Annotated in this window: 42 protein-coding genes and 4 tRNA genes; 17 read left to right on the top strand and 29 right to left on the bottom strand. The window is 70.5% G+C overall.

The features are described 5' to 3' along the window. Window positions 1-113: 113 nt before the first annotated feature. From rplA to D473_RS0116780, 5 genes are all read right to left on the bottom strand, one after another. Complete coding sequence (gene rplA, locus D473_RS0116760) at window positions 114-791, bottom strand: 50S ribosomal protein L1 (protein ID WP_017610206.1); 678 nt, start codon at window positions 789-791, stop codon at window positions 114-116. A gap of 120 nt (window positions 792-911) precedes the next feature. Next, complete coding sequence (gene rplK / locus D473_RS0116765) at window positions 912-1,343, bottom strand: 50S ribosomal protein L11 (RefSeq protein WP_017610207.1); 432 nt, start codon at window positions 1,341-1,343, stop codon at window positions 912-914. Between the two features lie 330 nt (window positions 1,344-1,673). Continuing rightward, window positions 1,674-2,486 carry a transcription termination/antitermination protein NusG gene (gene nusG / locus D473_RS0116770; protein WP_017610208.1) on the bottom strand — a complete coding sequence of 271 codons (813 nt, stop codon included), beginning with the start codon at window positions 2,484-2,486 and terminating at the stop codon, window positions 1,674-1,676. Between the two features lie 152 nt (window positions 2,487-2,638). After that, window positions 2,639-2,890, bottom strand: coding sequence for a preprotein translocase subunit SecE (gene secE / locus D473_RS0116775; protein WP_026127038.1), 252 nt, complete (start codon window positions 2,888-2,890; stop codon window positions 2,639-2,641). Between the two features lie 96 nt (window positions 2,891-2,986). Then, window positions 2,987-3,059: transfer RNA gene (locus D473_RS0116780), tRNA-Trp, on the bottom strand. A 222-nt stretch (window positions 3,060-3,281) separates the two neighbouring features. On the opposite strand from D473_RS0116780, the gene D473_RS0116785 reads away from it, so the two are divergent. After that, a complete protein-coding gene (locus tag D473_RS0116785; RefSeq protein ID WP_017610210.1) occupies window positions 3,282-4,490 on the top strand; it encodes a pyridoxal phosphate-dependent aminotransferase in 1,209 nt (402 codons plus the stop codon). A 113-nt stretch (window positions 4,491-4,603) separates the two neighbouring features. Continuing rightward, on the top strand, window positions 4,604-5,641 hold the full coding sequence (locus tag D473_RS0116790; protein WP_026127039.1) for an adenosine deaminase: 1,038 nt from the start codon (window positions 4,604-4,606) through the stop codon (window positions 5,639-5,641). A gap of 48 nt (window positions 5,642-5,689) precedes the next feature. On the opposite strand, the gene D473_RS0116795 is transcribed toward D473_RS0116790, so the two are convergent. From D473_RS0116795 to D473_RS0116870, 16 genes are all read right to left on the bottom strand, one after another. Then, complete coding sequence (locus D473_RS0116795) at window positions 5,690-6,283, bottom strand: TMEM165/GDT1 family protein (protein WP_017610212.1); 594 nt, start codon at window positions 6,281-6,283, stop codon at window positions 5,690-5,692. Window positions 6,284-6,603: 320 nt separating this feature from the next. Further along, on the bottom strand, window positions 6,604-7,692 hold the full coding sequence (locus D473_RS0116800) for a UDP-N-acetylmuramate dehydrogenase (protein ID WP_017610213.1): 1,089 nt from the start codon (window positions 7,690-7,692) through the stop codon (window positions 6,604-6,606). A gap of 23 nt (window positions 7,693-7,715) precedes the next feature. Further along, window positions 7,716-8,144: a MaoC family dehydratase gene (locus D473_RS0116805; protein ID WP_017610214.1), complete on the bottom strand. Its 429-nt coding sequence runs from the start codon at window positions 8,142-8,144 to the stop codon at window positions 7,716-7,718. 44 nt (window positions 8,145-8,188) lie between these two features. Then, window positions 8,189-8,632: a MaoC family dehydratase N-terminal domain-containing protein gene (locus D473_RS0116810; RefSeq protein WP_026127040.1), complete on the bottom strand. Its 444-nt coding sequence runs from the start codon at window positions 8,630-8,632 to the stop codon at window positions 8,189-8,191. Window positions 8,633-8,778: 146 nt separating this feature from the next. After that, window positions 8,779-8,943 carry a 50S ribosomal protein L33 gene (gene rpmG, locus D473_RS0116815; protein WP_026127041.1) on the bottom strand — a complete coding sequence of 55 codons (165 nt, stop codon included), beginning with the start codon at window positions 8,941-8,943 and terminating at the stop codon, window positions 8,779-8,781. Window positions 8,944-9,048: 105 nt separating this feature from the next. Continuing rightward, window positions 9,049-9,124: transfer RNA gene (locus D473_RS0116820), tRNA-Met, on the bottom strand. A 100-nt stretch (window positions 9,125-9,224) separates the two neighbouring features. Further along, window positions 9,225-9,300 (bottom strand) — tRNA-Thr (locus D473_RS0116825). A gap of 247 nt (window positions 9,301-9,547) precedes the next feature. Beyond that, entirely contained in the window at window positions 9,548-11,647 is a 2,100-nt protein-coding gene (locus D473_RS0116830) for an ATP-binding protein (protein WP_017610217.1), read from the bottom strand. A gap of 220 nt (window positions 11,648-11,867) precedes the next feature. Next, window positions 11,868-16,400 (bottom strand): TIGR02680 family protein, encoded by a 4,533-nt coding sequence (locus D473_RS0116835; protein ID WP_017610218.1) that lies wholly within the window; start codon window positions 16,398-16,400, stop codon window positions 11,868-11,870. Next, complete coding sequence (locus D473_RS0116840) at window positions 16,394-17,620, bottom strand: TIGR02678 family protein (RefSeq protein ID WP_241474811.1); 1,227 nt, start codon at window positions 17,618-17,620, stop codon at window positions 16,394-16,396. Before D473_RS0116840 ends, D473_RS0116835 begins: the two co-directional genes overlap by 7 nt. A 5-nt stretch (window positions 17,621-17,625) precedes the next feature. Beyond that, entirely contained in the window at window positions 17,626-18,597 is a 972-nt protein-coding gene (locus D473_RS0116845; protein WP_017610220.1) for a DUF2397 family protein, read from the bottom strand. Window positions 18,598-18,772: 175 nt separating this feature from the next. After that, window positions 18,773-19,369, bottom strand: coding sequence for a hypothetical protein (locus D473_RS0116850; protein WP_017610221.1), 597 nt, complete (start codon window positions 19,367-19,369; stop codon window positions 18,773-18,775). A 149-nt stretch (window positions 19,370-19,518) separates the two neighbouring features. Further along, window positions 19,519-19,764, bottom strand: coding sequence for a hypothetical protein (locus tag D473_RS0116855; protein ID WP_017610222.1), 246 nt, complete (start codon window positions 19,762-19,764; stop codon window positions 19,519-19,521). A gap of 10 nt (window positions 19,765-19,774) precedes the next feature. Beyond that, a complete protein-coding gene (locus tag D473_RS0116860; RefSeq protein WP_017610223.1) occupies window positions 19,775-20,038 on the bottom strand; it encodes a hypothetical protein in 264 nt (87 codons plus the stop codon). 272 nt (window positions 20,039-20,310) lie between these two features. Continuing rightward, the gene (locus tag D473_RS0116865; RefSeq protein WP_017610224.1) at window positions 20,311-20,571 is read right to left on the bottom strand and encodes a hypothetical protein; all 261 of its coding nucleotides are present in this window, start codon (window positions 20,569-20,571) and stop codon (window positions 20,311-20,313) included. Between the two features lie 51 nt (window positions 20,572-20,622). Then, the gene (locus D473_RS0116870) at window positions 20,623-20,868 is read right to left on the bottom strand and encodes a hypothetical protein (RefSeq protein WP_017575923.1); all 246 of its coding nucleotides are present in this window, start codon (window positions 20,866-20,868) and stop codon (window positions 20,623-20,625) included. A 580-nt stretch (window positions 20,869-21,448) separates the two neighbouring features. On the opposite strand from D473_RS0116870, the gene D473_RS0116875 reads away from it, so the two are divergent. Beyond that, on the top strand, window positions 21,449-21,829 hold the full coding sequence (locus tag D473_RS0116875) for a hypothetical protein (protein ID WP_017610225.1): 381 nt from the start codon (window positions 21,449-21,451) through the stop codon (window positions 21,827-21,829). 56 nt (window positions 21,830-21,885) lie between these two features. Here D473_RS0116875 and D473_RS0116880 read toward each other — a convergent pair. Further along, window positions 21,886-21,967: transfer RNA gene (locus tag D473_RS0116880), tRNA-Tyr, on the bottom strand. A 235-nt stretch (window positions 21,968-22,202) separates the two neighbouring features. On the opposite strand from D473_RS0116880, the gene D473_RS0116885 reads away from it, so the two are divergent. Continuing rightward, window positions 22,203-22,700, top strand: coding sequence for a YajQ family cyclic di-GMP-binding protein (locus tag D473_RS0116885; protein ID WP_017610226.1), 498 nt, complete (start codon window positions 22,203-22,205; stop codon window positions 22,698-22,700). Between the two features lie 70 nt (window positions 22,701-22,770). Here the strand turns inward: D473_RS0116885 and D473_RS0116890 are convergent, their stop codons facing one another. Next, on the bottom strand, window positions 22,771-23,631 hold the full coding sequence (locus D473_RS0116890; RefSeq protein ID WP_017610227.1) for a M48 family metalloprotease: 861 nt from the start codon (window positions 23,629-23,631) through the stop codon (window positions 22,771-22,773). A gap of 485 nt (window positions 23,632-24,116) precedes the next feature. Here D473_RS0116890 and D473_RS0116895 point away from each other — a divergent pair, with 485 nt between their 5' ends. From D473_RS0116895 to D473_RS0116920, 6 genes are all read left to right on the top strand, one after another. Beyond that, complete coding sequence (locus tag D473_RS0116895) at window positions 24,117-25,967, top strand: 2-oxoacid:acceptor oxidoreductase subunit alpha (RefSeq protein WP_017610228.1); 1,851 nt, start codon at window positions 24,117-24,119, stop codon at window positions 25,965-25,967. Beyond that, window positions 25,960-27,030 (top strand): 2-oxoacid:ferredoxin oxidoreductase subunit beta, encoded by a 1,071-nt coding sequence (locus tag D473_RS0116900; RefSeq protein WP_017610229.1) that lies wholly within the window; start codon window positions 25,960-25,962, stop codon window positions 27,028-27,030. Before D473_RS0116895 ends, D473_RS0116900 begins: the two co-directional genes overlap by 8 nt. 129 nt (window positions 27,031-27,159) lie before the next feature. Continuing rightward, a complete protein-coding gene (locus D473_RS0116905) occupies window positions 27,160-27,831 on the top strand; it encodes an SDR family oxidoreductase (protein WP_017610230.1) in 672 nt (223 codons plus the stop codon). A 171-nt stretch (window positions 27,832-28,002) separates the two neighbouring features. Then, on the top strand, window positions 28,003-28,557 hold the full coding sequence (locus tag D473_RS0116910; protein ID WP_017610231.1) for a hypothetical protein: 555 nt from the start codon (window positions 28,003-28,005) through the stop codon (window positions 28,555-28,557). A gap of 315 nt (window positions 28,558-28,872) precedes the next feature. Further along, window positions 28,873-29,085, top strand: coding sequence for a hypothetical protein (locus D473_RS0116915; RefSeq protein ID WP_017610232.1), 213 nt, complete (start codon window positions 28,873-28,875; stop codon window positions 29,083-29,085). 79 nt (window positions 29,086-29,164) lie between these two features. Further along, window positions 29,165-29,377, top strand: a complete 213-nt coding sequence (locus D473_RS0116920) for a hypothetical protein (RefSeq protein ID WP_017610233.1) — start codon at window positions 29,165-29,167, stop codon at window positions 29,375-29,377. 279 nt (window positions 29,378-29,656) lie between these two features. Here D473_RS0116920 and D473_RS0116925 read toward each other — a convergent pair whose 3' ends face one another. Then, a complete protein-coding gene (locus D473_RS0116925; protein WP_051043101.1) occupies window positions 29,657-30,898 on the bottom strand; it encodes an MFS transporter in 1,242 nt (413 codons plus the stop codon). Between the two features lie 277 nt (window positions 30,899-31,175). Between D473_RS0116925 and D473_RS0116930 the strand changes: the two genes are divergently transcribed. From D473_RS0116930 to D473_RS0116945, 4 genes are read left to right on the top strand one after another with little or no spacing between them, the layout of a single operon-like run. Beyond that, entirely contained in the window at window positions 31,176-31,898 is a 723-nt protein-coding gene (locus D473_RS0116930; protein WP_017610235.1) for a methyltransferase, read from the top strand. Next, window positions 31,895-32,692, top strand: coding sequence for a Rossmann-like domain-containing protein (locus D473_RS0116935; protein WP_017610236.1), 798 nt, complete (start codon window positions 31,895-31,897; stop codon window positions 32,690-32,692). Before D473_RS0116930 ends, D473_RS0116935 begins: the two co-directional genes overlap by 4 nt. Next, entirely contained in the window at window positions 32,689-33,648 is a 960-nt protein-coding gene (locus D473_RS0116940; RefSeq protein ID WP_017610237.1) for a GHMP family kinase ATP-binding protein, read from the top strand. Before D473_RS0116935 ends, D473_RS0116940 begins: the two co-directional genes overlap by 4 nt. Then, the gene (locus D473_RS0116945) at window positions 33,606-34,655 is read left to right on the top strand and encodes a pyridoxal-phosphate dependent enzyme (protein WP_017610238.1); all 1,050 of its coding nucleotides are present in this window, start codon (window positions 33,606-33,608) and stop codon (window positions 34,653-34,655) included. The genes D473_RS0116940 and D473_RS0116945 overlap by 43 nt, the downstream gene beginning before the upstream one ends. A 99-nt stretch (window positions 34,656-34,754) precedes the next feature. On the opposite strand, the gene D473_RS0116950 is transcribed toward D473_RS0116945, so the two are convergent. From D473_RS0116950 to D473_RS0116970, 5 genes are all read right to left on the bottom strand, one after another. Continuing rightward, on the bottom strand, window positions 34,755-35,753 hold the full coding sequence (locus D473_RS0116950) for an ABC transporter substrate-binding protein (protein ID WP_017610239.1): 999 nt from the start codon (window positions 35,751-35,753) through the stop codon (window positions 34,755-34,757). Beyond that, complete coding sequence (locus D473_RS0116955; protein ID WP_017610240.1) at window positions 35,750-36,532, bottom strand: ABC transporter ATP-binding protein; 783 nt, start codon at window positions 36,530-36,532, stop codon at window positions 35,750-35,752. The genes D473_RS0116950 and D473_RS0116955 overlap by 4 nt, the downstream gene beginning before the upstream one ends. Next, entirely contained in the window at window positions 36,532-37,665 is a 1,134-nt protein-coding gene (locus tag D473_RS0116960; protein WP_017610241.1) for a FecCD family ABC transporter permease, read from the bottom strand. Before D473_RS0116960 ends, D473_RS0116955 begins: the two co-directional genes overlap by 1 nt. Before the next feature lie 302 nt (window positions 37,666-37,967). Further along, a complete protein-coding gene (locus D473_RS0116965; RefSeq protein ID WP_017610242.1) occupies window positions 37,968-38,651 on the bottom strand; it encodes a response regulator in 684 nt (227 codons plus the stop codon). After that, window positions 38,648-40,309 carry an ATP-binding protein gene (locus D473_RS0116970; RefSeq protein ID WP_017610243.1) on the bottom strand — a complete coding sequence of 554 codons (1,662 nt, stop codon included), beginning with the start codon at window positions 40,307-40,309 and terminating at the stop codon, window positions 38,648-38,650. The genes D473_RS0116965 and D473_RS0116970 overlap by 4 nt, the downstream gene beginning before the upstream one ends. Before the next feature lie 215 nt (window positions 40,310-40,524). On the opposite strand from D473_RS0116970, the gene D473_RS0116975 reads away from it, so the two are divergent. From D473_RS0116975 to D473_RS0116985, 3 genes are read left to right on the top strand one after another with little or no spacing between them, the layout of a single operon-like run. Next, a complete protein-coding gene (locus D473_RS0116975) occupies window positions 40,525-41,517 on the top strand; it encodes a Bug family tripartite tricarboxylate transporter substrate binding protein (RefSeq protein WP_017610244.1) in 993 nt (330 codons plus the stop codon). Continuing rightward, window positions 41,514-42,140 (top strand): tripartite tricarboxylate transporter TctB family protein, encoded by a 627-nt coding sequence (locus tag D473_RS0116980; protein WP_017610245.1) that lies wholly within the window; start codon window positions 41,514-41,516, stop codon window positions 42,138-42,140. The genes D473_RS0116975 and D473_RS0116980 overlap by 4 nt, the downstream gene beginning before the upstream one ends. Then, window positions 42,140-43,654, top strand: a complete 1,515-nt coding sequence (locus D473_RS0116985) for a tripartite tricarboxylate transporter permease (RefSeq protein WP_017610246.1) — start codon at window positions 42,140-42,142, stop codon at window positions 43,652-43,654. Before D473_RS0116980 ends, D473_RS0116985 begins: the two co-directional genes overlap by 1 nt. Window positions 43,655-43,664 lie beyond the last annotated feature (10 nt).

A 43,664-nucleotide genomic window follows, 5' to 3' on the forward strand; every position in this document is an offset into this window, starting at 1 on the left:
CCGCTGCGGTACCCGCCACACCGCCGACGGGCCCCGCACACGAGCGCGGGCCCCGGCCCCTTCCGCGCGGAAGGGGCCGGGGCCCGCGGTGTCTACGGCCTCACCCGGGAGACTCAGATCTCGAGCGGGATGGAGGGGCCCATGGTCGTGGTCATGGAGCCCTTCTTGACGTAGCGGCCCTTGGCGGCGGACGGCTTGATGCGGTTCACCTCGTCCAGGGCGGCCTGGTAGTTCTCCACCAGCTTGGCGTCCTCGAAGGAGCTCTTGCCGATGATGAAGTGCAGGTTCCCGTGACGGTCGACGCGGAACTCGATCTTTCCGCCCTTGATGTCGTTGACGGCCTTGGTCACGTCGGGGGTGACGGTGCCGGTCTTCGGGTTCGGCATCAGGCCACGGGGACCGAGCACGCGGCCCAGGCGGCCGACCTTGCCCATGAGGTCCGGGGTGGCCACGACGGCGTCGAAGTCCAGGAAGCCGTTCTGGATCTCCTGGACGAGGTCGTCGTCACCGACGTAGTCGGCGCCAGCGGCGCGAGCCTGCTCGGCACGCTCACCGGTCGCGAAGACCAGGACCCGAGCGGTCTTACCGGTGCCGTGCGGCAGGTTCACGGTGCCACGGACCATCTGGTCGGCCTTGCGCGGGTCGACGCCCAGGCGCAGGGCGACCTCGACGGTCGGGTCGAACTTGACCTTGGCGGTGTCCTTGGCCAGCTTCACTGCCTCGGCGGGGCTGTAGAGCTGGTTACGGTCCACCAGCTCACTGGCTTTGCGGTGGTTCTTGCTGCGCTTCACGCTTGTCTCCTATGCGGACGTGTGGTCACCGGGCCAGCGCCTGGCCCTGCCACGGTCGGTCGCGGACGCGGTGCGTCCGCTCACCCCGGCGGGAATGCACCGGAGCCACCCGAGGGGGTGTTACTTGATCACGATGCCCATGGAACGGGCGGTGCCCTCGACGATCTTGGCGGCGACCTCGACGTCGTCGGTGTTGAGGTCGGGCAGCTTGGTCTGCGCGATCTCACGCACCTGGTCGGCGCTGATCGTGGCGGCAGTGGTACGCCCGGGGTCGGTCGCGGCCTTGTCGACGCCCGCAGCCTTGAGGATCATCTTCGGCGCCGGCGGCGTCTTCGTGACGAAGCTGAAGGAGCGGTCCTCGTAGATGGAGATCTCTACGGGGATGACGTTCCCGCGCTGGGCTTCCGTCGCAGCGTTGTACTGCTTGCAGAAGTCCATGATGTTGACGCCGTGCGGACCGAGAGCGGTACCGACGGGCGGGGCCGGAGTGGCCTGACCGGCGGGGAGCTGCACCTTGACGAGTGCTGCCAGTTTCTTCTTCTTCGGAGGCATATCGGGTCCTTTGCCTGATGTGCGGTGTGTGTCGGTCCCGTCCCCTCGACGACACCGGGAGCGGCGACGGAGGCCGCGGGGTGCCGCGCGCCGAACGGGTCACGAGCCCGGACACGGGGTCGCGGGTCTCGGTCCGCCGGGACCGGACGGACCAGGGCCGTGCGCCGCGGTGCGGGCACAAGCCGGTGGGCCCATCCGAGGAGGGACCCACCAAGGGCGTGCTCCGCGGACGCATACCCTGCTCGCGACGAGCAGCATCCACGGAACACGCCCCAGTCTATGCCGCCCGGGGAGTGGCCCGGGCCGGGTTCCGGCCGGAGCCGGCAGGGATCAGATCTTGGAGACCTGGTTGAACGACAACTCGACGGGGGTCTCGCGGCCGAAGATCGACACCAGGACCTTGAGCTTCTGGGTGTCGGCGTTGATCTCGCTGACCGTCGCGGGCAGGGTCGCGAACGGACCCTCCATGACGGTGACGGACTCGCCGACCTCGTAGGCCACGTCGGCACGGGCCTCGCCGCCACCGCCGGCAGCGGCCGCGGTACCGCCGGGCTGCTGGGCCTGCTCCGGCTCCTCCTCCGGTTCGGGGGCCAGGAGCTTGGCGACCTCGCCCAGGCTGAGCGGCGCGGGCTTGTTGGACAGACCCACGAAGCCGGTCACACCCGGGGTGTTGCGGATGGCCGACCAGGACTCGTCGGTGAGGTCCATGCGGACGAGTACGTAACCGGGCAGGACCTTCTCGGTGACCTGCTGGCGCTTGCCGCTCTTGACCTCGGTGACCTCGTGCTCGGGCACCTCGACCTGGAAGATGAACTCCTCCATGTTGAGGGACTGGGTGCGGCTCTCGACGTTGGTCTTGACCCGCTTCTCATAGCCCGCGTAGGTGTGCACGACGTACCAGTCGCCCGGGAGAAGGACGAGCTCGTTCTTGAATTCCTCGACGGGGTCGAGGCGCGGGAGCTCGGGCTCCTCGTCGGCCTCGGTCTCGCTGTCCTCGGCGGCACCGCTCAGTTCCGGGCTGTCGGCCTCGGTCGACTCGACCGCGTCCTCCGTCTGCTCGCCCGCCTGGCCGGTCGCTTCCGCCGACGACTCATCCGGCTCCTCTTCGGGGAGGTCGTCAGAGGTCAGTGGGGACTCGGACACGGCTGCTCTTTCTCTCGTCGGATCACTCTGCGGGGGCGACGCACGCAGAGCGCGCCTCGAACCCAGTCCTGACAGCTTAAGGTCTCCGCGAGCAGGAAGGGACCAGCACGCTCACGTGAGACGGGAAGGATCACCGGAGAGAGGGGGTCCGGTCAGGCCGAGGGGGTACCGAAAGTGCCGTAGAGCCAGGTGATGGCCTCGCCGAAGGCGAAGTCCAGCAGGGAGACGTAGGCCAGCACGATCACTACGAAGACGAGGACGACGATGGTGTAGGTGACCAGTTCCCGGCGCGTGGGCCAGCGGACCTTGCGGAGCTCACCGACGACCTGCTTGGTGAAGGTCACCGGACCGGTACGACGCGGCCGCTCATTGTTGGGCTTGGCGTCGGCGTCAGTCTGAGTCACCTGAGGGTCCTTAGGGTCGCGGGCCGCTGAAAATCCCGGTGAGGTCCCGGTCGGCCGGGCGACGCCGGAGACGCCACCCGACCGCACGAGCACTTGCAGGGCAGGAGGGACTCGAACCCCCAACCGCCGGTTTTGGAGACCGGTGCTCTGCCGATTGAGCCACTGCCCTTGGAAAGGAAACTGATCCCCACCATAGCCGCTCCGGACGACGGTCGTACACCATTGTGTACCTCACACCGTCGGGACCGTCCGACGGGCAAAAGTGTATGCCCTCGGCCCCCCTGTGGCCAAACCGCCTGCGCTCACGGGCCCACGCTCGGGGCACTCCGACCCCGGTCACCGGCCCTTCCCGCCCGCCCGGCCCCTCCCGGCCCATGACAAACTGGAGGGCATGACTGAACGACCGCGCATCTCCGCACGTATCAGCGCCATCTCCGAATCGGCGACCCTGGCCGTGGACGCCAAGGCCAAGGCCATGAAGGCCGAGGGCCGCCCCGTGATCGGCTTCGGTGCCGGGGAGCCGGATTTCCCGACCCCCGACTACATCGTCGAGGCCGCTGTCGAGGCTGCCCGTCAGCCGAAGAACCACCGTTACTCCCCGGCCGGCGGTCAGCCCGAGCTGAAGAAGGCCATCGCCGAGAAGACCCGCCGCGACTCCGGGTACGAGGTCGAGCCCACACAGATCCTCGTCACCAACGGCGGCAAGCAGGCCATCTACGAGGCCTTCGCCGCGATCCTGGACCCGGGCGACGAGGTCGTCGTCGTTGCGCCGTACTGGACCACCTACCCCGAGTCGATCAAGCTCGCCGGGGGCACCCCCGTCTTCGTCACCACGGACGAGAGCACCGGGTACCTGGCCTCCGTCGACCAGCTCGAAGCGGCCCGCACCGACAGGACCAAGGTTCTGGTCTTCGTCTCCCCCAACAACCCCACCGGCGCGGTCTACCCGCGCGACCAGGTCCGCGCCATCGGCGAATGGGCCGACCGGCACGGCCTGTGGGTCCTCACCGACGAGATCTACGAACACCTGGTCTACGGAGGCACCGAGTTCAGCTCGCTGCCCGTCGAGGTCCCGCAGATCGCCGACCGCACCCTCGTGGTCAACGGCGTCGCGAAGACCTACGCGATGACCGGCTGGCGCGTGGGCTGGATCATCGGCCCCGAGGACGTCATCAAGGCCGCGAGCAACCTGCAGTCGCACGCCACGTCCAACGTCGCCAACGTGTCGCAGGCGGCCGCGATCGCCGCCGTGGGCGGGGACCTCGCCGCCGTCGAGAAGATGCGGGAGTCCTTCGACCGCCGCCGCCGCACGATCGTGCGCATGCTCAACGAGATCGACGGCGTGGTCTGCCCCGAGCCGCAGGGCGCGTTCTACGCCTACCCGTCGGTCAAGGGCGTGCTGGGCAAGACGGTCCGCGGCCGCACCCCGCAGACCTCGACCGAGCTGGCCGAACTCATCCTGGAGGAGGCCGAGGTGGCGGTCGTCCCGGGCGAGGCCTTCGGCACCCCCGGCTACCTGCGCCTCTCCTACGCCTTGAGTGACGAGGACCTCACCGAAGGCGTGAGCCGGATCCAGAAGCTGCTGGCCGAGGCACAGTAACCCCGGTCACAGGCATCGGCCCAGCAGCACCGAGGAACGCGTCCCGGATCCTCCCGGGGCGCGTTCCTCTTTTTCGGTCCCTTCGGGCGCTCCACATACGGCAGGCTTGGTGCATGGAGACACCGACCACCGCCCGCCGATTGGAGCGGTTGCCCAAAGCCCATCTGCACCTGCACTTCACCGGCTCGATGCGCCACGACACGTTGGTCGAACTCGCCGACAAGAACGGCGTGCATCTACCGCACTCGTTGGCCGAGGAATGGCCGCCCAAGCTGCGCGCCACCGACGAGCGGGGCTGGTTCCGGTTCCAACGCCTGTACGACATCGCCCGTTCGGTGCTGCGTACCCCCGATGACCTGTACCGCCTCCTGCGCGAGGCCGCCGAGGACGAGCGTGCCGCGGGGTCGGGGTGGTTGGAGATCCAGGTCGACCCGGGGGGCTACTCCTCCCTGTTCGACGGTCTGACCTCCACCCTGGAGCTGATGTTGGACGCGGCCGCGGCGGCCCAGAGCGAAACAGGCGTGCACATCGGCCTCATGGTCGCCGCCAACCGCACCAAGCACCCCCTTGACGCCAAGGTCCTGGCCCGCCTGGCCCGCCAGTACGCGGACCGGGGCGTGGTCTCCTTCGGCCTCAACAACGACGAGCGCCGGGGGCGGGCCCGCGAGTTCGAGGGCGCCTTCCGTATCGCCAAGCGCGCCGGGCTCCTCTCCGCTCCGCACGGCGGGGAGCTCGGCGGACCGCGCAGTGTGCGCGAGTGCCTGGACGAGCTGGACGCCGACCGTGTGGGACACGGGGTGCGCGCAGTGGAGGACCCCTACCTGCTGGAACGCATCGCCACCCAGGGCATCACCCTCGAGGTGTGCCCGACCTCCAACGTGGGCCTCGGCGTGATCGACGACATCGACCGCCTGCCGTTGCGGCGCCTCTACGACGCGGGAGCACCGATCGCGCTGGGCACCGACGATCCCCTGCTGTTCGGCCCGCGCCTGGCGGAGCAGTACGAGATCGCCCGTTCGGTCTTCGGGTTCGGTGACACGGAGCTGGCCGAGCTCGCGCGGATGTCGATCCGCGGATCGGGGGCGCCGGATCCGCTGAAGAAGGAGCTGCTGGCGGGGGTGGACACCTGGCTCGCCTCCGAGCCGGGGTGAGGGCCGTCCTGGCCGCGGGGCCGGGACCCGTTCCGGCCTTGCAAGCGGTCAGCGGAGGAACATCAGGGCGCCCTGGGCGAGCATGGCGGCGCCGGCGGCGAAGAAGAGGACGGCGGCGCCGATACGGATCGCCTTCTCGGGGAGCTTCTTGCCGAGAAGGGCGCCCAGGGCGATGGCCACGGCGTCGGCGGCGACCATGCCGACGGTGGAGCCGATCCACACCGGGAACCAGTGGTGCTGGGTCCCGACGGTGATGGTGGCCAACATGGTCTTGTCACCGAGCTCGGCGACGAAGAAGACCAGGGCGACGGTCATGAACCCGGAGCGGATGCGGCGTGAGGCGGCGCGTTCCTCGTCCTTGTCGTTCATCTCGTCGCCGCGCAGGGTCCAGGTCCCGAAGAACAGGAATGCCAGGCCCGCGGCGAGGGTGAGCCAGTCGGTGGGGATCGCCGCGCCGATGACCTCGGCGACGAAGACGCTCGCCAGGTGCACCACGGCGGTCGCGGCGGTGATGCCGAGAATGACGGTGAGCGCCCGGTAACGCGTCGCGAGGGACATCGCGACCAATTGTGTCTTGTCGCCCATTTCCGCGAAGAAAATAGCGATCGTACTCACGACGAGTCCGGTCAGGAACCCTGTCATTTCCCCTCGATCAGTCCGGAACGGGGCGAGAGGCGGACACGCCTCTTCGACCCGGTCGCCGTTCATGCGCCGGGCCGAAGGTCTCGCCCGCCCTCGTTCATCCGATTGAGGGCTCATGCGGCCGGGCCCTCGGGCCGGTCTGTCGACCGCATGCATCGGGGACTACTCCCCTTCGGCGAACACGACTTTACGACAAAGGCGACGAGAAAGGCAATTCATGGCCCTGTCAAATTCACTCGGAAAGAAGCTCGAATAAAAAAGTTCGCCGCACCCAACTCAAGAATTGGGTACGGCGTGAAAAAGGTGTGGGCGAAAGCGCGTTACAGGTCCACGCCCACCATGACGGGTTCGTTGACCAGGCGGATCCCGAAGGCCGCCTCGACACCGGCGCGCACCTCACGTGCCAGATCGAGCAGGTCCTCCGTCGAGGCCCCTCCCGGGTTGGTCAGCGCCAGTGTGTGCTTTCCGGAGATGCGGGCCGGACCCTGGCCGTGCCCCTTGTCGAACCCGGCCTTGTCGATCAACCAGGCAGCGGAGAGTTTGACTCCGCCGCGGCCGTCGGGGTGGCCGGGGACCGGGAAGTCGGGGCCCAAGCGTTCGGCGGCGCGCTCGCGCACCGCGGCGAAGGTCTCCTCGGACACGATGGGGTTGGTGAAGAACGACCCTGCGCTGCGGGTGTCGGGGTCGCCTTCCTCCACCACCATGCCCTTGCCCCGGCGCAGGCCCAGGACGGTCTCGCGGGCGCGCTCCAGCGGCACCCGCTCCCCCGCCTCGACGCCCATCGTTCGGGCGACCTCGGCATAGGCGACGGGACGACTGAGGTCGGAACGGCGCAGCTCGAAGACGACCTCGCACACCAAGTAACGGGGCCGGCCCTTGAAGACGCTGTCGCGGTAGGTGAAACCGCATTCGTCGTTGGTCATGGTGCGCAGCTCGCCGGTGTCCCGGTCGTGGACCAGCACCTCCCGCACGGTCTGGCTGACGTCCTGGCCGTAGGCGCCCACGTTCTGGATCGGGGTCGAGCCGACGCGTCCGGGGATCCCGCTGAGGAACTCCAACCCGCTGAGGCCCTCGCCGACGACACGCTCGACCAGCGGGTCCCACTCCACGCCGGCCTGGGCGCGCAGAAGCACCACGGTCTCGCCGGTGTCCGGGTCGGTTCCTGCCTCCTCGAAGGAGACCCCCTGGGTGTCGACGTGCACCACCGTTCCGGAGAAACCGGAGTCGGCCACGACGAGGTTGCTGCCCCCGCCCAGGACCAGGACGGGTTCACCGGCCGTGTCGGCCCCGCGCACGGCGGCGACGAGCTCCTCGGTCGTGGTGGCCCGCACGAAGGTCTTGGCGGGCCCGCCCAGGCCGAGCGTGGTGTAGTCGGCCAGCACGGGCGGATCGTCGGAGAACGTGGACACCTCAACCACCTCTGTCGAAACTGTCAGGACGCGAGCCGGACCAGGGCCTTGGACTGCACCAGCACCTTGGCGCCGCCGGAGCGGGCGGTGAGCAGCACGTTGACGGTCCCGTCGTCGTTCTTGGACTTGACCTTGCCCCCCACGGTGATCTCGGTGCCCTCCTCGTTGTCGGGAACCGTCACCGGGGCGGAGAAACGCACGGAGTAGTCGAGGACACAGCCCGGGTCCCCGGTCCAGTCGGTGAGCACACGCGCGGCCTCGGCCATGGTGAACATGCCGTGCGCGATCACGTCGGGCAACCCGACGGACTTGGCGAAGCGTTCGTTCCAGTGGATGGGGTTGAAGTCACCCGAGGCGCCCGCGTAGCGGACGAGGTCCAAGCGGCGGACCGGGAAGGTCTGTTCGGGGATCTCGGCGCCGACCTCGACGTCGGCGTGGCGCAACCTGCTCACGCTGGTGTTCCTCACGTATCGCTGGGGACGGTGGTGCGGCCTGCTCATGCTCCGCGCACGACGAGCATCATCGTGGCGGTCACCACGTGCTCGCCGCCCGAGTCCGAGGCCTCGGTCTCCAGGGTCAGCAGGTCGTTGCTGCCCAAGGTCTTGATGCCGGTGATACGAGTGACGCTGGAGAGCACGTCCCCGGCGAGGAGGGGGCGCGAGTACTGGAAACGCTGGTCGCCATGGACCACACGGGAGAAGTCCACGCCCAGATCGGGATCGGCCACGGCCTGCGCCGAGCCGGCCATGCCGAGGATCACCGGGAAGGTCGGCGGTGCGACCACGTCGGCGTACCCCAGGGTGCGCGCCGATTCGCGGTCGACGTAGGCGGGGTTGGGGTCGTTGATCGCCTCGGCGAACTCACGGATCTTGCCCCGGGTGACCTCGTAGACCTCGGGGGCGGGGTACTCCCGGCCGAGGTGGTCAGGGTTGATCGCCACGGTCTCCCTCTTCTGGTTGGGGCCGATGAGTGCCCGACACACGAAACAGCCCGGTGAGCTGTTCGCTCACCGGGCTGAAAGTCCAGGCGAAGTCCGTTGCTCCCGGACGCCGCCTCCGTCCGCGCTCTGCGCGGCACGCGCACGACCTAGCGGGTCTCGCGGTGCTCGTTGTGCGTACGGCAGGTCGAGCAGAACTTCTTCATCGAGAGCCGGTCGGGGGTGTTCCGACGGTTCTTGCGCGTGATGTAGTTACGGTTCTTGCACTCCTGGCAGGCCAGGGTGATCTTCGGCCTCACATCTGTGGCAGCCACTTCGGAGTGCCTTTCTCGCTGGAAACATTACCTAACACGCAGTAGAACACTGCTGGGCACCCGCGAAGACCCCTGGCGTACTTCTGTCCCCAGGGGCCGGCGAGTTGGTAGCGGGGGCCGGACTTGAACCGACGACACAGCGATTATGAGCCGCTTGCTCTACCGACTGAGCTACCCCGCCCCGATCTGACGGGGACCGGATCCCGAATTCGGATCCTCCCCGGACCGGCCGACGGCTCGCGCCGACCACCCACCTGAGTGGATCGGACCGCATCAAGTGGTGGAGCCCCTTTACGGATTCGAACCGTAGACCTTCTCCTTACCATGGAGACGCTCTGCCGACTGAGCTAAAGGGGCGCGCTGTGCTGGGCTTCCTCTCGTCCGCCCCGAGGGCGTTGCCCCCGTGCGCTGATAAGAACTATACAGGTCTCAGGGGGTGCTCTGCCAAATCGGCGGCCGGACCCCCTCCCCCAGACATGCTCCGGGACTACCCCCGGAACGGCATAACCGCTGCTCATCGGCGGTTCTCGACCGTTTCCGGGTCTTCGCGCGGAGGCGGGAAAAAGCCGGGAATGTGACCCGGACCGCCCGATCCCGCAGGCCCTCAGCTCCCCTCGTCGAGCCACACGTTGGACATCGCGTCGCGGTTGATCGTGCGGATCGAGGCGGGCAGCCCCAACCGGAGCATCGCGTCCGGCAACCGGGTGTCGTGGGTGAAGACGATCAGCTGCCGGTACCGGCCCGCCTCCGCCAGGACCGAGGCCAGCCCTTCGACGGTCTCGGTGTCCATCGCCTGCACGGGATCGTCCAGGACGAGGAACCCGAACGGGTTGCCCTCCACCAGGGCGCGGGGCAGGCAGATCGACAATGCCAGAGCCTGGAACTCACCCTGGCTCAGCAGACCGGGTGCGCTCGTCTGGTCCTCGACCCCGTCCACCGCCACGTCCACCTCGACCCGGCGGCGGACCCCGCGGCCGATGAGGCGCATGCCCTGCAGGTCGATGTGGCGTTCCTGGCGCAGGCGGTACCAGACCTGCTCGGCCTGGGCGGCGACCGGACCGAGGCGTTCGGCCCGCAGTTCGCGGGCGCGCTCGGCCAGCCAGTCGAGGGCCTCCTCGGCCGAGGCCAGGGTCTCGCTCGCCCGGATCGCCTCCTGGGCGTCGTCGAGCCACGCGGAGAGGCGCTCGGCGAGGTCGGCCCAGCCCCCGGTGGGGTCCTCCAGGCGTTCGCCCGCGTCGCGGCGCGCACTGATCGCGGCGGTGCGCAGTTGTTTGCCGACCGTCTCGATGTGTTCGGCCAGTTCCCCGAGGTCGGTGATCGTGTTGCCCGACTCCCACAGCGCCCACACCTGGCCCAGCTCGCTGTCGGGCGGCAACCAGGTCGGCATCGGGGAGAGCAGGAACCGGGCCTGGTCGCGGGCGGCCTCGGCACGTCCGTACGCGGCCTCGGCGGTGGCGGCCTGGGGACGCAGAGCCCGCACCTGGGCCTTGGCCCGGCGGGCCCAGTCCGATCCGAGGGCGCCGGAAGCCGAACAGGTGGGGCAGGTCGTCTCGGAGGGGTGGCGCTGATGGTGTTCCAGGGCCTGTTCGAGCAGGTTGAGGACCCCGTGGGCGTGGTCGCCCTTGGTCCCTGCGGCCATCGCCAGTTCCATCGAGGCCCCGCGCAGTTCGTTGACCACGTCGGCGATGACGACCCGTTCGGGAACGCTCAGGCGGCGCAGCCGGCGCAGGACCACGTGCTGGGCCGGGTCGGCCGGACCGTCGTCGGCGGCGATACTGCGCAGTTCCCCGAAGTCGAGGTGCTGGGCGGTGAGCAAGGTCACGGCCCGGGCGGCCCGGGGATCGTCGGAGGCACGCAGGTCCTCCAGGAGCAGCCGGAGCTCGCGGGAAGGGCGGTCACGGCGTTTGACGAGCCCGTCGCAGACCCGGGCCAAGCGGCGTTCGGCCTCGGCCAGGTCGGTCAGGCCCAGGAGCGCGGTGAGGGTGTCGTAGAGCTCGGCGGAGCGGCCGGTGACGGTACGGCCCAGCTCGTCGTAGGAGAGGAAGGGACGGTAGCGGACCAGGTCCTCGCCCCAGCCGAGCGTGCGCAGGTGCGAGACCTCGCCGTCGGGCCGCACGACCTCCCCGCGCGCCGAGCGGACGCTCTCGCCGATCCAGTGGCGGGTGATGCGGGTCGGGGCATGGTCGCCGGCGAAGTGGATGTCGACGCTGGCCTCGGTGCGCTCGTCGTAGTGCAGGTTGCGCCATCCGTCGCGCCACCCGGTGGGCATCGCGTCCCAACGGGGATTGCGCCCGGTCAGGGCCGCCTCGGCCGCTTCGGCGAAGCTGGACTTGCCCGAGCCGTTGCGGCCGACGATGACGTGGAGGCCGGGCCCGGTGGGAAAGGTGAGTTCGGCGGGACGGCCGATCCCACGGAACCCCTGTACACGGATCCCGGTCAGTTGTGAGTGCGGGGCCCTGCCCGGACCGCTCTGGGAGGTGGATCCGGGTTCGGGTTCGGGCATCTCGCGCCCGTCGAGGACCGCGGACACGGCCTCGTCGCCCCACAGCGCCGCACGGACCCAGTCACGTGTCTGCCGGGCCAACCGCGACCGCTCCAGCGCCGCCAGCAGCACCTCCGCGGTGGGGTCGTCGGCCGGCGGGGTCCCATAGCCGTCCTGTTCGTCTCGGTCGAACGTCTCGGGGATCCGAGCCACCTTCGCCACCCGCCTCACTGATCGCTTCGCACCGGGGTCAGGGTGCGCCCGGCGGGCACTCGACCAGCTGTGTGAGGATCCGTCGGTGCGACGGACGGTGCCCACCGGACACAGCCTAGGACAGCCGGGGACGAACGGTACGGGATGCCGGGGAACTCGTCCTCATCCGGCCCGCGCCCCGGATCCCGGGCGGGGTGTCCGCACCCGCGCCCGGAACAGCCACCAAAGGTCAGACACCGACGAGTCTCCGCCGGCTCCCGTCCCAGGTGAAGTGGAGCGTTGCGATGCCCGGCACGTTCGGATCGCGCAGACACTCGTAGATGTTGAGACTGGGCACACTCGGGAAACAGCCCCAGACCCGCTCGGACGTGAGCACGAAGTCGAGGTCGAGCTCGACCAGCAGTCCGAGCAGGCGCCCGTGCGTGGGTTCGTCGACCTTGGCGAAGGCGTCGTCGAGCAGGATCAACCTCGGCGCCCACGGTGCACGGGCGGCGAGTGCGTCGAAATGGGCGGCGGCCGCAGCGAACAGCACCAGGTAGGCCACGACCCGCTGCTCGCCCTGGCTCAATGCTGTGCGGTGGCCCAGGCGGCGCTCGTCCCCGCTGCCGTCGGTGACGTGGACGGTGAAGGCGAACCAGGAACGGTAGTCCAGGGCCGCGCGCAGCTGGGCGCCCCCGGTGGCGGTCGGGTCGAGGCGGCGGATCGCCTCGATGCACCGGCGCAGGGCGTCGCGCAGACGTGTGGTCTGCACGCGGGTGCGCTCCTCCGGCGGGGTGGCCAGCAGCGGCACGACCGCCTCGATGTCGGCGCCCGCGTCGGGTGCCAGGCGCCAGTCCAGACGCACGCCGAGACCCGCGGAGGTCGTCACGTCCTTGAGGACGCCGTTCATGGTGCCGATGAGAGCGCGGGCCTCGTCGATCTGGCGTGCCAGGTGCCTGGCCAGTTCCCCGAGCAGGTGGCGTTCGAAGGCCTCCTCCTCGGCTATGGCGACGGTCTCCTCCGAGCGCGCGAAGGCGGCGGAGAGCCGTTCGGCGTAGGCGGTGACGTCGTGATCGCCGTCCTCGTCGTGCACGATGATGCGCTTGAGACCGCGGGGCTCGGTGAGCTCGGTGCGCGAATGGGCCCACGCCGCGGAGGCGAGGCGCTCCTGCAGCTCTTCGCGGCTTCTGAGAACGGAGCTGTCGTCGATCTCGGGGACCTCCTCCTGAGCCGCCAGGTCCTCCTCCAGCAGGGCAGTGAGGGCCTCCAGCAGCTCCAGGCGGGCCCCTGGGGCTGCGGCGGCGTCCTGACCGGTCCCGCCGTCGGCACGGGGCCGCAGGTAGGCGGGGAGCGGGGAATCCTCGGCGGCGAGGCGTTCGAGCCCGGCGGCGCCCAGCAGGACGGTGTCGGGGACCTCGGCCTCCTCCTCGCCCTCGGTGGCCAGGGAGGCGGCGAGGGCGTCGCCGGCGGCCAGGGCGCGGCTGATCTGTTCGTTGAGTTCGCGTCCGGCGATGTCCAGGCGGGCCTCGGCCTCGACGCGGGAGTCGCGGGCGCGTTGTGCGGCGCGTTCCAGTTCCGGCAGGCGGCGCTCGGCCTCGTCGGCGCGGCCCTGCACCTGGGAGCGGGCTGCGCCGAGCTGGTCACCGGCGACCGAACGGGCCCGGTCACCGAGTTCGATCTGGCGGCGCACGGTGATCATGTCGTCGATGGCGTTGCCGCGGGCGTCCTCGGCGGCCACCCGGGCCTCGCGGGTGCGGCGCCAGGCGGCGACGTTGCGGTCGTGTCCGGCCAGGTCTCGGGCGAGCACGTCCAGGGAGCGCAGGGCCGAGGTGAGCAGCACCCGCAGGTGGTCGAGAGCACGCAGGGTGCGGTCGAGTTCGGTGCGGCCCGTGGGCAGGGCGTGTTCGGCGGCGGCGATACGCAGGCGTTCGCGGGTGGCGAGGAGTTCGGTGCGGCCCTCCTCCTCGGCCGCGCGTGCGGCTTCGTGGCTCCCCCGGGCGGTGGCGACGTCGGCGCGGGCCATGTCGAGGGTGGTCCAGGCACGCACGAGCTCACTGGAGTCGGGCAGGTCCCGGGAGACCCGGAGGAGCTCGGCGTAGGACTGCTCGACCGCCCAGCGGCGTTCCCCGGCCTCGGAGAGCAGGGCCTCGGCTATGGCCATGCGGCGATCGGTGTTGGCGCGGACCCGGTCGCGGCCGCGTTTGCGGGCGGCCTCCCCGATGTATTCGGGGTCGCTCTTGAAGTGGGCTCCACCGAGCACTCCCAGGCGCCAGGAGCCCGTCAGGGAGACGGAGCTGACGGTGGCCACGGATGCGTCCCGGCGGTGCTTGGCCTCGTTGTCCTCCGCACCCTGGCCGGTCGAGTGCAGGGAAACCGACGCGAGCAGGGACCGGACCGTTTCGGTACTGACGCCCTGGTCGGGAGAGGGCACCGGCACGAGTACGTCGAGGAGGGTGCGCCCCTTGGCCTGGCGGGCCGGGCTGAGGACGAGGTCGCGGGTGGAGGGATCGTAGAGGTACCCGTCGGCGCGCAGCCATGCGGTGAGCAGCCCGCCGGCCTCCAGGGCCGCCTCGAGCCCGGCCTGTTCGCGAGTGCTGAGCCCGTCGGCGAAGTCCACGGCCAGGTGGAAGGGCAGGCCCTCGCCGTCGGGACGGGGCGCGGTGGACCAGCCCGGGCGCGGCGGCGCGGGGTCGGCCTCGCCGTCGCGGCGGTCGGTGAGCTCGGCCAGTTCGTCGGACAGGCGGCCCTCCTCGCCGACGGCGACGTCGCGGCGCGCACGCAGTTCCTCCAGGAGGGGGTCCACGGTGTCGTGTGCCAGGCGCGCGACGGTCTCGGGGACCCCGGGCTCCAGGACCCGCAACGCGTCGGACAGCGGCAGTTCGACGGAGGCCTCCAGCTCGTGGATGGCCTCCCCCAAGGCGTGGGCGTGGCTGTGGTCGCGCAGGCGTGCGGTCCAGGCCCGGACCCCGTCCGCGTAGGCGGCGCTCTCCTCACGGAGGGCTTTGAGGGCCGTCTGCTCGCGGGTGTGGGCGTGCTCGAGGACGGCCTCGGCACCCTCGGCCTCACTGGTCAGGGTCAGGACCCGGCGGTCGGTGGCGGCCTCCTCGGAGGTGAGGGCCATGAGCCGGTCGGCCTGTTCGGCGCGGCGGGCCGCGGCCGACATGGCGCTGGTGAGGTGGTCGTGGAGGACACCCAGCCGTTCGCGCAGGACCTCGGTGTCGAGCCCTTCCACCGGGGCGCGCTCGACGGCCTGCTCCAGGCCCTGGAGATCGACGCGGGTACTGCTCTCGCGGGGCGCGAGGGAGGTCGTGGCGGGCTCGGGGACCCGGCCCAGCGCTTCGGGGTCCAGCCCAGCGGCGCCGATGGCTCGCGCGGCCTCGGCGTGGGTGCGGTTCAGCGTCTCCAGGGCCCGGCCGGCGTTGCCCGCGTCGTCCACGAGGCGGTCCACGGAATGGCGTTCGGTGGTCTCCGCGTACTCGGCTGCGGCCGAAGCGGCCTCCGCGGCCCGGATGTAGGCGCTGACGGCGGCGTCGTAGGCGCGGCGCTGCTCGTCGGTGGCGGCCCCTCCCCCGCCGGCGCCGACCAGGGTGGCGTCGTCGGCGCGTGCGGTGTCGCGGGTGCGGCGGGCCTGATCGCGTTCCTCGGCGACCTGGCTCTCGGCGCTGACGAGTCCGTCGAGCTCGTTGCGCAGGCGCTCGGTCTCGTCGGCGCGGCGGGTGCAGGCCTCCAGCTGTTCGCGCACCCCGGCGGCGCGCTCGTGCAGGGCGGTGACGAGGTAGCCGTGGTAGTCGGCGAGGAAGGTCTCCACGGCGCCGCGGGTCTCGGTGAGCGCCGTTTTCTCCTCACGGGCCTGTTCGAGGTCGGCGATGTTGCGGGCGACCTCGTCCAGGACGGTCTCGTCCATGGGCGGCAGGGCCTCGGAGAGCACCCCGACGAGTTCGCCGGCCTCGAGACGGTCGCCGATGGTGGGGCGGCGCAGCCGGTACAGCAGGTGGATGAGGTTGCGGTAGCGCACCGGGTCGTCGATACCGAACAGGTCGTGCATGACCCGGTTGCGGTAGGCGATGGCGCTGGTGAAGCAGTTGTCGGCGCCCAGCTCCGAGCGGAGCCGGTCCACGGGTTTGGGACGGCCGTCCACGACCAGGTCGAGGCCGTGGCCGACTCGGTGTTCGGTGACGAAGAACACGCAGCGCGGGTCTGCCTCGCCCACTGCGGTGACGGCCGCGCCGAGGGTCAGGTGGGTGGGCGGGGCGCCCTCGCGGCCGGGTTCGCCCGGACCGGAGGTGTGCGGCTCGCTGCCCTCGGCCCCGTCCAGCCCCCGGTCGCCGCGCTCGGTCGTGAACTCCACCCACAGGTACCCCAGGCGGGTGGGCGGTCCGTTCTCCTCACCGCTGTTGCCGGGGGCCTCACCGGAACCGGGTCCTTCCTGCGCGGACTCCTCGGTGTCACCGAGCAGGTCGGAGCCGCCCTCGCCGCCCACAGAGCTGCCGGCGCGGGGGTCGTCGGCCATGAGCCAACGCAGGCTGGTGCGGTTGGTGCCGGTGGTGTCCAGGCGTCGGGGGTCGCCGTCCAGCAGGAACGGCAACAGCATCTCCAGCGCCTTGGACTTGCCGGCGCCGTTGCGGCCGCGCAGCAGCAGCCGCCCCTCGGCGAAATCCAATACGTGGTCGTCGTACTGCCAGATGTTGCGGATACCCGCTCGTTCGAGGCGGTAACGCGGGGTCCCGCGGGCTGGGTCAGCCGGAGACGCCGTCGGGGCCTCGCTGGTCTCCTGGGTCACCACTGGTCGCGCTCACCTTCTCGTTCGCCACCGTCTTCGTCATTGTCCAGGACCGGGGGGACACGCGTGTCCGTCTCGGCGCCGTAACGGGCGGCCACCGCGGCCAGGCGCCATTCTCCCGGACCGCCGTGCAGGAGCCCCCATCGGCGCAACAGCTCGGTCACGAGGGCGGGCATACGGGCCGGGTCGGGGACCTCGGGGCCGGCGGTGCGTTCCCACTCGGCCCGTTCCGGCGTATCGGCCCCAGTCAATGTCTCCAGGGCGGCCCGCAGTTCTTCCTCGGGCACGGGAACGGAGGTGGCCGGGTGTCCGGGGGCCAGGCGCCCGGACAGATGGATCAGGAGGGCGAGCGCAACACGGCCGACCGGGTCCTGCGCGGGAAACCCGGGTCCGCCCGCGGCCTCGTCCGGCATGACCAGCGCCACACCCTCGGCGCGGATCTCGGTGTCGCTGCCCAACAGGTTGCGCAGCGCCGAGGCGGCCCGCCACTGGTGGGCGACCAACCGTTCGCGCTGCCGGTCGGGCAGGTTCTCCCGCAGCACCACGGTGTCCTCCGCGAGCATGCGGCGCAGCGCGGTCTCCCCCGCCTGGTCGCCCTCGGGATCACTCTCGTCGGCCTCGGCCAGGAAGGACTCGGGGGTCTGCCCGGGGCGCGGAAGGTGCACCGCCACTGCTCGGGCCGCTTGGGTGCGCGGACGCAGAACCACCTCGGCCGCGGGGTCGGTCACGTGGTCGGCGACCGTGCCGGCGAGTTCGGTCAGCACGCCGAGCCCCACCAGGTGGCGCAGGGCGGCCCCGAAGGCGCGGCGTTCACCCGCGCCGCGAGCGGGATCGGCGTCCACACCGGCTTCCCGGGCGGCCTCACGCACCGCGGCGGCGAGTTCGTGGACTGCCGTGTCCTCGACGGCCTCGACCAGGACGGCCAGGGTCAGCGCCAGGTACGTGTGGGTCCGAGGGGTGAAGCGGGTCCCGCTCTCGCGCCGGACCGGTTCGGGGGCGAGCGCTCCGGTCCCGCGCTTGTGCAGACGGGCGTGGTCGTCGGTGATGGTGAGCCGGTACCCGAGCACCCGCTGGAACCGCTGGATCAGCCACTCGGCGTGCGTGCGCGCGAGCGCGAGATCGGACGGGTGGGTGGCTTCGGTGAGCAGGGGGCGAACCATCAGGGCACGCGCTGCGGCCTGGCGTTCGCCGATGAGGGCGGAGTCCTCGGTGTAGGCATCCATGGTGGTCACCCCCGTTCCTGGCGGTGGGCTCGGTGCGCAGAGATGTCGATCGGGCCGGTGCTCTCGATGTCCGGGGCCGGTCCGGGGAGGGTATCCGTGGCCGGGGCCCCGTCGGCAAGGGAAGTGGAAGCCTCCTGGTCCGGGTCATCCCCGGCGATGGACCCGGCGGAGGGGTCCGTGGCCCGGCCCGGGTCCTCGCTGGATCCGGACACCTGATCGGGGGCCTCGGGCACTTCGGACGGGACAGGCTCCGCGTCAGGAACGGAGGCCTCGTCGGCGGCCTCGGGCACTTCGGACGGGGCGGGCTCCTCCGCGGGGGCGATCCCGGGCAACGGTCCCGGGTCGGCCTGCTCGTAGGGCGTCACGTACAGGCGCAGGTCCTGGAGGGCGAGGTCGCCGCCCTCGCCGGAGACCGTCACCCGGGCTCCGGTGGAAGGCAGCACGTGCAGCCGCAGCCCGAACTCCAGATCCCCGGCGGAGGTACGGCGCCCGTCGGCGTCCCCCACGGCCAGGGCCGCGGTCAACAGTTCGGTCAGGACCTCCATACCGGCCCCGGTGAGGGCCAGCTGTGCGTCACGGCCCGTGGGTTCGGTCAGGAGCGAGCGGATCTGCTCGGCCCCGTCGCGGCGCCAGTGCGCGGAGGACTCGGCGGCATCGCGCAGACGTGCCTGCTGGGCCCGGTGATCACGGACCGGTTCCGGGCGGCGGTTCCCGGGGCGTTCCACGACCGTGCTGTGGTCCGGGTCAGCCTGCCACCAACTCGTGGTGGCCGTGACCGTCCCGTCCACCCGCCCGTGCAAGTGACGGGCGGGGTCGAGCGTGTAAGCGGCCGAGGCCAGCGCGTGCGCGCGGTCCGGTTCGGCCTCCTCGAACCAGGCGGCCAGGCGCAGCAGCGCGGCACGGCCGTGTCGGGGCGCCGGCGTGCTGCCGGGGCCCGTTCCGTCGTCGAGGTTGTCCGTCCACTGGTTGATGCCCACCTTCAGCAGACTAGAGACCCCGCACGGTCACCACGCCCGTTTCTGCCGGCCCCGACCCGGGAAATGCGGCCTGGAGACCACCGCTGAACAGGAGTTTCGTATTTTTTGGAAGTTTGGCGGTTTCCCCGGCCGACGAAGGAGTCCAAGGTCACCTCCGGCCGCGGGTTCAACGGGTTCAGTCGTCGCCGTCCTCGTCCGGACTGCTGTCACCGTCCGGGTCCTCGGAGCTGCCGTCGGGGTCGCCGTCCTCGCTCTCGGCGGTGGCTTCGGGGTCCCCCTCGCCGGTACCGCTCTCCGGCGGGAGGGTCAAGCGGCCCTCGTCGGCTGCCTCCATCCCCTGGCGGATGTCCTCGGGCATGTCCCCCGCGTCGGTGACCTCGTAGGTGGAGAAGTAGGAGACCCCGTCCACCTCGACCGGGTCACCGAGCTCCACGTCGACCTGATAGGGGTCCTCGTCGCAGTCCAGGTTCAGACACCAGCTCCCGGCCATGCTGCCGCTGCCCCGGGCGATCTCGTCCGACCACTCGTCCCAGGACATGCCGGAGAAGCTCGTGAACTCGGTCGCCACGTAGGTCTCGGGGCTCTCGTCGCGGTAGCCCTGCTCGTCCTGGTAGCGGTTGAAGACGAAGGTGCCGTCCGCGGTCTCCTCCGCGGTGGGGCTGGGGGCCGGCCCCTCTCCCGACTGCCACCCTTCGGGGTCGACCTCGTCCGTGCAAGAGCTCAGGCACAGGGCCAGGGCCACCAGCAGTACCGGAGCAATCGTGCGCTTCATCGCCGCCTCCCTCGCATGGTTGTGCCTATCATCCCCAGGAGCGACACGAAGGCCCCCCGGCACACGCCGGGGGGCCTCCCACCTACCCATGGAGGGTCACACCGGGGCCGTGGCCCCGGAAGGGTGAGGGCGATGCCCTCGGTCAGCTCCTACTGGGCGTTGGTGCTGACCGGACCGTTCACGCAGTCACCCGTCGTCTGCGGTGACAGGATCGGCACGTTCGCGCCGACCAGGCCCACCGCCAGCTCGGTGTTGCAGAGCTGGACCGGCACGAGCTGCACGTTCTGGTTGAACTGCTGGTCACCACCGTGCGACGCAGAAGCGGGGGTGGCGGCCAGCATCGCCCCGAGGGCGACGCCGGCGATCGCACCGGCCGCCGTGATCTTGCGCAACATACGGGGTCTCCTAGTCGATGTTGGTGCTCACGGGGCCGTTGGTGCAGTCACCGGTGCTGTCGGGCGACAGGATCGGGGCGTTGACGCCGGCCAGGAGACCCACGGCCAGGTCGGTGTTGCAGAGCTGGACCGGCACGGCCTGCAGGTTCTGGTTGTACTGCTGGTCGCCACCGTGCGAGCCGTGGCCGTGGCCGGCGGACGCGGGGGTGGCGGCGAGCATGGCACCGAGGGCGACACCGGCGATGGCACCGGCGGCAGTGATCTTGCGCAGCATGGCGATCTCTCCTGATCGAGTGAGTGTGGACGGGGCCGCGGCCCTGCGGCACAGCGGCCGGGACACACGGATCCCCGAGAAGGTTGTTCGGGTACTGGTCGACGTGGCCGGGAAGGTGGTCCGCCTCCCCGGCTCCGGGCCGGGCACGGGTGCGCCGTGCCCGGCCCGGACGCGTCGACGAGTGCGGGAGCGACTGCCGGTTCCGTTCCGGGGACGAGTTCACCGGCGGGTGGAGCGGCCGCGCTCGGCCGAGCGCGGTCCGGACCCGGCTCCTAGTCGATGTTGGTGCTCACGGGGCCGTTGGTGCAGTCACCGGTGCTGTCGGGCGACAGGATCGGCACGTTCACGCCGACCAGGCCGACAGCGGCGTCGAGGTTGCAGGACTGGACCGGCACAGCCTGCAGGTTCTGGTTGTACTGCTGGTCGCCACCGTGCGAGCCGTGGCCGTAGCCGGCGGACGCAGGGGTGGCGGCGAGGACAGCGCCGAGAGCGGCGCCAGCGACGAGACCGGCAACGCCGAACTTACGAAGCATTTGATGACCTTTCAAAACTTTGTGACGAGTTCTCTTGGCTGATTGCCGGAACTAGCTGATGTTGGTACCGACGGGGCCGTTCACGCAGTCGCCGGTGGTCTGCGGCGACAGGACGGGCACGGTCACGGCGACCAGGCCGACGCTGGCGTCCAGGTTGCAGGACTGGACGGGCACGAGCTGCAGGTTCTGGTTGAACTGCTGGTCGCCTCCGTGCGAGGCGTGAGCCGGAGCTCCCATGAGGAGCGCGCCCAACGCGGCACCGGCGACCAGGCCGGCAGCGGCCGTCTTCTTGATCATGATTCTCCCGATAATGGAAACGGGTCGACAGAAAAAGACTCAGGCGCTCTGCACCTGTGTCGCGGTGGACTGAAGCAATCATTGAACGGCCCCCGATTTTTGTCAACGCCGAAATCCGGAAACCGTTTTGCGCGTTTCGCCGATCCCACCCTTTTTGCCTCAGGGGCGAATGCATTCATCAACCCCCAATTCCCGCGTCCGCACCATAAGCCGCGAATCCGGACATCAGACTGCACGTCCACCCACAACGACCGCGATCTGTTACGCACACGAGATCCTGGTGTGGTGACACCATTACCGTCCGTATCCCCTCACGCCGCAGGCGACCTCTTCCCAACGGGGGCAGGTGCGCCCCGGGACCACCGAACCATCGGCTCCAGCCACACATCGGTGCGCATCGAACGAGGACGGCTCGGTACGAAGGTCGTGGCCGCATCCGGCCAGGCCACGGCCATCCACATGACATTCCGGACGGGCGGGCATAAAAATGCGACTGCACTCGCACGAGCGATTCCGCGAGGAGAGCGCTGCGTCTACCCCACGCAAGGCGTTCCGGGGGTCGGGGAAGGTGAAGACAGCCGTGGCCTCATCCAGTTCCAGAACCCTGGCGTGGCTGTGGGACCACCGGACCTACGGGACCGCGATCGCAGGTCTCCTGGTGGCCCTGGTCGGTCTTGGCAACCTGGCCGTGGGAGAGACCGGATGGGGATGGTTCTCCACCATCGGCGGCTCTGCCCTGGTGCTGGTGGTCCTGGTGCGTGTGCCGAAGCCGGGCCGAGCCGGCCCGTCGGTGGGGCGGGGTCGGAGGACGGCGACAGGGCCACCGGTCGAAGCCCGTCGAACCGGTTCTGGTGAGTGGTGCTCATCGGAGCGTCGAGCGCAGCCCGACCCCGACGACCCCAAGCACCGCAAGGAACCCTGCTCCCGCGAACGGCGGGACCGTCCCATCGGCCCCCGCTGACGCAAAACGCCCCGGTGACCAACGTTCGTGCTGGTCACCGGGGCGTTTCCCCAGTGTGGCGGGTCAAGGATTCGAACCTTGGAAGGCAAAGCCGACGGATTTACAGTCCGCTCCCATTGGCCACTCGGGCAACCCGCCTGGGCGGCGGCGACGTGTTCGTCGCGGCGCATGAACGACAATAACGGATGATCGGCCTGAGGGTGAAATCGAGAGCCGCGGGCGCGTCCACGGCCGGCGCTGCGAGCGGGTCCGCACCGGTCACGGCTAAGCTCGGATGCCGTGTGTCCGGGCCGCCCTCGGCCCGGCCCGAACAGAGCGCACGGGCGTCGCATGCGCCCGTGACCGACGAGAGAGCGAGCGGGGTGTAGCGAGCGTGGCCGCCGAATCCAGTTTCGACGTGGTGTCCAAGATCGACCACCAAGAGGTCGACAACGCCGTGAACCAGGCGGCCAAGGAGCTGTCCCAGCGGTTCGACTTCCGCGGCACCGGGACGACCGTCAGCCGCCAGGGCGAGACCGGCCTGGAGATCCGCAGCAGCGCCGAGGAGCGCGCCAACGCGGCGCTGGAGGTGCTCAAGGAGAAGCTGATCAAGCGGAAGCTGTCCCTGAAGATCCTGGACCTTCCGGAGGAGCCCAAGCCTTCCGGCAAGGAGTACCGCCTCCAGATCGGACTCAAGGAAGGCATCTCCACCGAGGACGCCAAGAAGATCTCCAAGTACATCCGCGACGAGGGCCCCAAGGGCATCAAGGCGCAGGTCCAGGGCGACGAGCTGCGGGTGAGCTCGAAGAAGAAGGACGACCTGCAGACCGTCCAGAACCTGGTCAAGGAGAAGGACTTCGACCTGGCTCTGCAGTTCGTGAACTACCGCTAGGCGCCGCCAGGCCCCGAAACGGCTCGGGCCCGCGGATCGCGATCGGCGGGCCCGACGCGCGCGGGCGGGCTCAGCCGAGGCCCCACTTGCGGCGCAGTCCCCGCAGACGCGCCACGCGCTCCTGTACCGGCGGGTGGGCGGCGAACAGACGCCCCAGGCCGTCCGGGAACGGGTTGGTGGTCATCAGGTGCGCTGCGGCCAGCAGGACCCGCCCCTTCGGCAGCGGGAAATCGCGTGAGCCCTTCTCCAGGCGGAGCAGGGCGTCTGCGAGGCCCTCGGGGTCGCCGGTGAGCTCCGCGGCCCTCTCGTCGGCCCTGAACTCGCGCTGCCGGCCGACCCCGAAGTACACGACCACCGCTGCGAGCGGGGCCAGGCACACCAGGATGAGCCCTCCGAGGAGATCGGGCACGTCGGTCTCCTCCGATTCCCCCAGCGGCAACAGCAGCGCCACCGCGGTCAACGCCGTGATGGTCGCGGTGAGTGTGGCCGCCACCGAACTGATGAGGGTGTCGTGGGCCCTGATGTGGGCGAGTTCGTGGGCGATGACCCCGCGCAGCCGGCGTTCGTCGAGAGAACGCAGCAGTCCGGTCGTGCAGCACAGCGCCGCCCGGCGCGGGCTCCCTCCGGTGGCGAATGCGTTGGGCGATCTGATGGGTGACAGGTACAGCCTGGGCATGGGTTGGCGGGCGGCCGTGGCCAGTTCCCGCACGATCCGGTACAGCTCCGGGCTCTCGATCTCCCCGACGGGGCGGGCCCTCATCGCACGCAGGGCGAGGGAGTCCCCGAACAGGTGGACCAGGACCGCCACGCACACCATCAGGGCTCCCGCGAACTGGAGGCCCTGCGTGCCCGCCAAGAACCATCCGAGGGTCACGGCGAACACACCGGCACCGACGAACAGGCCCACGGCACGGACCACGCTGACGTGCACGGCGTCCCCTCCCTGTCGCTCATGGCACCGTGGCCGGACTTGATTCGCGTACATGTGACGAACGTGCGGGTCGGCACTTTGCGTTCCCCATGTGGTGAGCTGTCCGCCGCTCGCCCCCTCGAACTCCCCCGGCAGCGGCCTGTGACAATGGCCACCCGGTCCGCCCCGACCACCGGGCCACCACCTATAGTGCGACCGTGGCCCTCATCACTGTGAGCATCAGGCGACCGGCGCGAGAGGTCGCTCCGGCGCACACACGGCCGTGTCGTTGAAGGCCGGCCCCTTCACGCCCCGGCCGAGGCGAAGAACGAGCCGTACCGCGCTTCGCCGGGTTGGCGCACCCGGTGGGTGCGGGGGCCACGAATGCTGTCCCGACGTCCCCGACCACGGCTCCCGGCCCGCGACGGAGCGGTCGGCCGGGGACTGACACCCGAGCGCCGCCGCCCGTCACGACCGGCGGACCACCAAGGAGGTCGTCGATCTCAGTGGCCAAACAGATCGAACAGTTGGATCGCGTCATCATCCGCTTCGCGGGTGACTCCGGCGACGGTATGCAGTTGACCGGCGACCGGTTCACCCAGGAGACCGCATCGTTCGGCAACGACCTGTCGACGCTGCCGAACTTCCCCGCGGAGATCCGCGCCCCCGCGGGCACTCTCCCCGGCGTGTCCAGCTTCCAGTTGCACTTCGCCGACCACGACATCATGACGCCGGGCGACTCCCCCGATGTCCTGGTCGCGATGAACCCCGCCGCCCTCAAGGCCAACATCGGTGACATTCCGAGGGGCGCCACGGTGATCGTCAACACCGACGAGTTCACCCGGCGCAACCTGGCCAAGGTCCACTACGAGGTCGATCCGACCACCGACGGGACCCTCGACGCCTTCAAGGTGAGCTCGGTCCCGCTGACGTCGATGACCGTGGAGGCGCTGTCCTCCTGCGACATCTCCAAGAAGGACGCCCAGCGCGCGAAGAACATGTTCGCCCTGGGACTGCTGTCGTGGATGTACAACCGGCCGACCGAGGGCACGACCTCTTTCCTGAAGTCGAAGTTCGCCGGGAAGCCCGACATCCTCGACGCCAACCTCAAGGCGTTCCAGGCGGGGTGGAACTTCGGTGAGACCACCGAGGACTTCGCGGTCTCCTACGAGATCAAGCCGGCCCGGCTGCCCTCGGGCACCTACCGCAACATCACCGGAAACCTGGCGACTGCCTACGGGCTCATCGCCGGGTCGACGCGGTCCGGGCTTCCGCTGTTCCTGGGCTCCTACCCGATCACCCCGGCCTCGGACGTTCTGCACGAGCTGTCCAAGCACAAGCGGTTCGGGGTGCGCACGTTCCAGGCCGAGGACGAGATCGCCGGTGTGGGCGCGGCCCTGGGCGCCTCCTTCGGCGGTTCTCTGGGGGTGACCACCACCTCCGGTCCCGGGATGGTGCTCAAGCAGGAGACCGTGGGCCTGGCGGTGATGACCGAGCTGCCGCTGCTCATCGTGGATGTGCAACGTGCCGGCCCCAGTACCGGGATGCCCACCAAGACCGAGCAGACCGACCTGCTCATGGCCATGTTCGGCCGCAACGGCGAGTCTCCCGTCCCGATCGTGGCACCGCAGTCCCCGGCCGACTGCTTCGACGCCGCGCTGGAGGCCACCCGGATCGCGGTGACCTACCGCACGCCGGTGGTGCTGATGTCGGACGGGTACCTGGCCAACGGGTCCGAGCCCTGGCGGCTGCCGGACGTGAACGACCTGCCGACCATCGACCCCGGGTTCGCGACCGGGCCCAACGGCGAGGACGAGCGGTACCTGCCCTACAAACGCGCCACCGGGACCATGGCGCGCCCGTGGGCGGTGCCGGGTACCCCCGGGCTGGAGCACCGGCTCGGCGGGATCGAGAAACATTCCGAGACCGGGGACATCTCCTACACCCCGGCCAACCACGACCTCATGGTGCGCACCCGCCAGGGCAAGATCGACGCGATCGCCCGGGACGTCGCGCCCGTGGAGGTCGACGACCCCACGGGCGACGCCGATGTGCTCGTCCTTGGCTGGGGCGGCACCTACGGGGCCATCACGGCCGGCGTGCGACGGGTGCGGCGTTCCGGGGAGAAGGTGGCCCAGGCCCACCTGCGCCACCTCAACCCGTTCCCGGAGAACCTGGGCGAGGTACTCGAGAGCTACGGCCGGGTCGTGGTTCCGGAGATCAACCTGGGACAGCTGTCGATGTTGCTGCGCTCACGGTTCCTGGTCGATGTCATCGGTTACAACAAGGTCCGCGGCCTGCCCTTCAAGGCCGAGGAGCTGGCGGACGTGCTGCGGGAGGTCATCGAGCGTGACTAGTGCAAACCTCAACGGGAACGACGAGGGCACCCTGGCCGGGCTGAAGCTCGTCCCCTCCACGGACACCCAGTACAAGACGAAGGACTTCAAGTCCGACCAGGACGTGCGCTGGTGCCCCGGCTGCGGGGACTACGCGGTCCTGGCGGCGTTCCAGTCCTTCCTGCCCCAGCTGGGGGTGCCGCGCGAGAACATCGTGATGGTCTCGGGTATCGGCTGCTCCTCGCGGTTCCCCTACTACCTGAACACCTACGGCATGCACTCCATCCACGGGCGTGCGCCGGCGATCGCGACGGGGCTGGCGACGAGCCGCCAGGACCTGTCGGTGTGGGTGATCACCGGGGACGGCGACGGGCTGTCCATCGGCGGCAACCACCTCATCCACGCGCTGCGCCGCAACGTCAACATCAACGTGCTGCTGTTCAACAACCGCATCTACGGTCTGACCAAGGGCCAGTACTCGCCCACCTCCGAGGCGGGCAAGGTCACCAAGTCCTCTCCGGTGGGCTCGCTGGACCACCCGTTCAACCCGGTGTCGCTGGCGTTGGGCGCGGAGGCCTCGTTCGTGGCGCGCACCGTCGACTCCGACCGCAAACACCTGACGTCGGTGCTGCGGGAGGCGGCCGACCACCCGGGTGCCTCGTTCGTGGAGATCTACCAGAACTGCCCGATCTTCAACGACGACGCGTTCACGCCGCTCAAGGACCCGGCCGCGCGCGAGGCCCGGCTGTTGCGCATGGAGCACGGCGAGCCGCTCATGCTCGGCGAGGACCGCGGTGTGTTCGCGGGCGAACTCGGGGGCCTGGAGGTCGCCGAGGTCACCGACACCAACCGCGACCGGGTGATCCGGCACGACACGCACCGTGAGGATCCGGGTTACGCGTTCGCGCTGTCGCGGCTGGACCTGCCGGCCTTCGAGCACGTGCCGGTGGGGGTCTTCCGGAAGGTGCGGCGCCCGGTCTACGACGAGCTGGTCAACGAACAGGTCTCCGACGCGCGCGAGGAGCGCGGGGAGGGCGAGCTGGCGTCGCTGCTCTCGAGCGGCGACACCTGGACCGTGGACTGATCGGTCATGAGGGCGGCGGGCGGGGCGCAGGGCGTCTCCGCCCGCCGTTCCCGCTTCGGTGGGCGCCGTGTGCGATGCCACCCCGGGGCGGAACGGGCGCGAGGCCCCCACAGGCAATACGCTGCCCCCATGCGTATCGTCATCGCCGGGGGGCACGGCAAGATCGCCCTGCGTCTGGCCCAACAGCTGTCCGACCGCGGGGACCAGCCGGTCGCCCTCATCCGTAACCCCGACCACGTCAGTGACATCGAGGAGGTCGGCGCCGAAGCCGCCCTCATCGACCTGGAGAAGGCCACGGTCACCGAGCTGGCCGAGAAGCTCATGAACGCCGACGCCCTGGTGTTCGCTGCGGGCGCCGGCCCGGGCAGCGGGACAGAGCGCAAGGAGACCGTGGACCACAAGTCCGCGGTGCTGTGCGCCGACGCCGCCTCCCTCGCGGGGGTACGCCGCTTCGTGCAGATCTCCGCGATCGGGGTCGACGAGCCGGTTCCGGAGGGCACCGAGGCGGTCTGGGCGGCCTACGTCGAGGCCAAGCGCGCCGCCGACGCCGACCTGCGTGAGCGCAACTTGGAGCTGGACTGGACGATCCTGCGTCCGGGCCGGCTCACCGACGATCCCGGAACCCGCGTGGTCGACCTGGGTGAGGGTGTGGACCGCGGCTCGGTGACCAGGGAGGACGTCGCTGCTGTGGTCGTCGCACTTCTGGACGAACCGGGCACCGCCAGGAAGGTTCTCAATCTGGTGAACGGCGCGACACCGGTCGTGGAGGCCGTCGGCGAGCAGAGCGACGGCTCCCGCTGACCGAGCCGGGCCCCGGGCTCCGCCCCGATGCCCCGGTTCCGTGTGGCCAGAGGGCCCGGCGAAGGGCATCATGGGTGGAGTCCGGCGAGTTCCGCATCCCTGGACGCGGCGGCCGGGCCGGCCGACCCGACAGGGACGTCGCGCTCCTACGAGAGCAGATGGGTAGTTTCAATGAGCGTCACACAGGTCGTGCGGGACAGCACGGTCGTCGAGCACGCCAAGGTCGCGGCGCAGCAGAAGCGGCGGATGTTCGTCGTTCAGCTCGACGTCAACGCCTACGACGAAGCGGGCAGCAAGCTGCGTCCGGGACTGACCCGCATCCTGGAGGGTATCGAGGAGGCTGGCTGGAAACTGGACGTCGTCTCCCCCAGTGAGTCGCCGGAGGGCGGCGCCGAGCGCCTGTTCCTCTTCCGCCCCGAGGCCTGGACCGGCTCCGGGCAGGAGCAGCAGGCACCGCAGCAGCAGACACCGCAGGACTTCTCGGGCCAGCAGCCCGCCTACCGGTACCCCACCGGCGCCCAGCAGCAGCCGGACCCCTACGCCGGATACCCGCAGCAGGGCTACGGCCAGCAGTACCCGCCCCATTACCCGGGCTACGACCCCAACCAGTACCCCGGTTACGACCCCAACCAGTACCCCGGCTACGACCCCAACCAGTACCCGGGGTACGGCCAGCAGCCCGGCTATGGGCAGCAGTACCCGGGGTATGGCCAACAGGGCTGGTGACCCGGACGGGCTTCTCGGGTGACCCAGGCTTCACGGGCCCTTCCGCACGGCGGAGGGGCCCTTTTTTGTCCGGAAACATGCGGGACACCCGCTTCCGATATATTCGCCCCGTTGGTACACCTGCCATTCTTTCGTCTGTGCGGCAAGGGACATCGCCAAGCTTCGACATGCCAGCCATTCCGGACACAAGACAGAGAGAAGGCCGAGAAAACTCGGTGTTCTCCCGGGAAAACACTCCAAGCGCGCGGCCAACTACGTTAAGTTAATTCCGGCGGCTACAGCCACCCTGTTTTGAACTTCCGAAAGGCAAGAAGAATGTCCCGAATTGCCAAGGTTTCCGGCTTCGTCCTGGCCACCGGCCTCGCCTTCGGTGCCCTCTCCGGCACCGCGTCGGCCGACAACAACGCCGACGTCCAGAACGTGACGATCCCCGTCTGCCTGGACGTCCTCAAGGCCTCCGGCGCCAGCGCCAGCGGCTGCAACGTCGTGGACATCAACGACAACGACGGCATCTCGGTCGAGGACTAGGACCACAGCCGCACAGTCTTCGGGGCCGCGTGCTCCGGAGGATCCCGCAACACATCCTGCGATCGACAAGGACCACACCATGAAGCGCATCATCACCGCGTCCGGATTCGTTCTCGCCACCGGCCTGGCTCTGGGCGCCATGGCCGGACCCGCGTCGGCCGACAACAACGCCGACGTCCAGAACATCACGGTCCCGATCTGCGCCGACGTCCTCAGCTTCTCGGGCTTCAGCGTCGAGGGCTGCAACGTCGTCGACTCCACCGACATCGACGGCATCAGCGTCGAGGACTAGGAGTCTCGTCCTGCTGTGAGCAGGATCTGTGCGGGAGCGACACGGGGCGCGGTCCGGGGCCGCGTCCCGTTCTCCGTGTCCGGGCCCTTCCCCTCCCTTCCTCCTGCCCCCTGCGAGGACCCGCGCGCCTGCCTCGTGACGACCGCGTCCCGGCCGGCAGTCCACCGGGCCCGCTGAAACCGGCTCCGAGCGGCCTGCCGGAGCCCCGTCCGGGCGGACCGCTCCCCCACGGCAGAGGAGGAGGGGCCGCGGCTCGAGCGTCCGGTTCGAAGGCCGGGCTCAGTCCCCCGAGTTGCTGTAGGTGCGTGCGCCCGGAGCGAGCGCGGCCAGCGCGGGCGCGGTGAAGCACAGTACGGCGCACACGGCCAGGACCGGTTCGGGCCCGAGGGCGTCGGCGGCCGGGGCGATGAGGGCGAGCCCCACGGGTGCGAGCCCGTAGGAGAACAGGAAGTCCAGAGAGGACACCCGCGCGAGCCGGTCCGGGGCGATCTCGCGCTGCGCGGCGGTGAACCAGGGAACGTTGAACAGCTCCACCCCCACTCCGGCGAGAACATAGGCGGCCACGACGACGGCCGGGTCGATGGGAAAGAGCAGGCTCAGCGGCGCGAACCCGTACAGGGACAGCCCGGCCAGGGACATCCATCCCCTGGACCGGGGCCGCCACCGTGCGACGACGACCGCGCCGGCCAGGGCTCCGGCGGTGTACGCGGTGAGGGCCCCGGCGAGGACGGCCTCGGTGCCGAAGGTGTCGCGACTGACCACCGGCAGCAGCACCCCCGTGGCCGAGTAGCCCGTGGCGATGACGGTGGTCAGGGCGCCGAGACCGGCCATGAACCAGGCGTGGCGGCGGGCCTCGCGCAGCCCGTCGGTGAAATCGGTGCCCAGGGAGGGCCGTTCGGCGGCCGGCCCCGGGGGCGGGGCCGCGGTCGACCACGGGGGCAGTAGCGCTGCCACGGCCCAGAGGGCAGCTGTCATCAGCAGCAGCGCGCCGACACCCAGGAACGACGCGGCCACGGCGGTCAGGGCCGGCGCGAAGAGGGTGGCCCCTCGGACGGAGAAGGTGATGGCAGCGTTGGCCTGCTGGCGCCGGGGCTCGTCCACGATCTCGGCGGTCAGGGCCTGGAACGCGGGCCTGCACGCGCCCTGGCCGGCCCCGACGACAGTCGCCGCCAGGGCGGCCAGGAGCATCGAGGTGTCCAGACCGAGTGCGACGACGGGGGTGGCCGATCCTGCGGCGAGGCCGGACCACAGTACGACGGAGCGGCGTGAGAACCGGTCGGCGAGCAGCCCTCCGAGTGGCACCGCGACCAGGAAACCGCCGGTCCGTGCGGCCAGGAGCGCGCCGAGGGCGACGGCCGTCAGAGTGCCGTCGAGCACCGCCAGACCGAGGATGAACGGCATGGCCCAGGTCGCCAGACCGGACGCGGTGGTCGCCGTCCAGAGCCGGAGGAAGGCCGGATCCAGCAGCACGCTCGTCCCGGGCGCGGTGGCGATCGGGCCTCGGCCCGTCGATGGTGGCACGGTCGTCCCTTTCTCTGGTCGTCTCTCAATACCTGCAATGAAAACAGTTATCGTTTTCATGGGCAAACCCGGGCGGCCCGACCGCCGGCCGAACGAGTCCGCGCGACCCGAGTCCGCATCCACTCCGATGAATGTGTCCTGAACCACACCGCTTGGCCATGGTTTGCGATAATGGTTTTCATTATCGTCTTGGGCGGGTTCCCACGGCCCCCGGCTCCGTGCCCCTCCCGGCCCTACTCCCTACGCCCTACGCCCTCCACCAGGAAAGGACACCCCCGTGAGCGACCCCACCGGGATCCGCCTCCCCGATCCCCTGTCGGCCGAACAGGTCATCGCCCTGAACCAGCCCAAGAAGGATCTGCACACCACCCGCACCTACACCTGGAACGACTGGGAGTTCGAGGTCCCGCCCGGCGTGTTCATGCCCGGGGCCACCAGCCGGATGATCCATGAGCGGGTCCTCAGCGGCGACATCGACGTGCACAACCGTCGCTACGCCGCCATGGGCGTCGGTCTCGGGGTGGAAGCCGTCGCCGCCGGTGTGCGCGGCGCCCACACGATCCACGCCGCCGACGTCCACCCCGAGAGCGTCGAGGCCACCGAACGCAACTACCGCAGGCTGGTCGGGGAGCGTCCCCAGCAGGGGTTGGTCCCGCTCGTCTCCGACCTCTTCGAGGCCTTCCCCGACGGCACACAGCTCGATGTGGTCACGTTCAACCCGCCCGCCGTCAGCCAACCCGTGAGCCAGGACCCCGACATCGTCCGCAACACCTGCGTGGGCGCCTCGATCGTCACCGAGTTCTTCGCACAGTTGCGTCGGCGTCGCCTCCTGGCACCCGGCGGACAGGTCCACGTGGTCGCCTCCAACACGGCCGACCTGCCGCAGATCGTCGACCACGCGGAGGAGAACGGGCTGATCACCGAGATCCACCACAGCCACGACTGGGGTGACGGGGTCCAGACCCTCCTGTTCCGGTTCCGTGAACGAGGTGCAGTATGAGCGACCTGCAGACCCTCTTCGACCGCGCCCGTACCGAGGCCGGGGACACCGTCGCCACCAGTGTCTTCTGGCTCCAACACGGCACCCGGCTCGCCGGCGGTACCAGTACCTCCCTCACCCGCTACGTCGCTGTCCGGGTCGGCACGGCCTTCGGCGCGTGCGCCTTCGAGGACGGGCAGATCGACCCCGATGTCTGCCGGAGCTCCTCCGGGACACGCGTCGCGGATCTGCTCGACGAGGGCCCCCTGCCTCTGCGGGTGGCCGCGCTCGACGCCCACCTGGCTTCCGTGGCCCCACACGACCGCGATCCGCGGGCCGAACCCGTCGAACTGCCCGCCGGGTCCCCGGAGGTGCGCGCCGGCGCCCGCGACGCGGCGGTGGCCGACCTGCTCGAGGTGGACGAGGGCGAGACCGTGGCCCTCATCGGTACCGTCGACCCCCTCGTCGCCGCGATCCGGGAACGGGGCGGGTTCTGCCTCCCGTGCGACCACAACGTGACCACCACACGGTGGGGCGACCCGGTCGCCGACGACGCCGCCCAAGTACTCGAGACCGCCGACACCGTCGTGGCAACCGGCATGACTCTGGGCAACGGCACCTTCGAAGGCATCCGGACGCGTTGCACCGAACGGGGTGTGCCGCTCTACGTCTACGCCCAGAGCGGCGCCGCCGTCGCCCGCGAACTCCTCGGTTCCGGGGTCACCGGGCTCTCGGCCGAACCGTTCCCGTTCTCCCAGTTCAGCGCCGAACCCACACGCCTGTTCCGTTATCGGGACCGGGTGGCGCGGACATGAGGGCCGGGCACGGGCGCGCCGGCTGTCACCACGGCGAACTCCTGCAGGGGGTCTTCCTCGACGGCGACGGAGAACCCTGCCGGGGCCTGGTCACTCTGCCGCTGCCCGGGCCCACGACCCGGGCGCGGTTCCTCCCGGTACCAGGTCTGTCGGCCGACCGTGTCCTGCCTGCGGGGCGGGCACGGCCCAAGGCGCTCCGGGCCGCACGACACACACTCTCCGAATGCGCGCGGACCGCGGACCGACCCGTCTCGGGCGGACTTCTGTGGCTGTGCTCGAACGTCCCGGTCGGACTCGGGCTGGGATCCTCCACCAGCGACGTGGTCGCGGCCGTCCACGCCGTCGCCTCGGCTCACGGAACACCCCTGGACCCGGCCCGTGTCGCACGTCTGGCCGTGCGTGCCGAGCGTGCGTGCGACCCGCTCATGCTCGACGGGCCGCCGGTGCTCTTCGCCCAGCGCCGGGGCGAGGTCCTGGAGGAGCTCGCCCCGCTCCCACCCATGACCGTCCTGGGGTGTCTGACCGGGTACGGCGCCCCGGTCGACACCCTCGCCCTGAACGGTCCCGCACCGGGCGCGGACGACATCGCCGGATACGAGGAACTACGGGTCCGTCTGCGCCGTGCCCTGGCGGAGCGCGACACCGCCGCCCTCGGCGCGGTCGCCACCGAGAGTGCCCGACGCAACCAGTACCTGCTCCCCTGCCCCGAGCTCGGCCCCCTCGAGGAGGCGGCCACGGCTTGCGGAGCCCTGGGCGTGCAGGTCTCGCACAGCGGCAACGTCGCCGGTGTGCTCTTCGATCGGGGTCAGGACGAGCTGACCGACCGCCTCGCCGAGTGCCGCGAACGCCTGCGCCGCAGCGGCCCGGCCTCTGTACGGACCTTCCGGACCCCTGCCCCGTCACAAGGAGAGTCATGGACACCCACGTATCCGCCGCGATCGGCCGGCCCGACCTGATCGACCTCGGCGAGGGCCTGATCTGTCTGCGTTTCGAGACGATGAAGGTGGTCTCGGCACTTGCTGCGGTCCGAACCCTGGTGGAGGAGGGGACCGTGCGCCCCGGGGACACACTGATGGACAGCTCCAGCGGGATCTACGCCTACGCGCTCGCACTGGCCTGCCATCGGTACGGGCTGGGATGCCACATCGTGGGTTCCACCACGGTCGACCGCACCCTGCAGCTCCAGTTGGAGGTCCTCGGGGCCTCCCTGGACCTCATGGAACCCGGTGAGGACCTGAAGCTCGATCAGGACCGCCGGGTGCGCCGCGTGCACGAGCTGTTGGAAGCAGAGCCCCGGTACCACTGGATGCGTCAGTACCACGATCCCGTGCACTACGAGGGCTACCGGGAGATCGCCGACCTGGTCCACAGGAGTGTGGGCGAGTGCCCGCTGACGGTGGTCGGCGGGGTCGGTTCGGGCTCCTCCACAGGTGCGCTGGCGACCTACCTGCGCCGTGAACGCCCCGACACCCGACTGGTGGGGGTGCAGCCGTTCGGGAGCCTGACCTTCGGTTCGGAGGAGGTCTCCGACCCCGACATCATCATCGCGGGCATCGGGAGTGCGATCCCCCTGGCCAACGTCGACCACTCCCTCTACGACACCGTGCACTGGACCGGGTTCGGGGCAGCGCTGTCGGGGAGCGTGGACGTACTGCGCCGACACGCGCTCTTCGCGGGGCTGTCCACGGGAGCGGCCTACCTCGCGGCGCGCTGGGAGCGGGAGGTGGAACCGCGCGGGACGGTGCTCTTCGTGGCGCCCGACACCGGCCACCGCTACACCGAGTCGGTCTTCGCCCGGCACGGCGAGGCCCGTCCGTTGTCGGAGATGAAGCCGGTCCAGGTGAACGGACCGGAAGAGCTGGCGCTCCCCTGGTCCCGCATGGAGTGGGACCGTGCAGGTGCTCCGCCACGTACGCACGCCGGGGTCGGGCGGGGGCACGGTGCCGGGGGTGAGGACGGCTGAGAACGGTGCGCCCCGGTCGGAACCCGCTCCGGCCGGGGCGCGTGCTCTGTACCGGGGCGGTCCGCGGGCGCGGACCGCCCCGCCACGGCCATCCGGGGATCAGTCCTCCCCGTGCTCGCGCAGGTATTCGGCGAAGGACTCCAGGCCGTCGATGTTGCGGGGGCTGGAGATCCCTTCGTTGTAGTCGAGGACGAAGAAGTTCTCCTCCTGCACCGCAGGCAGGTCGGCCGTGGCCGGGGAGGAGGTGAGGAAGTCGATCTTGTCCTCGGCGGACTGGTCGCCGTAGTCGAGCACGATGATCACCTCGGGTTCGGACTCCACGACCGGTTCCCACCCGACCTGGGTCCAGCGGTCCTCGACGTCGCCGAAGACGTTCTCGCCGCCGGCGAAGCGGATGATGTCGGTCGGGGGCACCTGGCCTGCGGCGGTGAAGGCCTGGTCGGTCCCCGAGTCGTAGAGGAAGACCGGGACCGGGTCGCCGCCGGGGGCGTTCTCCCGGACCTCGGCCACACGTGTGCGGTACTCGTCGACGAGCTCCTCGGCGCGGTCCTCCGCCCCGAAGATCTGCCCGAGGCGTTCCAGGTCGGTGTAGAGGCCCTCGAAGGGTTCGTGCTGCTCGGGGGCCTGGGGATAGTTGTAGCAGGACTCGGCGTGCATGAAGCTCTGGATGCCCAGCTCGTCGAGGACCTCCGGCGTGATGCCCCGTTCGTCGCTGAACCCCGAGTTCCACCCGGCGACGACGAAGTCCGCCCCGGCGTCGACGACGAGTTCGCGGTTCAGCAGGTCGTCGCCGAGGTACTCCACCTGTTCGTAGTCCTCGGCCCAGGGGGATTCGGAGACCGGTGGGTTGGCCGGCGGCATGACGTAACCGTGCACGTGGTCGGTGAGACCGAGTGCGAACATCTTGTCGGCGCTACCGCCCTCGTAGACGACGGCGCGTTCCGGGACGGTGTACTCGACCTCCTCCCCGCAGCGCTGCACGGGCACGGTCTCGGCCTGTGCGCCCCCGTTCTCGATCTGGGCGCCGCAGCCGGCCGCCAGCACCGTGAGGGAGCCCAGGATCGCGGATCCGGCGATCGGACGTCGGAGACGGTTCATGTCGGTCCTTTCGAGGGGGCGAGGCTGTAGAGCAGTTGGGGGTCGCCCGTGTGCGGATGCGGCACGACGGTGGCCTCCACACCGAAGACCTCCCGGACGAGACCGGGTTCGAGGATCTCGCCCGGCGTGCCGACGGTCACGAGGGAGCCTTCGTGCAGCACCCCGATGCGGTCGCACGCGGCAGCGGCGAGGTTGAGGTCGTGCAGGACGAGCAGGACGGTGACGCCGGCCTCGCGGATCAGGGACAGCAGGCCGATCTGGTGGCGGACGTCGAGGTGGTTGGTGGGTTCGTCCAGGACCAGCACGCGGGGCTCCTGGACGAGGCAGCGGGCCATGAGCACCCGTTGGCGTTCACCGCCGGACAGGGAAAGCACCCCCCGGTCGGCGAGGTGGGCCACGTCCATGCGCTCCATCGCGTTCCGGCACAGGTCGCGTTCCCGGGGGCCGAGCGCCCGGTCCCCCTTCTGGTGCGGGGTGCGGCCGAGCGCGACGATCTCCTCGACGGTGAAGTCGAGATCGGTGGTGCTCTCCTGGGTGAGGGCGGCGACGGAGCGTGCCCCCGTGCGCAGGCCGAGGGTGGACAGATCGGTCCCGTCGAGCCGTACCGTGCCGCCACTGGGGCGCAGGGCACGGTAGACGCAGCGCAGCGCGGTGGACTTGCCCGAACCGTTGGGACCCACGAGGCCGACGATGCCGCCGCTCGGCACGTCCAGGGACAGCTCGCGCACGAGGTCGCGGCCCTGGACGGTGACGGTGAGGCGGTCCAGGCCGAGCTCCATCAGCGGCCTCCGAACAGGTAGCCCCTGCGGTGCAGGAGGAGAACGAACACGGGAACGCCGACGAGGGCGGTGATGAAACCGAGGGGGAGCTCGCGGGGGGCGACCACGGCACGGGAGGCCAGGTCGACCCAGACCATGAAGACCGCCCCCGCCAGAGGGGCGACGAGCAGGACCCGTTGATGGGCGGCGCCGACGAGGATGCGCACGACGTGGGGAACGACGAGGCCGACGAAACCGATGGCGCCGCTGACCGCGACCATGGCACCGGTCATCGCGGCGGTGAGGAAGAACAGGCCGCGGCGCAGGCGCGCGGTGTCGACACCGAGGGAAGCGGCGGTCTCGTCACCCATGGTGAGTACGTCGAGGGGCCGGCTCAGGGCGCGCAGCACGAGGACCCCGGTCAGCACCACGATCACGACGAGCGGGAGGGAGCCCCAGGTGGCGGCGCCGAACCCGCCCATACTCCAGAACAGGACGGTACTGGTTGCCTCACCGCTGGGGGCGAAGTAGACGACCACGCCCATGACGGCCTGGAACGCGAAGGAGAGCGCCACCCCCGTGAGCACGAGCCTCAGGGGGGTCACACCCCCGCGCCCTGCGGAGGCAGCGTAGACCAGGAGCGTCGCGCCGAGGGCCCCGAGGAAGGCACCGGCGGAGACGGCGTACACGCCCAGGACGGAGAAGGCCCCCAGGACACCGACCATGACCGCACCGACGGAGGCTCCTGAGGAGACGCCGAGGACGAAGGGATCGGCGAGCGGGTTGCGGACCATCGCCTGGATCGCCGTGCCGACCGCGCCGAGGCCCGCGCCGACGGTGCCGGCGAGCAGCACGCGCGGGGTGCGCAGGTTCCACACGATCTGGTGCTCCGTGGCCTCGTCGGCACCGATGGTGCCCCCGGCGACGGCGGCCCACAGGTGCCGCAGGGTGTCGGCGGGGTGGACCGTGGCCGTACCGAGCCCGATGGCCAGGACGACCGAGAGCAGGAGCAGGGGCACCAGGACGAGGACGGCGATGCGCCCGACCCACGCTCCGTGCCTGGCAGGTGCCGTGTCCGGTGCCGCGGGGTGCGGCCCGTGGGCGGGCGCGCGGGTGTCCTGCGCGCCCTCGGATGGGGCTGTGATGCGTGACACGTGCAACCTTTCGGGTCGGCCGCCGGCGGGGTGGTCGACCGGCCGGGCGGCGTGCGCGGCCCGAGGAGGGAGAGGCCGCGCACGCGAGGGAGGCCGTGGATCGCAGTCACGGCTCCCTCTCCCGGCAGGGCCGAGCAATGAAAATGATAACCATTATTCGCACCAACTGCCACCCACTCACCGAAAACCTACACAGCGGACACATACAAACACTCTGTGCGATGGCACCGGACATGAGGGGGCACGGTCCCGCTGTACGCGCGGAACGGTCGGGGGACCCCGGAGGCCCGGTCGAAAACGGGTCAGGGGACCCAGCGGTAGAGGTGCTCCGGGCGGCCGGCGCTGCCGTAGCGCAACCGCAGCTCGGCACGGCCGTCCGCGCACAGGTGCTCCAGGTACCGCCGGGCCGTCACCCGTGAGACACCGCCACGGTCGGCGACCTCCGAGGCCGACACCTCGCCCTCCGCAGCACGCAGGACCCCCGAGACCAGGTCGACAGTGGCCTTGGTGAGCCCCTTGGGCAAGGACTTGGCAGCGGGCGGGCGCAGCAGGCCGAAGAGACGGTCCACGTCCTGCTGGGTGGCCTCCCCCCGTGCCGACATCCGGTCGCGTGCGACGGCGTAACGCTCCAACTGGTCGCGCAGCGCACTGAGCGGGAACGGTTTGAGCAGGTAATGCACCGCCCCGCCGTGCAGGGCCGAGCGCACCTGGGCGATCTCGCGCACCGCCGTGATCATGAGGAAGTCCGTCCGGTGGTCCGGGTCCTCCTCCGACGAACGCAGCGCACGCACGACCGACAGCCCCGAGGCGTCCGGCAGATGCAGGTCGAGCAGGACCAGGTCCGGGTGGTGCCCGCGGATCTGGGTCAACGCCTCGGCGGCGGTGTGCGCCACCCCCACCACCGCGAAGGACGGCAAGCTCTCCACGAGCTCCTGGTGGTTGCGGGCGACCCGCACGTCGTCGTCGACGACCAGCACACGGATCACGGGGCGACCGCCGAAGGGCTCAGGGGCAGACAGGCGGTGAACACCGCACCCTCCTCCGCGTCGGGGACCTCCATCTCCACACTTCCGCCCCTGTTCTCGCACACCTGTTTCACCAGCGCCAACCCCAGGCCACGGGTACCGCCGTCCCGGGAAGCCTTCGTGGTGAACCCGAACCGGAAGATCTCCTCGGCGACGTCGTCGGCGATCCCGTGCCCGGAGTCGATCACCCGGATCTCCAACAGGTCGTGCGGCAGCCCCTCCCCGTCCTCGGTGTGCAGGCGCACCAGCAGTTCCACCCACTCGTCGGTACCGACGGCGTCCAGGGCGTTGTCGACCAGGTTGCCGAGGACGAGCAGGGCGTCCGATCGGGACTCGGGGGCGAGTGGACGGGGCACGTCGGTCAGCGGGGACAACCGCAGCTCGGCGCCCTGTTCGGAGGCCTGAGCGGATTTGGCCAGGGCGAGCGCCGCCAGGGCCGGGTCGTGCACGTGCTCGGCCACACCGGTGCTGGCCCGGGTGTGTGAGGCGGTCAGGTCGGCGAGGTAGTCCCGCGCTTCCCCGTGCTCGCCGAGTTCGAGCAGCCCGGCGACGGTGTGCACCCGGTTGGCGAACTCGTGGGTCTGGGCGCGCAGCCCGCGGGTCACGGTGCGGGCCCCGTCGAGCTCACCGGTCAGACGGTCGACCTCGGTACGGTCGCGCAGGGTCACGACCGCGCCCGCGTCGCGACCCCGGATCCGCACCGGCATGCGGTTGGCGACCAGGATCCGTCCGCCCACGAGGAGGATCCGGTCCTCGCCCGGGTCGGCGCCGGTGACCACGTCGTGCACCCGCTCCGACAGGTCCAGGGTGTTCAGGTGGCGTCCCTCGGTGTCCTCGGGCAGGCCCAGCAGGTCGCGCACGGGCGGGTTGGCGAGCACGACACGGCCGCCCCCGTCGACCCCGATCACCCCCTCACGGACCGCGTAGAGCAGGGCCTCGCGCCCCTCCAGCAACGCGGTGATCTGCGCCGGTTCCAGGCCGTGGGTCTTGGTCCGCACCTGGCGGGAGAGCACCCAGGCCCCGATCACTCCCAGGAGCAGGACCAGGGCGCTGGTGGCCAGGATCGCGGGCACGGCCTCCCGCACCTCGGAGTTCGCGTCGTCGGCGAGGATGCCCAGGGACACGTAACCGACGACCGGGCCCTGGGCGTCGCCCCCGTGGCGCGAACCGCCCTCGGCGAAGACGGGGATCTTGGCGCGCACCGTGCGCCCCTGGGTCCCGTTCTGCACCCCGGTCCACTCCTGCCCCTCGGCCGCGGGACCGGGCGGGGTCGAGACCTTCCGCCCGATGCGGTCCTTGTCCGGATGGGTGTGCCGGGTGCCGTCGGGTGAGGCGATGACGATGAAGTCCGCGCCGGTCGAGGCGGAGATTCTGTCGGTCAGCGGGTCCAGGGCCTGCGGCGGGTCCGGGGCCTGGAGCCCTTCCACGACCTCGGGCAGCACGGCGACGGACCTGGCCACGGTCAGCACCCGCTCGGTGTACTGGCGGTCGGTCTCCCTGTCGTAATGGAGCGCCCACAGCGTGCCCACGACGGCCAGGGCCACGACCAGGAGGAGAACGTAACCGATGAACAGGGATCCGGTGAGCGAGAGGCGGCCACGGTGGGCGAACGCGGTCATGCGGTCTCCCTGGGGCGACGGTGGGGGCGTGCGCCGAGCAGGACCCATGCCGAGTCCGGGACGTACACGAACAATACGAACAATACGACTCCAGTTTTAACAACCTCTTCATCTCGCTGTGCCGATGACCACACTGTGGTGTGTGTCTCCCGGCCGTGTGGCCGGGACTGCGTTGCGAGGGCCCGCACGTGTGGGGCCGAGATGAAGGAGACGACATGCGCGACCGCGGCGTGCTGCTCCCGGTGCTCGGGGGCGTCTGCGCCCTCGCGCTCGTGGGGACGGCGCTGTTCGACGTACGCCAGAGCGCGGCCTCCGGCAGCGACCAACAGGAGAAACTCCTGCTCATCGCACCGGCGGCACCCGGCGGCGGCTGGGACGCGCAGGCCCGGGAGATGCAGAACGGGCTGCGCGAGGAAGAGATGAGGTACAACATCGAGGTCCGCAACGCCGACGGCGCGGGCGGCACCATCGGCCTGGCCCAGACCGCCAACCGCGAGGGCCAGGACAACGTGCTCACCATGACCGGGCTGGGCATGGTCGGTGCGGTGGAGACCACCGGTTCCCCGTACACGATGGAGGACTCCACCCCCATCGCCCAGGTCGCCTCGGAGTACCTGGCCGTGGTCGTGCCCGCCGACTCCCCCCACGAGAACCTCGACGACCTCGCCGAGGACTGGAGCGAGCGCGCGGCCACCCTCCCGGTCGCCGGCGGCTCCATGGGCGGGGTCGACCAGATCTTCGCCGCACGTGTGGCCCGGTCCATGGGCCTCGAACCCGACGGGATCAACTACCTGCCGTACGCGGGCGGCGGTGAGGTGCTGACCTCGCTGCTGTCGGGCACCTCCGAGGTCGGGTTCGGGGCCCTCGGCGACTTCTCCGACCAGATCGAGGACGACGGCCCCCTGCGGGCGATCGCGATCTCCTCCCCCGAGCGGCTCGAGGGCGTGGACGTGCCCACGATCAGCGAGCAGGGGTACGGCCTGGAGATGTCCAACTGGCGCGGTGTCGTCGCCCCGCCCGGCCTCAGCGAGGAGGAGAGCGCCCGGCTGGAGGACCTGGTGGCCGAGCTGGTCACCACCGACACCTGGGCCGACGCCCTCGAACGCAACCGGTGGACCGACACCCACCAGGACCGCGAGGAGTTCGAGGCCTTCCTCGACGAAGAGATCGCCATGACCCGGGAAACCGTAGAGGAGTTGGGACTGTGACGGCCCACGACGACACGGCCTCCCCGCGCGAGGGGGCCACCGGCGAAGGCGCGACGGCCGGCGGCACGACAACAGCGTCCGCCGAGGGGTCCCGGCCCTCCGAGCAGGAACAGGACGGCGCCCAGGGGGCCGCGGCCGCAGCCGCCCCCGAGACGGTGCTGTGGACCGGACCGACCGCCTGGATCGTGCCCGGCCTCGTCGCCGCACTCGGCCTCGTCGGTGTCTGGGGCGGCCTCACCCTGGAGACCCCGCCCAACGCCGCCCGCCCCGGCCCCGGAGCCTTCCCCCTGGCCATCGGGGTCCTGTTGTTGATCGCGGCCGCCTGCATGGCCGTGGTCAACGTGCGCAACCGCGGACGTGCGGGTTCGGGCCCGGCGTGGTTCGAGGCGCGTCCGGTCCTGCTGGTGCTCGCCGGTGTGGCCGTGCACACGGCGCTGCTGGAGATCCTCGGCTGGCTGATCGCGGGCGCCCTGTTGTTCTGGGTGGTGGCCTACGCGTTCGGCGCCCGGGCGTATCTGCGTGACGCGGTCGTGGCGTTGTCGATGTCGGCGGCCGTGCAGGTCGGCTTCTCACTCGGGCTCGGCCTCGCCCTGCCCGGCGGTTTCCTGGGGACGGTGCTCTGATGGACGCTCTGTACCAGCTCATGGACGGGTTGGCGGCCGCGCTGACCCCGCAGAACCTGCTGTGGGCCTTCCTCGGCGTGCTCCTGGGCACCGCCGTGGGTGTGCTGCCCGGTATGGGTTCGGCGATGGCGGTGGCACTGCTGCTGCCCGTGACCTTCCGGATGGACCCGACCGGGGCCCTGATCCTCTTCGCCGGCGTGTACTACGGCGGCATGTTCGGCGGTGCGACCACTTCGATCCTGCTCAACACCCCCGGGCAGGCCTCCTCCATCGCCACCACGTACGAAGGCCACAAGATGGCGCTGGGAGGCCGGGCCGCGCAAGCGCTGGGCACCGCCGTCATCGGCTCCTTCGCGGCCAGCATCATCGGAACCCTGGCGGTGGCGCTGTTCGCACCGGCCATGGTCTCGTTCGCGCTGAACTTCGGCCCCGGCGAGTACTTCGCGCTGACCGTGTTCTCGTTCGTGGCCGTGGCCGCCGTGGTGTCCGGTTCGGTGCTGCGCGGACTGACGTCCCTGCTCATCGGACTGGCGATCGGGCTCATCGGCATCGACGCGCAGAGCGGGACCGCCCGCTTCGACTTCGGGTCGGCCACCCTCCTGGACGGCGTCGACATCGTCATCGTCACCGTCGGCCTGCTCGCGCTGGGCGAGGTGCTGTACGTGGCCGCTCGGGGCAAGTCCGCCGCGGACTTCTCCGCGATCCGCACCGGCCGCCCCTGGCTGAACCTTCGGGAGTTCCGCCGGTCCTGGAAACCCTGGCTGCGCGGCACCGCCCTGGGAACCTCCTTCGGCATGATCCCCGGCAGCGGCGCGGAGATCCCCACGTTCCTGTCACTGGGAGCAGAACGCCGGCTCGCCGCCNCCATCGAGGGTGTGGCCGGGCCCGAGGCCGCCAACAACTCCAGCGCCGCGGGCACGATGGTGCCGCTGCTGGGGCTGGGTCTGCCGACCTCGGCCACGGCCGCGATCATGCTGGCGGCGTTCCAGCAGTACGGGATGCAGCCGGGCCCGGTGCTCTTCGAACGCGACGCCGACCTGGTGTGGACCCTGCTGGCCAGCCTGCTCATCGGCAGCGTGCTGCTGCTGGTGGTCAACCTGCCGTTCGCGCCGCTGTGGGCCAAGCTCCTGAAGCTGCCCAAGCCGTACCTGTACGCGGGCATCACCCTGTTCTCGGTGCTGGCGGTCTACGCCATCAACACCTCGGTGCTGCACCTGGTGATCCTGACCGTGATCGCGGTGCTGGGGCTGCTCATGCGCAGCTTCGGGCTGCCCGTCGCCCCCGCGCTCATCGGTGTGGTTCTGGGGCCGATCGCGGAGTCGGAGTTCCGGCGGGCACTCGCCGCCTCCTCCGGTGACCCGGCCATCCTGTTCGACAGCGGGATCTCGCTGGCGCTGTACGGGTTGGTGCTGGTCGCCGCGGCCGTGCCGGTGCTGGCACGCCTGCGCCGGCGGCGCGCGGCGCGCCGCGCCGTGGACGGCGGGAGCGGCGGGGACCGTGAGCCCGTCGCCTGACACCCCTGCC

It is taken from the genome of Nocardiopsis xinjiangensis YIM 90004, assembly GCF_000341145.1.
GTDB lineage: Bacteria > Actinomycetota > Actinomycetes > Streptosporangiales > Streptosporangiaceae > Nocardiopsis > Nocardiopsis xinjiangensis.

Excerpts from the sequence above, each read along its gene's own strand:
- D473_RS0116850 (WP_017610221.1), bottom strand. The coding sequence starts at position 19,369 with ATGAAGCGCACGATTGCTCCGGTACTGCTGGTGGCCCTGGCCCTGTGC.
- rplK (WP_017610207.1), bottom strand. The coding sequence starts at position 1,343 with ATGCCTCCGAAGAAGAAGAAACTGGCAGCACTCGTCAAGGTGCAGCTC.
- D473_RS0116945 (WP_017610238.1), top strand. The coding sequence starts at position 33,606 with ATGGACACCCACGTATCCGCCGCGATCGGCCGGCCCGACCTGATCGAC.
- D473_RS0116860 (WP_017610223.1), bottom strand. The coding sequence starts at position 20,038 with ATGCTGCGCAAGATCACTGCCGCCGGTGCCATCGCCGGTGTCGCCCTC.
- D473_RS0116790 (WP_026127039.1), top strand. The coding sequence starts at position 4,604 with ATGGAGACACCGACCACCGCCCGCCGATTGGAGCGGTTGCCCAAAGCC.
- D473_RS0116975 (WP_017610244.1), top strand. The coding sequence starts at position 40,525 with ATGCGCGACCGCGGCGTGCTGCTCCCGGTGCTCGGGGGCGTCTGCGCC.
- D473_RS0116935 (WP_017610236.1), top strand. The coding sequence starts at position 31,895 with ATGAGCGACCTGCAGACCCTCTTCGACCGCGCCCGTACCGAGGCCGGG.
- D473_RS0116855 (WP_017610222.1), bottom strand. The coding sequence starts at position 19,764 with ATGTTGCGCAAGATCACGGCGGCCGGTGCGATCGCCGGCGTCGCCCTC.
- D473_RS0116870 (WP_017575923.1), bottom strand. The coding sequence starts at position 20,868 with ATGATCAAGAAGACGGCCGCTGCCGGCCTGGTCGCCGGTGCCGCGTTG.
- D473_RS0116940 (WP_017610237.1), top strand. The coding sequence starts at position 32,689 with ATGAGGGCCGGGCACGGGCGCGCCGGCTGTCACCACGGCGAACTCCTG.
- D473_RS0116910 (WP_017610231.1), top strand. The coding sequence starts at position 28,003 with ATGAGCGTCACACAGGTCGTGCGGGACAGCACGGTCGTCGAGCACGCC.
- D473_RS0116905 (WP_017610230.1), top strand. The coding sequence starts at position 27,160 with ATGCGTATCGTCATCGCCGGGGGGCACGGCAAGATCGCCCTGCGTCTG.
- D473_RS0116795 (WP_017610212.1), bottom strand. The coding sequence starts at position 6,283 with ATGACAGGGTTCCTGACCGGACTCGTCGTGAGTACGATCGCTATTTTC.
- D473_RS0116865 (WP_017610224.1), bottom strand. The coding sequence starts at position 20,571 with ATGCTTCGTAAGTTCGGCGTTGCCGGTCTCGTCGCTGGCGCCGCTCTC.
- D473_RS0116840 (WP_241474811.1), bottom strand. The coding sequence starts at position 17,620 with ATGGATGCCTACACCGAGGACTCCGCCCTCATCGGCGAACGCCAGGCC.
- D473_RS0116955 (WP_017610240.1), bottom strand. The coding sequence starts at position 36,532 with ATGGAGCTCGGCCTGGACCGCCTCACCGTCACCGTCCAGGGCCGCGAC.
- D473_RS0116970 (WP_017610243.1), bottom strand. The coding sequence starts at position 40,309 with ATGACCGCGTTCGCCCACCGTGGCCGCCTCTCGCTCACCGGATCCCTG.
- D473_RS0116950 (WP_017610239.1), bottom strand. The coding sequence starts at position 35,753 with ATGAACCGTCTCCGACGTCCGATCGCCGGATCCGCGATCCTGGGCTCC.
- D473_RS0116785 (WP_017610210.1), top strand. The coding sequence starts at position 3,282 with ATGACTGAACGACCGCGCATCTCCGCACGTATCAGCGCCATCTCCGAA.
- D473_RS0116920 (WP_017610233.1), top strand. The coding sequence starts at position 29,165 with ATGAAGCGCATCATCACCGCGTCCGGATTCGTTCTCGCCACCGGCCTG.
- D473_RS0116915 (WP_017610232.1), top strand. The coding sequence starts at position 28,873 with ATGTCCCGAATTGCCAAGGTTTCCGGCTTCGTCCTGGCCACCGGCCTC.